This is a genomic window from Sphingomonas phoenicis (assembly GCF_047238005.1).
GTDB lineage: Bacteria > Pseudomonadota > Alphaproteobacteria > Sphingomonadales > Sphingomonadaceae > Sphingomonas.
Genome location: NZ_JBDFMC010000002.1, coordinates 1,336,699 through 1,394,369 on the forward strand (window position 1 = coordinate 1,336,699; position 57,671 = coordinate 1,394,369).

Annotated in this window: 47 protein-coding genes and 3 tRNA genes (2 of these 50 only partly in view); 21 read left to right on the top strand and 29 right to left on the bottom strand. The window is 68.2% G+C overall.

The window, feature by feature from the left end; translation table 11 throughout:
• Window positions 1–1,673: the 5' end (the start) of a YadA-like family protein gene (locus ABC319_RS07670; protein WP_413069654.1), read on the bottom strand. The gene continues 2,632 nt to the left of window position 1, outside the view; only the first 1,673 of its 4,305 coding nucleotides appear in the window; it begins with the start codon at window positions 1,671–1,673; the stop codon falls past the left edge of the window.
• 421 nt (window positions 1,674–2,094) lie between these two features.
• Window positions 2,095–2,171, bottom strand: a tRNA-Pro gene (locus ABC319_RS07675).
• A gap of 187 nt (window positions 2,172–2,358) precedes the next feature.
• Between ABC319_RS07675 and yajC the strand changes: the two genes are divergently transcribed.
• The 5 genes from yajC to ABC319_RS07700 all read left to right on the top strand — a co-directional run bounded on the left by yajC (window position 2,359) and on the right by ABC319_RS07700 (window position 6,470).
• A complete protein-coding gene (yajC, locus tag ABC319_RS07680) occupies window positions 2,359–2,697 on the top strand; it encodes a preprotein translocase subunit YajC (RefSeq protein ID WP_413069655.1) in 339 nt (112 codons plus the stop codon).
• Window positions 2,697–4,298: a protein translocase subunit SecD gene (gene secD / locus ABC319_RS07685; protein WP_413069656.1), complete on the top strand. Its 1,602-nt coding sequence runs from the start codon at window positions 2,697–2,699 to the stop codon at window positions 4,296–4,298. Before yajC ends, secD begins: the two co-directional genes overlap by 1 nt.
• 340 nt (window positions 4,299–4,638) lie before the next feature.
• Window positions 4,639–5,625, top strand: a complete 987-nt coding sequence (gene secF, locus ABC319_RS07690; protein ID WP_413069657.1) for a protein translocase subunit SecF — start codon at window positions 4,639–4,641, stop codon at window positions 5,623–5,625.
• Window positions 5,626–5,635: 10 nt separating this feature from the next.
• The gene (locus tag ABC319_RS07695; RefSeq protein ID WP_413069658.1) at window positions 5,636–6,010 is read left to right on the top strand and encodes an Mth938-like domain-containing protein; all 375 of its coding nucleotides are present in this window, start codon (window positions 5,636–5,638) and stop codon (window positions 6,008–6,010) included.
• Between the two features lie 253 nt (window positions 6,011–6,263).
• Entirely contained in the window at window positions 6,264–6,470 is a 207-nt protein-coding gene (locus ABC319_RS07700) for a hypothetical protein (RefSeq protein ID WP_413069659.1), read from the top strand.
• 13 nt (window positions 6,471–6,483) lie between these two features.
• On the opposite strand, the gene ABC319_RS07705 is transcribed toward ABC319_RS07700, so the two are convergent.
• The 6 genes from ABC319_RS07705 to ABC319_RS07730 all read right to left on the bottom strand — a co-directional run bounded on the left by ABC319_RS07705 (window position 6,484) and on the right by ABC319_RS07730 (window position 9,834).
• Window positions 6,484–6,557 (bottom strand) — tRNA-Gly (locus tag ABC319_RS07705).
• A 47-nt stretch (window positions 6,558–6,604) separates the two neighbouring features.
• Window positions 6,605–7,978, bottom strand: a complete 1,374-nt coding sequence (locus ABC319_RS07710) for a glutamate--cysteine ligase (RefSeq protein ID WP_413069660.1) — start codon at window positions 7,976–7,978, stop codon at window positions 6,605–6,607.
• Window positions 7,979–8,062: 84 nt separating this feature from the next.
• Window positions 8,063–8,824 (bottom strand): 16S rRNA (uracil(1498)-N(3))-methyltransferase, encoded by a 762-nt coding sequence (locus tag ABC319_RS07715; protein WP_413069661.1) that lies wholly within the window; start codon window positions 8,822–8,824, stop codon window positions 8,063–8,065.
• Window positions 8,821–8,985, bottom strand: a complete 165-nt coding sequence (locus tag ABC319_RS07720; RefSeq protein ID WP_413069662.1) for a hypothetical protein — start codon at window positions 8,983–8,985, stop codon at window positions 8,821–8,823. Before ABC319_RS07720 ends, ABC319_RS07715 begins: the two co-directional genes overlap by 4 nt.
• Window positions 8,986–9,067: 82 nt before the next feature.
• The gene (locus ABC319_RS07725) at window positions 9,068–9,523 is read right to left on the bottom strand and encodes a DUF983 domain-containing protein (RefSeq protein WP_413069663.1); all 456 of its coding nucleotides are present in this window, start codon (window positions 9,521–9,523) and stop codon (window positions 9,068–9,070) included.
• Between the two features lie 56 nt (window positions 9,524–9,579).
• The gene (locus tag ABC319_RS07730) at window positions 9,580–9,834 is read right to left on the bottom strand and encodes a hypothetical protein (RefSeq protein ID WP_413069664.1); all 255 of its coding nucleotides are present in this window, start codon (window positions 9,832–9,834) and stop codon (window positions 9,580–9,582) included.
• Between the two features lie 378 nt (window positions 9,835–10,212).
• Here ABC319_RS07730 and ubiA point away from each other — a divergent pair, with 378 nt between their 5' ends.
• The 3 genes from ubiA (at window position 10,213) to ABC319_RS07745 (ending at window position 13,370) form a co-directional block, all read left to right on the top strand.
• Window positions 10,213–11,115 carry a 4-hydroxybenzoate octaprenyltransferase gene (ubiA, locus tag ABC319_RS07735; protein WP_413069665.1) on the top strand — a complete coding sequence of 301 codons (903 nt, stop codon included), beginning with the start codon at window positions 10,213–10,215 and terminating at the stop codon, window positions 11,113–11,115.
• A 127-nt stretch (window positions 11,116–11,242) separates the two neighbouring features.
• Window positions 11,243–12,601 carry a TldD/PmbA family protein gene (locus ABC319_RS07740; RefSeq protein WP_413069666.1) on the top strand — a complete coding sequence of 453 codons (1,359 nt, stop codon included), beginning with the start codon at window positions 11,243–11,245 and terminating at the stop codon, window positions 12,599–12,601.
• Window positions 12,588–13,370, top strand: a complete 783-nt coding sequence (locus tag ABC319_RS07745) for a 3'(2'),5'-bisphosphate nucleotidase CysQ (protein ID WP_413069667.1) — start codon at window positions 12,588–12,590, stop codon at window positions 13,368–13,370. Before ABC319_RS07740 ends, ABC319_RS07745 begins: the two co-directional genes overlap by 14 nt.
• A 6-nt stretch (window positions 13,371–13,376) precedes the next feature.
• Here ABC319_RS07745 and ABC319_RS07750 read toward each other — a convergent pair whose 3' ends face one another.
• From ABC319_RS07750 to ABC319_RS07775, 6 genes are all read right to left on the bottom strand, one after another.
• On the bottom strand, window positions 13,377–14,180 hold the full coding sequence (locus ABC319_RS07750; protein WP_413069668.1) for a LytR/AlgR family response regulator transcription factor: 804 nt from the start codon (window positions 14,178–14,180) through the stop codon (window positions 13,377–13,379).
• Window positions 14,177–15,346: a sensor histidine kinase gene (locus ABC319_RS07755; RefSeq protein ID WP_413069669.1), complete on the bottom strand. Its 1,170-nt coding sequence runs from the start codon at window positions 15,344–15,346 to the stop codon at window positions 14,177–14,179. Before ABC319_RS07755 ends, ABC319_RS07750 begins: the two co-directional genes overlap by 4 nt.
• A 354-nt stretch (window positions 15,347–15,700) precedes the next feature.
• Window positions 15,701–19,177, bottom strand: coding sequence for a TonB-dependent receptor (locus ABC319_RS07760; protein ID WP_413069670.1), 3,477 nt, complete (start codon window positions 19,175–19,177; stop codon window positions 15,701–15,703).
• 159 nt (window positions 19,178–19,336) lie between these two features.
• Complete coding sequence (gene ligA / locus ABC319_RS07765; RefSeq protein WP_413071647.1) at window positions 19,337–21,463, bottom strand: NAD-dependent DNA ligase LigA; 2,127 nt, start codon at window positions 21,461–21,463, stop codon at window positions 19,337–19,339.
• Window positions 21,464–21,522: 59 nt separating this feature from the next.
• Window positions 21,523–23,181, bottom strand: a complete 1,659-nt coding sequence (gene recN / locus ABC319_RS07770; protein WP_413069671.1) for a DNA repair protein RecN — start codon at window positions 23,179–23,181, stop codon at window positions 21,523–21,525.
• Window positions 23,182–23,238: 57 nt separating this feature from the next.
• Window positions 23,239–24,243: an outer membrane protein assembly factor BamD gene (locus ABC319_RS07775; RefSeq protein ID WP_413069672.1), complete on the bottom strand. Its 1,005-nt coding sequence runs from the start codon at window positions 24,241–24,243 to the stop codon at window positions 23,239–23,241.
• Window positions 24,244–24,333: 90 nt separating this feature from the next.
• On the opposite strand from ABC319_RS07775, the gene ABC319_RS07780 reads away from it, so the two are divergent.
• The gene (locus tag ABC319_RS07780; RefSeq protein ID WP_413069673.1) at window positions 24,334–25,161 is read left to right on the top strand and encodes a class I mannose-6-phosphate isomerase; all 828 of its coding nucleotides are present in this window, start codon (window positions 24,334–24,336) and stop codon (window positions 25,159–25,161) included.
• A gap of 70 nt (window positions 25,162–25,231) precedes the next feature.
• On the opposite strand, the gene ABC319_RS07785 is transcribed toward ABC319_RS07780, so the two are convergent.
• A tRNA-Tyr gene (locus ABC319_RS07785) sits at window positions 25,232–25,317 on the bottom strand.
• Between the two features lie 151 nt (window positions 25,318–25,468).
• Here ABC319_RS07785 and rlmB point away from each other — a divergent pair.
• Window positions 25,469–26,215 (top strand): 23S rRNA (guanosine(2251)-2'-O)-methyltransferase RlmB, encoded by a 747-nt coding sequence (gene rlmB, locus ABC319_RS07790; protein WP_413069674.1) that lies wholly within the window; start codon window positions 25,469–25,471, stop codon window positions 26,213–26,215.
• Window positions 26,216–26,252: 37 nt separating this feature from the next.
• On the opposite strand, the gene ABC319_RS07795 is transcribed toward rlmB, so the two are convergent.
• Entirely contained in the window at window positions 26,253–26,570 is a 318-nt protein-coding gene (locus ABC319_RS07795) for a 2Fe-2S iron-sulfur cluster-binding protein (RefSeq protein ID WP_413071648.1), read from the bottom strand.
• A 60-nt stretch (window positions 26,571–26,630) separates the two neighbouring features.
• On the opposite strand from ABC319_RS07795, the gene ABC319_RS07800 reads away from it, so the two are divergent.
• On the top strand, window positions 26,631–27,260 hold the full coding sequence (locus ABC319_RS07800) for a DNA-3-methyladenine glycosylase family protein (protein WP_413069675.1): 630 nt from the start codon (window positions 26,631–26,633) through the stop codon (window positions 27,258–27,260).
• Window positions 27,261–27,281: 21 nt separating this feature from the next.
• On the opposite strand, the gene ABC319_RS07805 is transcribed toward ABC319_RS07800, so the two are convergent.
• Window positions 27,282–27,995: a CPBP family intramembrane glutamic endopeptidase, BDIM_20840 family gene (locus ABC319_RS07805; RefSeq protein ID WP_413069676.1), complete on the bottom strand. Its 714-nt coding sequence runs from the start codon at window positions 27,993–27,995 to the stop codon at window positions 27,282–27,284.
• Between the two features lie 100 nt (window positions 27,996–28,095).
• Between ABC319_RS07805 and ABC319_RS07810 the strand changes: the two genes are divergently transcribed.
• The 8 genes from ABC319_RS07810 (at window position 28,096) to treF (ending at window position 41,965) form a co-directional block, all read left to right on the top strand.
• Window positions 28,096–29,397 carry an Nramp family divalent metal transporter gene (locus ABC319_RS07810; RefSeq protein ID WP_413069677.1) on the top strand — a complete coding sequence of 434 codons (1,302 nt, stop codon included), beginning with the start codon at window positions 28,096–28,098 and terminating at the stop codon, window positions 29,395–29,397.
• A gap of 82 nt (window positions 29,398–29,479) precedes the next feature.
• On the top strand, window positions 29,480–31,906 hold the full coding sequence (locus ABC319_RS07815; RefSeq protein WP_413069678.1) for a glycogen/starch/alpha-glucan phosphorylase: 2,427 nt from the start codon (window positions 29,480–29,482) through the stop codon (window positions 31,904–31,906).
• Window positions 31,903–34,068 carry a 1,4-alpha-glucan branching protein GlgB gene (gene glgB, locus ABC319_RS07820; RefSeq protein ID WP_413069679.1) on the top strand — a complete coding sequence of 722 codons (2,166 nt, stop codon included), beginning with the start codon at window positions 31,903–31,905 and terminating at the stop codon, window positions 34,066–34,068. The genes ABC319_RS07815 and glgB overlap by 4 nt, the downstream gene beginning before the upstream one ends.
• Window positions 34,069–34,185: 117 nt before the next feature.
• On the top strand, window positions 34,186–35,448 hold the full coding sequence (gene glgC, locus ABC319_RS07825; protein ID WP_413069680.1) for a glucose-1-phosphate adenylyltransferase: 1,263 nt from the start codon (window positions 34,186–34,188) through the stop codon (window positions 35,446–35,448).
• A gap of 64 nt (window positions 35,449–35,512) precedes the next feature.
• On the top strand, window positions 35,513–36,955 hold the full coding sequence (glgA, locus tag ABC319_RS07830; protein WP_413071649.1) for a glycogen synthase GlgA: 1,443 nt from the start codon (window positions 35,513–35,515) through the stop codon (window positions 36,953–36,955).
• The gene (locus tag ABC319_RS07835; RefSeq protein ID WP_413069681.1) at window positions 36,952–38,565 is read left to right on the top strand and encodes an alpha-D-glucose phosphate-specific phosphoglucomutase; all 1,614 of its coding nucleotides are present in this window, start codon (window positions 36,952–36,954) and stop codon (window positions 38,563–38,565) included. The genes glgA and ABC319_RS07835 overlap by 4 nt, the downstream gene beginning before the upstream one ends.
• 2 nt (window positions 38,566–38,567) lie before the next feature.
• Complete coding sequence (gene glgX / locus ABC319_RS07840) at window positions 38,568–40,445, top strand: glycogen debranching protein GlgX (RefSeq protein WP_413069682.1); 1,878 nt, start codon at window positions 38,568–38,570, stop codon at window positions 40,443–40,445.
• Window positions 40,442–41,965, top strand: coding sequence for an alpha,alpha-trehalase TreF (gene treF / locus ABC319_RS07845; protein WP_413069683.1), 1,524 nt, complete (start codon window positions 40,442–40,444; stop codon window positions 41,963–41,965). Before glgX ends, treF begins: the two co-directional genes overlap by 4 nt.
• 16 nt (window positions 41,966–41,981) lie before the next feature.
• Here the strand turns inward: treF and cyoD are convergent, their stop codons facing one another.
• From cyoD to cyoA, 4 genes are read right to left on the bottom strand one after another with little or no spacing between them, the layout of a single operon-like run.
• Window positions 41,982–42,380, bottom strand: a complete 399-nt coding sequence (cyoD, locus tag ABC319_RS07850; RefSeq protein WP_413069684.1) for a cytochrome o ubiquinol oxidase subunit IV — start codon at window positions 42,378–42,380, stop codon at window positions 41,982–41,984.
• Window positions 42,377–43,033: a cytochrome o ubiquinol oxidase subunit III gene (gene cyoC, locus ABC319_RS07855; RefSeq protein WP_413069685.1), complete on the bottom strand. Its 657-nt coding sequence runs from the start codon at window positions 43,031–43,033 to the stop codon at window positions 42,377–42,379. Before cyoC ends, cyoD begins: the two co-directional genes overlap by 4 nt.
• Window positions 43,030–45,036 (bottom strand): cytochrome o ubiquinol oxidase subunit I, encoded by a 2,007-nt coding sequence (gene cyoB / locus ABC319_RS07860; RefSeq protein ID WP_413069686.1) that lies wholly within the window; start codon window positions 45,034–45,036, stop codon window positions 43,030–43,032. The genes cyoC and cyoB overlap by 4 nt, the downstream gene beginning before the upstream one ends.
• Window positions 45,036–45,920, bottom strand: a complete 885-nt coding sequence (gene cyoA, locus ABC319_RS07865) for a ubiquinol oxidase subunit II (protein WP_413069687.1) — start codon at window positions 45,918–45,920, stop codon at window positions 45,036–45,038. The genes cyoB and cyoA overlap by 1 nt, the downstream gene beginning before the upstream one ends.
• Before the next feature lie 120 nt (window positions 45,921–46,040).
• Between cyoA and ABC319_RS07870 the strand changes: the two genes are divergently transcribed.
• Entirely contained in the window at window positions 46,041–46,901 is an 861-nt protein-coding gene (locus ABC319_RS07870; RefSeq protein WP_413069688.1) for an HpcH/HpaI aldolase/citrate lyase family protein, read from the top strand.
• Between the two features lie 122 nt (window positions 46,902–47,023).
• On the opposite strand, the gene ABC319_RS07875 is transcribed toward ABC319_RS07870, so the two are convergent.
• The 8 genes from ABC319_RS07875 to ABC319_RS07910 all read right to left on the bottom strand — a co-directional run bounded on the left by ABC319_RS07875 (window position 47,024) and on the right by ABC319_RS07910 (window position 56,943).
• Window positions 47,024–47,509, bottom strand: a complete 486-nt coding sequence (locus tag ABC319_RS07875; RefSeq protein WP_413069689.1) for a DUF4142 domain-containing protein — start codon at window positions 47,507–47,509, stop codon at window positions 47,024–47,026.
• 120 nt (window positions 47,510–47,629) lie between these two features.
• On the bottom strand, window positions 47,630–48,226 hold the full coding sequence (locus ABC319_RS07880; RefSeq protein ID WP_413069690.1) for an ABC-type transport auxiliary lipoprotein family protein: 597 nt from the start codon (window positions 48,224–48,226) through the stop codon (window positions 47,630–47,632).
• 8 nt (window positions 48,227–48,234) lie between these two features.
• Complete coding sequence (locus ABC319_RS07885) at window positions 48,235–49,197, bottom strand: MlaD family protein (protein WP_413069691.1); 963 nt, start codon at window positions 49,195–49,197, stop codon at window positions 48,235–48,237.
• A complete protein-coding gene (locus tag ABC319_RS07890; protein ID WP_413069692.1) occupies window positions 49,197–50,111 on the bottom strand; it encodes an ABC transporter ATP-binding protein in 915 nt (304 codons plus the stop codon). The genes ABC319_RS07885 and ABC319_RS07890 overlap by 1 nt, the downstream gene beginning before the upstream one ends.
• Window positions 50,111–51,208, bottom strand: a complete 1,098-nt coding sequence (locus tag ABC319_RS07895; RefSeq protein WP_413069693.1) for an ABC transporter permease — start codon at window positions 51,206–51,208, stop codon at window positions 50,111–50,113. Before ABC319_RS07895 ends, ABC319_RS07890 begins: the two co-directional genes overlap by 1 nt.
• Before the next feature lie 93 nt (window positions 51,209–51,301).
• Window positions 51,302–52,561, bottom strand: coding sequence for a DUF445 domain-containing protein (locus ABC319_RS07900; protein WP_413069694.1), 1,260 nt, complete (start codon window positions 52,559–52,561; stop codon window positions 51,302–51,304).
• A gap of 54 nt (window positions 52,562–52,615) precedes the next feature.
• Window positions 52,616–55,765 carry an efflux RND transporter permease subunit gene (locus tag ABC319_RS07905; protein ID WP_413069695.1) on the bottom strand — a complete coding sequence of 1,050 codons (3,150 nt, stop codon included), beginning with the start codon at window positions 55,763–55,765 and terminating at the stop codon, window positions 52,616–52,618.
• A gap of 5 nt (window positions 55,766–55,770) precedes the next feature.
• A complete protein-coding gene (locus ABC319_RS07910) occupies window positions 55,771–56,943 on the bottom strand; it encodes an efflux RND transporter periplasmic adaptor subunit (protein WP_413071650.1) in 1,173 nt (390 codons plus the stop codon).
• 227 nt (window positions 56,944–57,170) lie between these two features.
• Between ABC319_RS07910 and ABC319_RS07915 the strand changes: the two genes are divergently transcribed.
• Window positions 57,171–57,671: the 5' portion of an SIMPL domain-containing protein gene (locus ABC319_RS07915; RefSeq protein ID WP_413069696.1), read on the top strand. It continues 228 nt past the right edge of the window; only the first 501 of its 729 coding nucleotides appear in the window; its start codon is at window positions 57,171–57,173; the stop codon falls past the right edge of the window.

Here is a 57,671-nt window from a genome sequence, read left to right on the forward strand (position 1 = left end):
GAGTAACGTACCGGGCCGATCGCGCCGTTTTCGGTGTCGCGGCGCAGTGTGGCCACCGAATCGCCCGTCGCCGTCAGCAGCGACGCTTGCGCCGTTACCGTCGTGCCCAGCGTCGTTATGTCGGTCCGCGCCTGCACCAGATCGCCGGCCTGCCCGGTCAGGGCGGCACCCAGGTCGTTCACCACCGCGTTGGTTTCCGCCAGCTGGCTCCCGTTGATCGCCTCGTCCGATCCCGCCGAAACGCTGCCGCGCGCCACGTTGGCCATCACGACGGGCTGCGAGTTGATGCCGCCCAGCGAAACGCGGGTATGGCTGGCATCGTCATACTGCACCGCCGCCGCCGCCAGCACGCCGATCTGCTGGCTGACATCGTACAACTGGCCGCCGTTCACGGCATCCGTCGAACCGACGGCGACATCGCCCTCCGCCACGTTGTGGACCCGGACGGGTCCGGGCTGCCCGCCGAGGATCGCGACATCGTTCGTCGCCGTCGTGGTCGCGACCAGTGGAGCGTTGGGCAGCGTGTACTGGACGGGGCTGGCATTGCCGCTGACCGCCATGTTGCGGAGCGACAGGATCGCGTCGGCATTGGCGGTGATCCGCGTGTCCTGCTGGCTGAGCAGGCTTCCTTGCGCCGTGACCGTCGTTCCCAGCGTCCCGAGCGTACCGGCCTGCAGGTTCACGAGGCTCTGCAGGCTCGCGATGTTCGCCGCCGCGGTGGCCAGATCCCCGCCCTGCTGGGCAAGCGTGCTTCCCTGAACGCTGACGGTCGCGCCGATCGAGCCGATATCGGATGCGTTCGCCGAGATGCGGACGTCGTGATCGGTCAGGATGGTCTGGACGTCGGCCAGGTCGGCATTCGCCGTGCCGATCGATGCCTGTAACGCGGTGATGTCGCCGACATTCGCCCCGACACTGGCCTGCAGGTCGTTGATGTCGGCCGTGTTGGCCAGGATCCGCGCGGACGACGATGCCACATCGGTCGTCAGATCCGCGACCGCGCCTGCCAGCGAGCCGACATCGGCGGCCGCGCCGGCGACACTGGTCTGCAGCGTCTGGAGCGTGTTCGCCTGACCGTTGACCGTGCCCGCCAGCGTGGTGAAGCTGTTGTTGAGCGTATTCAGGGCGCCCAGGTTAAGGTTGATCTGCGCACCCTGCTGGTTCACGGCAGCGGATACCTGCGCGAGGTCGGCCACGTTGCCGCTGACCGTGGTCTGGAGCGACTGGAGCGCATTGGCCTGCAGGCCGACCGTCGACGTCAGATTGTTCAGACCGGTGGTAACCGTCCCGAGCGTGCCGGTGGCGGCATTGATCGCGATCTGCTGCTGGTTCACCGTGCCGGTGACCGTCGCAAGGTTGTTGGCCGTATTCGCCGCGGTCGTCTGAACCGTCTGAAGGGCATTGCCCTGGTTCGTCACCGTCGTCGTCAGGGTATTCAGGTTCGTGTTCAGCGTGTTCGCCAGCGTGGTCGTTCCGCTGATGGTCGCACCCTGCTGATCGACCTTGGTGCTGAGCACGCCGAGGTCGGTCGCCAGTCCGTTCAGCGTCAGCAGCTGCGCGCTGGCCGCAGTCGGCTGGAACACGGCGACGCCGGCCACGATCGCGGCCGCACAGGTCGTGTTGAGCAGCGGCCGGGCGGCGGCAGAATAGCTTTTGATGACCCCGCGATACATTGGGAACTCCGACCTGTAGACGGTCGGTGTTGAAGCTGGCGGCGGCCTAACAAATTATTCCGGGTGTGGTTAATGGCTCCGGAGTTCGACCAAAGTAGAACTCATCCCGGCGTGTTGATGACGATACTGCCCTGAAAGCCCCTGCCTTCGCTCGGACCGACAAACATCGCGGAATTCACCGGATCCGCTCGACATAATGCCTGGCGACGATGCCCTCCCGATCCCTGGAATTGCTTGCCGGTCCGACGATCCGGCCGGGATCGACCGCGGCACGTCAGCGGCTGTGATATCGACCGGGCCGTCGGCGAATAGCTGGAGACTGTCCGAAGTGAGCGGCGGAAACGCAGCAGCACGATGATTGCTTGGTGCTTGCTGCCGCGGCGGATCGAACCGCCATTATCCGATGAGCCGCTGAAAATAATGGTCGGGGCGACAGGATTCGAACCTGCGACCCCCACACCCCCAGTGTGATGCGCTACCAGGCTGCGCTACGCCCCGACCGAGGACAGCGGCGTCGCCGCGGTCCGAGCCGGCGCCTCTACGCGCGGTGCCGCGGCGATGCAAGCCTTTCGGGGTGCGATGCTCCCGCCATCGGTCCACGAGTTGTAATGCATCCCGGCCGGTGATAGCGGGCATCCTCCGTGCGCGGTGGCTGTTCCCCGCGACCCAGCGATAAACGGGACCGATGTTCATTTCACCAGCATACGCCCAGGCCGCCGGCAGCGCCGCCGAGAGTGGCGGGATCGCCTCGTTCCTCAGCCTCGCGCCGCTCTTCCTCGTTTTCGTGGTCTTCTACTTCCTGATGATCCGGCCGCAGCAGCGCCGGATGAAGGCGTTGCAGCAGTCGGTGGAGGCGGTGAAGAAGAACGACACCGTGGTCACCGCCGGCGGCCTCGTCGCCAAGGTGATCCGGGTCGAGGATCGCCATGTCGAGGTTGAGATCGCGCCGAACGTGCGCGTCCGCGTCGTCAAGTCGACCCTGGCCGAGGTGGTCAGCCCCAGCACGAAGCCGGCGAACGACTGATGCTCGATTTTCCGCGCTGGAAGGTGTGGTCGATCATCGCCGCGCTGGCGGTGCTGTGCGCCCTCGCGATCCCCAGCTTCCTGCCAGAACGGGTGACGCAGAACGCCGGCTTCCGCGTACCGCGCATCAATCTCGGCCTCGACCTCGCCGGTGGCAGCTATCTGATGCTGGAGGCGGACGTGTCCGGCCTCGCCGCCACCCGGCTTGAATCGATGCGCGACCAGGTCGCCTCCGAGATGCGGCGCGGCAGTCCGCGCATCGCCATCGGCGACATCTCGACGCGCGACGGGCAATTGTCGTTCATGCTGCGCGATCCCGGCCAGGTGGACGCCGCGCGCGAGCGGCTGCTGTCGATCGCCGGTGGCGGCGCGGGGATGAGCGGCCAGCGCGTCTGGGACATCAACGTCGTCGACTCCAGCCGTTTCGTGCTCAAGCCGACCCAGGCCGGGCTGGCCCAGGCGATCGACACCGCCATGGGCGACGCGACCGAGGTCGTTCGCCGCCGCATCGACGCGCTCGGCACGCGCGAGCCGACGATCATCCGTCAGGGGCGCGACCGCATCGTCGTGCAGGTCCCCGGCCTCCAGAATCCGCAGGCGCTGAAGGATCTGCTCGGCAAGACCGCGCGGCTCGAATTCAAGCTGGTCGACGAGACCGCGACGCCGCAGCAGCTGGCCCAGCGCCAGGCGCCCCCGGGCAGCCAGATCCTCCCCTATCCGGGCAATCCGCTGGGATCGCCGCTGATCGCGGTGAAGCGCTCGGTCATCATCTCGGGCGAGCAGCTGGTCGACGCGCAGCAGACCTTCGACCAGCAGACCAACCAGCCACAGGTGGCGATCACCTTCGACGGGTCCGGCGCCCGCCGGTTCGCGCGGGTGACGCAGGAGAATACCGGCAAGCCCTTCGCGATCATCCTCGACAATTCGGTGATCTCTGCCCCCAACATCAACGAACCGATCCTGGGCGGTCGGGCGCAGATCTCCGGCAACTTCACCGTCGAATCGGCCAACCAGCTGGCGATCGCGCTGCGGTCGGGTGCGCTGGCGGTGGATCTGAAGGTGGTCGAGGAATCGACCGTCGGGCCCGAACTCGGCGCCGACTCGATCCATGCCGGCGTCCTTGCCTCCGCCGTCGCGGTGGCGCTGGTCGTGGCGTTCATGCTGATCACCTATGGCCGGTTCGGGCTGTATGCCAACCTCGCCGTCATCATCAACGTCTTCGTCATCCTGGGCGTGCTGGCGTTGCTCAACGGCACGCTGACGCTGCCGGGCATTGCCGGCTTCATCCTGACCATCGGCACCGCGGTGGACTGCAACGTCCTCATCAACGAACGCATCCGCGAGGAACGGCGGCGCGGGCGCAGCGTCGTCCAGTCGGTCGAGCTGGGCTACAAGGAGGCGAGCCGCACCATCTTCGAGGCGAACGTCACCCACGCCATTTCCGGCATCATCATGCTGGTGCTGGGGTCCGGTCCGGTGAAGGGCTTCGCGGTCGTGCTGCTGATCGGCATCGCCACGTCGGTCTTCACCGCGGTCACCTTCACCCGCATGCTCGTCGCGATCTGGCTGCGCCGGAACAAGCCCAAGACGATCACGATATGATCGTGCGGCCATCCTTCCTCCCCCGCTTCGCGACGCCTGCCGTGCAGACGCGGGGGTTCCGGATCGATGGCGCATGTCCTACTCGTGCCCGGATGGGATAGGGTAGCGACATGGCTCACGGTCTTCCCGCCCCGGCTCCGGCGCATGGTTTGCGACAGCATTGCTGTCGAAACTTCGCTCCGCTTACGGTTCGTGCCGGTGCGGCCCGGCCGGCGGGCCAGGCGGTTGAGATATCGGCAAACATCGCTGCGGCGATGACCGGCGCCATCCGATCCGCACCCCGCCGCAACCCGAAACTTCCTCAACATTCGCCCCGCGCCGGGGCGACCGGATGCCCGCTATGAAGCTGCTCAAGCTCGTCCCCGACGACACCAATTTCGATTTCGTCCGCCTGCGCGGCTGGGCGTTCGGGCTCACGCTCGCGCTGTCGCTGATCGCGCTCGGGCTGGTCTTCTCGCGCGGGCTCAACTTCGGCGTCGATTTCACCGGCGGCCTCTCGATCGAGGAGAAGTTCGACCAGCCGCCGTCGCTCGACCGGGTCCGCGAGATCGTCGATGCGCAGGGCGTCGGCCAGGCCGCGCTCCAGCAGTCGACCGACCAGCGCACCGTCACCATCCGCCTTCCCGTTCAGGACAGCGCCGACGAGGGCGCCACCAACGCCGTCGTCCGCAAGGTGCAGGCCGCGATCGCCGCCGATTTCCCGGGTGCGACCTTCAGCCGCTACGCGACGGTCGGGGGCAAGGTCTCGAACGAGCTGATCCGCAACGGCGTCCTCGCCGTCGTCCTCGCCGTGCTCGGCATCGGCCTGTTCGCGATCTTCCGCTTCGAATGGCAGTTCGGCGTGTCGACGATCGTCGCCATCGTCCACGATCTGCTGATGACGATCGGCTTCTTCGCGCTGATGCGCGACTATTTCGAGTTCGACCTCAACACCGTCGCCGCGGTCCTCACGATCATCGGCTACTCGATCAACGACAAGATCGTCATCGACGACCGTATCCGCGAGAACATGCGCCGCTATCGCAAGATGGAAATGCGCGACATCATCAACCTGTCGGTCAACGAGACGCTGCCGCGCACGGTGATGACCTCGGTCACCATCCTGCTCGCGCTGGGCGCGCTGCTGCTGCTGGGCGGGCATGTGCTGCGCGGCTTCACCTCGGCGATGATCCTCGGCATCGTCGTCGGCACCTATTCGTCGATCTACGTCTCCTCGTCGCTGCTGATCGCGCTGGGCCTCCGTGCCGAGCCGAACCGCGAGAAGCCGGGGACGACCGACAAGACCCGCCGGCAGGATGCCGAGCGGATCGCACCGCGCGAAAGCTGAGGGGCGCGGCGTGCGGATCCAGCGCGGGCAACCCGTCGACGGGCCGTTGATCCGCGGCTTCACCGCCGCCGGCTACCGCCTCGACGACGTGACGGTCGCGCCGGCGCTGTTGCTGACCAGCGAGCGCGCGCTCGACTGGTCGCCGCCGCCGCTCGCCGACCTGACCATCGCCGCGCTGGAAGAGGCGCTCCTCCCCCTGCCCGAGTTCGTCCTGCTCGGCACCGGCGCCCGCCTGATCCGCCCTCCCCGCTCGCTCGTCCAGGCGCTCGACTCGCGGCGGATCGGGATCGAGGCGATGGACAGCCGCGCCGCCGCCCGTGCCTGGGGCGTCCTGCGCGACGAGGGCCGGACCATCGCCGCCGCCCTTTATCCACTCGACGCGTGACGCTCCGCCGGGCGGACGTGCCGGCAATGTTCTCTTTTTGTTCTTTCCTACACGCCGTCACCTAGGTACATCTACGTATCAGGAGACATGCCATGATCTACATCGATGCACCGATGATGCTCGGCCTCGCCGCGCTCTTGACCAGCGCGTCGGCGGTCATCTGGTCGATCCGTCGCAAGGCCTGACGACATCGGCGACCGGCACGGCACTTTTCCCGTGCTGGCCGGTTGAGCGGAGCCGAGGAGTGAAGCCGATGGCCGTCGAACCCTGCGCCGAACCGCTGATCGTCACCGCCGAGGAAGGCTATGTCCTGGTGGAGGGTGGCTGCGGCGTCGCCATCACCCTCACGCCCATGGCCGCGGTCGAGACCAGCGACGTGCTGATGGACGAGGCCGCACGGGCAATGGGTCAGGCGGCGATCACCCGCATGCGCCGGCGCGGGACGATCGGTCCCGACTGACCGGTCGGCGGGGTGGAGCGGGTAACGGGAATCGAACCCGTGTATTCAGCTTGGAAGGCTGCTGCACTACCATTGTGCTATACCCGCCCGCGCGGTCCGTCAGTTAGCGGGGCCGGCCGGCCGGCGCAAGCCGGTCAGAAGCTCGCCTCGTCATAGATCCGGGCGACATCGCCGTGCCACGCCCCGGCATAGCGCTCCAGCAGCACCTCCGCTGGCACCTTGCCGCTCCGCACGATCTCGCGCAGCGGGTCGAGGAACCCGGTCTCGTCGTCGCCCGCGCCGTTGTGCCGCGCCCGCGCCGCCAGCCCGCGATGCGCGATGTCCAGCACCTCGCCCGCGATATCGCGCAGCGTCCCGCCGCCGGGCAGCGGCGCATCCAGCGCCAGCTTCGGCACCGCATCGCGCAGCGCCTGCCGCCCCTCCAGCGTCCAGTCCTTCACCAGATCCCACGCCGCATCCAGCGCCTGGCTGTCGTACAGCAGCCCGACCCACAGCGCCGGCAGCGCGCAGATCCGGTTCCACGGACCGCCGTCGGCGCCGCGCATCTCCAGGAACGTCTTCAGCCGCACCTCGGGAAAGGCGGTCGACAGATGGTCGTTCCAGTCGTCGATGGTCGGCGTCTCGCCCGGCAGCACCGACAGCTCGCCGCGCAGGAAGTCGCGAAAGCTCAGCCCTGCGGCATCGATGTACCGCCCATCGCGATAGACGAAGTACATCGGCACATCGAGCATGTAGTCGGCATAGCGCTCGTACCCGAACCCGTCCTCGAACACGAACGGCAGCATGCCGGTGCGCGCCGGGTCGGTGTCCGACCAGATATGGCTGCGGTACGACAGCATGCCGTTCGGCTTGCCCTCGGTGAAGGGCGACGCGGCGAACAGCGCCGTCGCCAGCGGCTGCAGCGCCAGCCCCACCCGGAACTTCTGCACCATGTCCGCCTCGCTGGCATAATCCAGGTTCACCTGGATCGTGCAGGTGCGCAGCATCATGTCCAGCCCCATGCTGCCGACCCGCGGCATGTGGCGGCGCATGATCGCATAGCGCCCCTTGGGCATCACTGGCAGCACGTCGCGCGTCTTGTCCGGCCACATGCCCATGCCCAGAAAGCCGAGGCCCAGCCGCTCGCCCGCCTCCTTCACCTGGCGCAGGTGGCGGCCGGCCTCGGCGCAGGTCTGGTGCAGGTTCTCCAGCGGCGCGCCGGACAGCTCGAACTGTCCGGCCGGCTCCAGGCTGACACTGCCGTCGGCGCCGGTCAGCGCGATGACATGCCCGCCCTCCACCACCGGTCGCCAGCCATGCCGCGTCAGGTCGTCCAGCAGGTCGCGGATGCCGCCCGGCTCGTCATAGGACGGCGCGCGATGATCCTCGGTGCGATAGACGAACTTCTCGTGCTCGGTCCCGATCCGCCACCGGTCCGCCGGCTTCTCGCCGCTCGCGAAATGGGCGATCAGCTGGTCGCGCGACTCGATCCTGGGGGATCGCTGGGGGGCGTCGGTCTTGGTCGTCATGCCCGCGCCTTACGCGGCGATGAACGGCCGCGCCAGCACAGCATGGCTAACCCGCGCTAAAGCGGCGCCTTGCTTGTCCCGCCCTCAGTCGCCGCGCTCGTCGGACCGCCAGTCGCCCGCCGCCGCCATCCACAGCGACACCGCCGCCGCCGCTGCCGTCTCGGCCCGCAGGATGCGCGGCCCCAGCGCGATCGCCACCGCCGCCGGGTGCGCGCGGATCGCGGCACGCTCCTCGTCATCGAAGCCGCCTTCCGGCCCGATCAGGATCGCCGCCGGCCCGCCATGTGCCGCCATCGTCGCCAGCGCCGGCGCGCCCCCGGTCTCGTCGGCGAAGAACAGCGCCCGCTCCGCCGGCCAGTCGCGCAGCAGCGCCGCCAGCTTCACCGGCTCGGCCAGCACCGGCAGGGCGGTGCGGTCGCACTGCTCGGCCGCCTCGATCAGATGGGCGCGCAACCGCTCGGGATTGGGCTTGTCGACGATCGTCCGCCGCGTCACCACCGGCACCAGCCGCGCCACGCCCAGCTCGCACGCCTTCTCCGCCAGCCAGTCGACCCGCCCCTTCTTCAGCGGCGCGGCGCACAGCCACAGGTCCGGCACCGGCTCGCGCGGGCGCAGCAGCGTCGTCACGTCCAGCGCCACGTCGCGCCGGCCCGCCACGGCGACGGTCGCCAGCCACTCGCCGGTGCGATCGTCGAACAGCTTCACCGGATCGCCCGGCTTCGCGCGCATCACCGTGGCCAGATAATGCGCCGCCGGCCCGTCCAGCGGCAGCGGTCCGGGCGCGAGCGGCCGGTCGACGAACAGGCGCGGGGTGGAGCGGGGTGGCCAGGCCGGGGTCGCGATCATCGCATCCGCCTCTGCCTCAGCCAGCGGCGCACGACCACCCCCGCCACCAGCAGCACCGCGGCGCCCAGCACGGCCGCCGCCGCGACGGTGCCGGCCACGCGAAAGATCGCCCAGAACAGCGCCTCTACGAAGCGCCCGACCGCCACCGACAGGCTGATCATGGTTCTGGGTGCCGGGCCATCCCGGTCGGATAGCCGCACCGCGGCGCCGGCGACAGGACAAAGCGTAGCGGGCCCGCCGCCGCTACTGGTCGAAGTCGTTCGTGTCCTTGTCCGTCCCGTGCAGCTGCGACCACAGCCCGCGCGTCCCCGCCTCCTGCGCCCGGTTCACATATTGCGACGCGACCAGCCAGCCCTTGATCGGGCGCAGCGGCAGCAGCGTGCCGACGACCATCACCGGCAAGGAGGTGACCAGATGCACCCATGCCGGCGGGCTGAACGCCACCTGCATCCAAACGACGAACGCGGTCAGCGGCAATGCGATGATACACAGCGAGAAGAAGGCGGGGCCGTCGTCCGGCGCGGCGAACCGGTAATCCAGCCCGCACCGGTCGCATCGATCGACGATCTTCAGCGCCGACCGGAACATCCGCCCCTCGCCGCAACGCGGGCACAGCCCCTTCCACCCGCATCGCATGATCCAGCGGAAGCGCTCGCCATCGGAGCCGGAGGCGGGCGCGGGCGCCGGTTCTGTCGTCATGCCCGTCCAGATGGTCGCCGCACCGGCGCGGCGCCATGGGACATATTGTCCACCACTTATCGACCGCCAACCGGCCGCAACCGGGATGCGAGCGCGATCCCCGCCACCAGTTGCAGCGCGCCGTACCAGCGCCGCCGCCCCGGCCGGCCGCCGAACGGCCGCACCAGCATGTCGACCGCATCGACCCGCGATCGCCACAGATCGACGTGCCGCGCCGGCTGGAGCAGCCCGAGCAGCCCGTCGCCGATCATGAATACGGCGGCCATCTCGGCCGTGCGTCGGATCGCGATGTCCCGGTCGGTCCTGTCCATGCGTCTTCTCCTCGCCACCCCAACGCACCGGCGACCCCGCGTGTCCTACACCGCGCTTTGCAGGTAGAAGCAGGTCCGTGCGCCCCGCCCCCGCTCCAGCTTCCGCCCCTTCGCCCCCGTGCCAGAAGAGGCCAGCTCCCGCATCTCCGACGATCGACACCGAAGTTTCGACAGCTTCCCTGTCCAAACTTGCCTGCCTCCCGCGCGCCGCCGGCCTTGTCAGCCAACCCCCTGCCCCACCACGCGATGTTGCTGCCCCACCCACCGGCGACACCCCGCCGCCAAAGTGCCGCGACCCTAAACTTCCTCAACATTCGCGGGCCCGGCGGCGTGACGGAATGCGCGTGACCACCCCCTGCCCGCACGATACACGGCGCCATGACCGTCATCGTTCCCGACAGCGAGCATCGCGGGCTGGTCGCGCGGCTGCCGTCCACCGTCCGTGGCCTCGCCCTGCTCGCCCGGTTCGATCGACCGATCGGCTGGTGGCTGCTGTTCTGGCCGGGCGCATGGGGCGTGGCGCTGGCCGGGGCGGCGGTGACCCGCTGGGACCTGATCCTGTGGCTGCTGCTCGGCAGCATCGCGATGCGGGGTGCCGGCTGCGTCTACAACGACATCGTCGACCGCGATCTCGACGCGCAGGTCGCCCGCACCGCCGCGCGGCCGATCCCGGCCGGGCTGGTGTCGGTGAAAGTGGCGTGGGTGTGGCTGGTCGCGCTCAGCCTCGTCGGCCTGCTGGTGCTGGTTCAGCTCCATCCGCTCGCCGCCGGGGTGGCGCTCGCCAGCCTCGCACCCGTCGCCGCCTACCCCTTCATGAAAAGGATCACCTGGTGGCCGCAGGCATGGCTCGGTCTGGTATTCTCCTGGGCGGCGCTGGTCGGCTGGGCCGACACGGCGGGCGACCTGTCGTGGCCGGTCTGGTGGCTCTATGCCGGTTCGATCGCCTGGGTGGTGGGCTACGACACGATCTACGCGTTGCAGGATCGCGAGGACGATGCGCTGATCGGCGTCCGGTCGTCGGCACTCGCGCTGGGCGGGCGGGTCCGCGCGGGCGTCGCGCTCTTCTATGCGGCGGCCACGATCCTGTGGGGTGCGGCGATCTGGAGCATACGCCCGGATCCGCTCGCCCTTGCGGCGCTGGTGCCCGCGGCGGCGCATCTGGCGTGGCAGGTGGCGACGCTCCGGCCCGACGACGGGGCCGGCGCCCTCGACCGGTTTCGCGCCAACCGGTTCACCGGCCTGCTGCTGTTCCTGGCCTTTCTGGTGGTTGGCACCGCCTGAACCGCCACGCGGAGCCGCGGCGGCCGATACAGCGACGGCGGCGGCCTCGCCCCGGCGGATGCGCTCACTTTCGTCCGTCGCGATCGGTGGCGTTGTCGGATCGGGGTTTCGACCCTAAGTCCGCTCCATGCTGACCATCGATCAGGCGCGAGAGCGCGCCCAGGATATCGTCGCCCGGGCGCAGTCCGCCGGCGCGGACGCCGCCGACGCGGTGTTCGCCGCCGACGCCTCGCTCGACATCTCGGTCCGCCTCGGCAATCTGGAGGATGTCGGCCGGTCCGAGGGCAGCGATCTCGGCCTGCGCGTGTTCGTCGGCAATCGCTCGGCAAGCGTATCCACCTCGGACCTGTCCGACGATGCGATCCGCCTGCTGGTCGACCGTGCGGTCGCGATGGCGCGTGAGGCACCGGAGGACGGATGGGCCGGGCTTGCTCCTGCCGATCGGCTACTTCACGGCGCACCGCCGCTGCTCGACATCGACGACCAGATGTGCGGCGCCGCTCCGCCGACGCCGCAGGAACTGCGCGACCTCGCCCTCGCGGCCGAGGAGTCGGCCCGCTCCGTCCCCGGCGTGACCAACAGCGAGGGTGGCGGCGCCAGCGCCTCGCGCAGCATCTGGGCACTCGCCACCTCGACCGGGTTCGCCGGCAGCTACTCGACCACCAGCTACGGCGTCTCCGCCAGCGTCGTCGCCGGTCAGGGCAGCGCCATGCAGCGCGATTATGCCCATCACGCCGCCCGCCGCCGCAACGCCCTGTCCGATCCCGCCACGATCGGCAAAGAGGCTGGTGAGCGCGCGGTCGCCCGGGTCGATCCGGGCCGTCTGGCCAGCGGACCGTTGCCGGTCGTGTTCGATCCGCGCGTCGGCGCCTCGCTCCTCGGCCATCTGACCGGCGCGATCGGGGGTGCCGCGATCACCCGCCGCACCAGCTTCCTGCTGGAGGCACTCGGCACCCGCATCTTCCCCGACACGCTGTCGGTTCGCGACGATCCGCACCGGCCGCACGGGCTCCGCTCGCGCCCCTTCGACGGCGAGGGATTGCCGGTATCGCCGACCGCGATCGTCGAGGATGGCGTGCTGGAGACATGGCTGCTCGACTCCGCGTCCGCCCGCCAGCTGGGACTGGAGCCGACCGGCCACGCCGCGCGCGGCATCGCCGGCGGCCCGGGCGTGACGACCGGCAACCTCTATCTCGACGGCGGCCGCATCCCCTTGGAAACATTGCTCGCCGAGGTGGGCGATGGCGTCTACGTCACCGAACTTATCGGCCAAGGGGTGAACGGCGTCACCGGCGACTATAGCCGCGGCGCCGCCGGATTCCGGATCGCGGGCGGCGTGCTGGCCGGCCCGGTGGCGGAATTCACCATCGCCGGCAATCTGAAGGACATGTTCCTGAACATGACCGCGGCCAACGATCTGGTGTTCCGCTACGGCGTCAACGTACCGACGATCCGCATCGACGGGATGACCATTGCCAGCGGCTGACCTGCTGCCGGCGGTCCGGCAGATCGCGGGCGAGGCGGCGCAGATGGCGCTCGCCCGCTGGCGCACGGATTTCCGGCAGTGGGAGAAGGAGCCGGGCAGCCCGGTGTGCGAGGTCGATCTGGACGTTGACCGCATGCTCCGCTCCCGCCTCACCGCTCTGCTGCCGGACGCCGGCTGGCTGTCGGAGGAGACCGCCGACGCTCCCGATCGACTGGGGCGACGCCGCGTCTGGGTGGTCGATCCGATCGACGGCACCCGCGATTACATCCGCGGTCGGCCCGGCTGGGCCGTCTCCGTCGCTCTGGTACAGGATGGCCGGGTCGTCATCGGCGTCCTCGACGCTCCCGCCCGCGACGAAGCCTGGCATGCCGCGATCGGTCTGGGCGCATGCCGCAACGGCAAGCCGCTCGCAGTCGGCCGCCATGCCGCGCTCGCCGGTGCCCGCGTTCCTGCCGATGTGCTGCCCCGGACGGACCGGGAGTTCGTGGCGGTCGCCAAACCGAACTCGATCGCCCTGCGCATCGCGATGGTCGCGGCCGATCAGGCGGATCTCGTCGCCACGCTCCGCTGGGGCAACGAATGGGACATCGCCGCCGCCGTCCTGATCGCGACCGAAGCCGGCGCCGCGGCGACCGACGCACTCGGCCAGCCGCTTACATTCAACAAGGCCGATCCCCAGGCCCTCGGCGTCCTCGTCTCGACGCCCCGGATCCATCAGGCCGCCGTCGATCGCCTCGCCAGCCGCGCCGCCGCGCTGGCGAGGACGTGATCATGATCAGTGGACGAAGCGCGCCACCACGTCGCGATACGAACGGCTGACCTTCACCTGCGCACCCGAACCCAGCACCAGGAAACACTCGCCATTGGTATGCGGCTTCACCTGCTTGACCAGATCGAGGTTGACGATGGTCGAGCGATGGATGCGCTGGAACCGGCGGGGATCCAGCCGCTTCTCCAGATCCTTCATCGTCTCGCGCAGGATCAGCGTGTTGTCGCCGGTATAGATGCACATATAGTCGCCCGCCGCATCGATCCGCTCGATCGTGTCGACATCGACGCGGAAGATCTGACCGCGATCCTTGATGTTGATGAGCTTCTCGTACCGGTTGGCGGCCATGTCGCCACCCCCGCCCTCACCCATGTCGGCAGCGGCCTCCGGCGCGACCTCGGCCAGGACTTCCTTCAGCCGGTCGACCTCCTCGACCCCGCGCTTCTCCGCCAGCCGCTGGCGCACGCGGTCAAGCGTGTCGGCCAGGCGGCTCTCCTCGACCGGCTTCATCAGGTAGTCGACCGCCTGCGCCTCGAACGCGCGCAGCGCATGATCCGAATAGGCGGTGACGAACACGAACAGCGGCGGCTCGACCTCCATCAATCCCTGCACCACCGAAAAGCCGTCGAACCCGGGCATCTGGATGTCGAGAAAGACCAGGTCGGGCTTGTGCGTCTTGATCGCCCGGATGGCTTCGCGTCCGTTGACGCACTTCTCGATGATCTCGACATCGTCATGCGCCTGAAGCCGCAGTTCGAGGCCCTGGATGGCGAGCGGCTCGTCGTCGACGAGGATGGTACGGATGGTCATGCAGCCTCTTTACTCAAATCATTCAGCTGGAATGGGATCTCGATCTCCACCGAGAAGCCGCCAGCAGGCAGGGATCGCGTCTCGAAACGGTGGTCAGGGCCGTAAGCCGCGACCAGTCGCTCCCTTATATTGGCGAGCCCCACGCCTGTTGAAAGGCTTGGACTGATCCGCGCCTCGTGCAAGCCGGGTCCGGTGTCGGATACGGCGATCTGCACCCGTTCCCCGGCGAAGCGCACACGGACTGCGATATCGGCGCCTTCCTCCTGCGGAGTCACCGCATATTTGATCGCGTTCTCGACCAGCGGCTGGAGGAGGAGCGAGGGAAGAAGCGCCCGCTCCGCCCGCGGATCGATGTCGAACGAGGGGCGCAGCCGCGCCTCGAAGCGCATCTTCTCGATCTCCAGATACAGCTTCAGCGTCTCGATCTCGGCCGCCACCGTGACATGCGCCGTGGGCTCGTTCGCCAGCGTGTAGCGGAGGAACGACGACAGCCGGCTGAGCATCGCATTGGCCCGCTCCGTCTGTTTCAGCAGCACCAGCGTGGAGATCGAGTTCAGCGTGTTGAACAGGAAATGCGGGTTCAGCTGGTAGCGCAGCATCGCCAGCTGCGCCGAGGATGCCTGAAGCTCCAGCGCCCGCATCTCGTGCAGCTGTTCCTCGACGACGATGTAGAAGTTGATCGCGTAGTACAGCGCCGACCAGCTGGCGAGCATCACGAAGGTGAGGAACACCGCACCCGCGATCCCGGTCACCGTGATCCCGGTCACGCCGTTGCGCATGAACGAGTAGGAGAAGGCGATCAGCGACGCGTAGAAGAAGGTGGCAGCGGCCAGCGTGCCGATCGCCAGGAACACCTCTGCAACCCGCGGCAGGCGCCGGTAATAGCCGTAGCAGGCCGACAGGATCAGCGTGATGCAATAGCCGACGATCGCCTCGACGATGATCGGGATGATGACGTCGAGCTTCACGCCGTTCGAGATGGCCGTGACCCCGCGCAACAGCAGGTAGCCGCCCCACCCCACGGCCTGCAGCGTCCAGAACGCGCGCGGCTTGTTCTCGAAAAAGGGCCGCACGTTCCAGGTAGGCCTGCGCCGCCGCCCCGCCGCGGCGGTGGTGGCGTTCGCGGCAGCGGTCGTGCCGGCGGCGGAGGCGGGGAGCGTAGCCATCGTCGCCGCGTGCCTTACACTCCTGAATGCGCCGGTGCAAAATGCGGATCGACGATCGACGAGTGGGCGGCGGAGGGGCTGGAGCTCGGAAGGTAAGGCTAAGGTAAGGCCTAAATCGATGCGGATGCGCGATCAGCATCGTGCCGGACAAGCATTTGCTCGCACCCGTTCCGGTGCGGAGAGCAGGGCGGCGACGTGTCAAAGAACGCCGTGCGTTTACCCAATCCCGTCCGTGTAGGACAGGTGAAGGCGGGGAAGATCGGCTGCCTGCGGAGCCCGCATCCACGTTTCACCCGAACGGAAAGAGGCCGCCGCTTGCGTAAAGCGACGGCCTCCGAGTTGTCCCGCGGCGTATCAGAACGTGAAGCGGGCGCCGATCCGGATCGAATAGAGCGACTGGTTGACATAGACCTGATCGGCCGGCGTCTGGAAGCTCGTGGCGCCACCCAGCGGCGAGTAACGATACTGGACGCAAGCCTGACCGGCATTCGCCGTCGTTTGTGCGGCCGTTGGTGTCGCCCCTGTACCCACCGCCGTGGTCAGACACTGAACCTGGGTGACTGCTGCATTGTACGGGAAAGTATATTCCCGCAGCTGACCCCATTTTTTGTTCAGGAAATTGGTGAAATTCTCGATATCCGCGAAGATCTGGACCTTAGACCCGAACAGACCCGTCGGTATTTCCTGAGCGACGTGGAGATCGAGACGCGTGAACCAACGAGAGTTGAAGGCGTTACGCGGCGCAATCTTGCCGCGATACTTACCGAGACCCGACGCGTCAATGAACGCGTTCAATGCATCGCGATACGCTTCGCTGCTGTACGATACCAGCGGATCGTTCGTCGTAGGCACGTACATCAGATAACGCTGACCAGCGGTGCTCGTCGCGGTGCTGCGCCCCGTAGTACCGAAGATTGCCGAACGCGGCGTGCCGCCCGACGGCTGGAAATCCTGGAAGGTGTATGAGAACGGATGACCGATACGCGTCTCGCCGAACAGGCCGATCTGCGTCTTGGCATCGCCGAAGAACGCATGATCGAAGTTCACGCCGTACTTGAAGAAGTACTTAACCTGATCGTTCGAGATGCCATATGCGACATTGTTGGGTTCGACGAAGGCGCCATTCGAGTAGTTCGAGCCAGCCGTCGACGAGGTTGCCGGCGCCTGATCCTTCACGTCCTGATATGTAAAGCTACCATTGATGTTCAACCCGAAGTCCCACGACTTGTCGAAGCGTGCGACTGCGATGTAGGCGCGGCCCTTCTGCGTGTTCGTCAGCAGAATATCGGTATTGGTGTTGGTGCTGGCGGCACCGTCGATCAGGTTCTGATAACGCTGACGGCCGTCCGGCGTCAGCGAACCGGCGATGGGTACCGAGCGGATATCAGTGAAATACACCTGGTCCCGAACATCGGAGTAGAGCAGGTCCGCACCGAAGGTCCAGTCGTCGCCCAGCGGCCCGAGATTGGCACGGTACTCGCCCGACAGAGTCGCCCGCCACTGCGAAGGGACCTTGAAGTTCGGATCGAGCGCGTTGACCGTCGCATTGGTCGCGACCGTGGCATTGCCCAGGGTCGTGTTCAACGCGGTCGGGATGGACGTTCCCGTCACCCCGTTCAGCGCGGCGTTGCCGACGGCGATCTGCGTCGCGGCCGGGGTACCGCCAGGGAAGCCGTTGAAGCCGGTCGCCGTGCGGGTAATCGACAGCGAGTTGGTCAGCACACCCGTGTTCGAGAAGCTGTTGGACACGTAGACGTCCGGCGTACCACCGCCGAAGATGCCACCACCGCCACGGATCGACACACGGTCCGCCGGCTTCCAGTCGAAGCCGAGGCGCGGCTGGAAGAGGTTGAAGCCGGAGATGTTCGTGGTGTTGCCACCCACCGCGCGGCGCTCGCCGTTGATGATGGCGCCGTTGATGTAGCGATTGAGGTAGGCGTTGCTGAGCGCCGGCTGGTCATGCATCGCATACAGATCGTAGCGTGCGCCATAGCTGAACGTCAGCGTCGGCGTGATCCGCCAATTGTCCATGATGCCGAAGGTGTAGCTCTGGTACCCGAACTTCGCAGCGGCGTCGTCCGGATTGAACGACTGCACACCGTTATTCGACACGATCGAGTTGCCATAACCGATGCTGTTCGCCCGGCGAGCCTCGAAATCGGCGAGCGAGTCGAAGTAGTAGTTGCCGGCACTGTTCTGCAGGAACGAATTGAAGACCGTGACCTTCTGGATCTCCGTGAAAACACGCAGATCATGGTTGTTCATGGTCAGCCGGGCCTGCACGAGGCCGCCCCAGGTTTCCGTGCTCAGGTCATTGGTCTGGCGCGACGAATCGGGACCGAACGAGACGACGGCATCGGTGCCGCTCTGGCCCGCGACACTTGCCTCGCAGCCGGTCAGCGATCCGGTTGACACAGCGTTCGTGCAGACGCGAAACTGTGCAAACCCCCGTCCCAGCGTCGGCTGCTGAATACGCTTGTAATTCTTGTAGAAGCCCCGGACTTCCGTCGAGAAGCTGTCGCTCCAGTCCGAGTTCAACTGCGCCACACCGGTATGCAGCCGATTGCCCTGCGTATAGGCATTGGACGCAAGGCCAAGACCGGGGCTGCCCGTCGTGATCGAACTGAAGGTGTTGTTGAGTAGCGTGATCGCGTCGTTGGCGTAGGTGTAGGTCAGCGCGAGCCGCTGCGTATCGGCAAGGTTCGCGTCGATCCGGGCAACGATGCGGTCATCCTTGTCGCCGAGTTCGCGCTGCACGCCGCCGGTATCGTAGTTGTATACCCGCTGCGCGATTGCGGAAACCTGATCGACCTGTGCCTGCGACAGGTTCGGAATCGCCGTTCCGGCATTGTTGTCGGTGGGACCTTCCGCGATCGGTCGGCCACCGCGGAGCCGCTCGCCCGCGACCATGAAGAACAGCTTGTCCTTGATGATCGGACCGGAAAGCTCGGCGCCGTAGTTCTCGATCTTGAAGTTGGGGATCGAGGCACGACCGGTCGGGATGCCGGGGCCGGGCTTCGTACGGTTGCCGACCAGATCATCGTTGGTCTGCGAATAGAAGCCAGTGCCGTGGAAGCTGTTGGTGCCGGACTTCAGGATGATGTTGACCGCACCGCCCTGGAAATTGCCCTGGCGAACATCGAACGGAGCGACCTGCGCCTGGAACTGGCCGATGGCATCGAACGGTATCGGCGAACGGCGGCTGGGGAGCCCGTCGGTGTTGAGCCCGAAATTGTCGGTGATCGGCACGCCGTCGACCGTGAAGCGGTTGTAGCGTGCATTCTGGCCCGCGAACGAGATGGCGCGGCCACCCGTCGGGGTATCATCCAGGCGGGCGAACGGATCGCGGCGCGAGAGGTCGCGAATATCGCGATTTACCGAGGCGATGTTCGCGATGTCGGCGGCACTCAACACGGTTGCCGGGCCCTGAGAAACGGACCGCGCATTGGGCAGGCGCGAGGCGGTGATGACGATCTCGCCACCCGTGTCGCTGCCGTCTGCGGCGGCCAATTCGATGGGAAGGTCGTAGGCCTGCGCGACCACGGTCTGGATCTCGGTAACCTGCGCGCCCTGGAACCCTGGTGCATCGACGGATACGGTGTACGGTCCGCCCGGACGCAGGCCGGTCGACGTGAAGCCACCATTGGCATCGGTGGTCGCAGTGGTCGTGCTGCCCGTCGGAACGTTAAGGATCGTTACGGTCGCGCCCGATACCGGAGCGCCGGCAGCCGTCACCGTACCGCGGATGGTGGACGTCGTTTCCTGGGCCGAGACCGCCGCAGGAATGACGAGCGCGATCGCTGCTGCGCCGAGCATGAAATTGTGTCGCATGGGTTCCCCTTTGAGCACGAAGGCTCACGTCACGGCGTTGTCCGCCCGATGATCGCGCCCTTGCCCCCGAAATATGTCGCTTCGGTGACAAGGGCCAGTTGGTTCCATGTGCTTGTAAAAACTGTTTTGGTGCGTTGCAAAAGAGCAACGAAGGCTGCCCTATACGGCGGCCGCGACGATCGCCGCCCAGCCGGCCTCGTCGATGGTGCGCACACCCAGATCCGCCGCCTTCTTCAGCTTCGATCCCGCTCCGGGGCCGTACACGACGAGGTCCGTCTTCTTCGAGACGGAGCCGGACACGTGCGCACCCAGCGCCTCGGCCTGCGCCTTCGCCTCGTCGCGGCTCATCGTTTCCAGGGAGCCGGTGAACACCACGGTCTTGCCGGAGACTTCCGACTCGCGCGTCTCGTGGACGACGGGGTGCGGCGTGACCTCGCGCAGCAGGTCGTACACCGCGGTACGGTTGTGCCGCTCGGCAGCAAACCCGATCAGGGCGTGGGCGACCTCGGGACCGATCCCCGCGGTGTCGATCCGCGCGACCAGCAGGCGATCATGGCGGAGAACGAACTTGCGCTCGGCCTCGCCGATCTGCGGCTGGGTGTGGCGATGCAGGAAGACGGCCGACCGGATCATCGCGCCCAGCCGCCCGATCGTCTCGTACCGGCGCGCCAGATCGCGGGCCGTCACCTCGCCGACATGGCGGATACCCAATGCGAACAGGAAGCGGTCGAGCGGCACCTGCCGCTTGGCATCGATCGCCGCGATCAGGTTTCCGGCCCAGACGCGGCCGTCCTTCTTGCGGGCGGCCAGCTGCTCCTCGGTCAGGCGGAAAATGTCGGCGGGTGCGGCGATCAGGCCGTCGTGGAAGAATGCCTCGATCAGCGTCTGGCCGAGACCGGCGATGTCGAACGCGTGGCGCGATACGAAATGGCTCAGCCGTTCGACCCGCTGGGCCGGGCAGATCAGCCCGCCGGTACAGCGATAGACGACCTCGCCCTCCTCGCGATCGGCGGCCGACCCACAGGCGGGGCAGGTGCGATCGAAGGTGTAGGCCGCCCGGTCTTCATCGGGGGTCAGGTTCTCGACGATCTGCGGGATGACGTCGCCGGCACGCTGCACCAGCACGCGGTCGCCGGGCCGCACGCCCAGCCGCGCGATCTCGTCGAAATTGTGCAGGGTGGCGTTGGTGACGACCACGCCGCCGACCGTCACCGGTTCGAGCCGGGCGACGGGGGTCAGCGCGCCCGTCCGGCCGACCTGGATGTCGATCGCCTGCAGCGTGGTCTGCGCCCGTTCGGCCGGGAATTTGTGTGCGATCGCCCAGCGCGGCGCGCGGCCGGCGATCCCCAGCCGCGCCTGCCAGTCCAGCCGGTCGACCTTGTAGACGACGCCGTCGATGTCGAAGAGCAGATCGGCCCGGGTCGCCTCGATCGTGCGATAGACGTCGAGCGCGGCGTCGACATCGGCGACGCGGGCGAAGGCGTCCGCGATCGGGAAGCCCCAGCGGCGCAGCGCGTCGACCATGCCGGCCTGGGTGTCGGCGGGCATGCCGCTCGCCTCTCCCCAGCCATGGGCGAGGAAGCGGAGCGGCCGGCCGGCGGTGACGGCGGCGTCCTTCTGGCGCAACGATCCCGCCGCCGCGTTGCGCGGATTGGCGAACTGGCGCGCCTCCTTGCCGGCGGCCTCCGCCTCGTCGAGCAGGCGGGCGTTCAGGGCGGTGAAGTCCGCCTTCGCCATGTACACCTCGCCGCGCACCTCGAACACAGTGGGGGCGCCGGCCGGCAGGCGTCGGGGAATGTCGCCGATGGTCAGTACGTTGGCGGTCACATCCTCGCCCACCTGGCCGTCGCCGCGGGTGAGCGCCTGGACCAGCGCACCGTCCTGATAGCGCAGCGAGCAGGACAGGCCATCGATCTTGGGCTCGGCGGTCAATGCGACCGGCTCGGCACCGGGAAGCTTCAGGAAACGCCGGACGCGGTCGACGAACTCGGTGACGTCGGCGTCGGCAAAGCCATTGTCCAGGCTGGTCATCGGCCGCGCATGGGCAACCTTCGACAGATGGCCCGCGGGCGCCGCACCGACCTGGATGGAGGGCGAATCGGCGCGGACCAGATCCGGAAACGCCGCCTCGATCGCCGCATTGCGCCGGACCAGCGCGTCATACTCCGCATCCGAGATCCGGGGCGCGTCTTCGGTATGGTACAGCCGGTTGTGGAGCGCGATGCTATCGGCGAGGGCAGCCAGCTCGGCGCCGGCGGCTTCGGGTGATTCGGGCAGCGGGTCCATCATCGCCGGATTAGCGGCGGGCCGCAGGCGCGCAAAGGCCATAGCGGCTCGCGGCCCCGCTACGCCGTCTCCAGCAGCCGATCGGCCTGCGCGCGTGCCTCGTCGGTCACGGTGGCGCCGGAGAGCATGCGCGCGATCTCCTCTCGCCGTTCGACCTCCGCCAGCTGGCGCACGCCGGTGCGGGTCACCGTGCCGTCGCTGGCCTTCGCGATCAGCAGATGCGTCGTGCCCCGGGCGGCGACCTGCGGACTGTGGGTGACGACGAGCAGCTGGGTAGCACGGGCGAGGCGGGCGAGACGCTCGCCGATCGCCGAGGCGACGGCGCCACCGACGCCGCGGTCGATCTCGTCGAACACCATCGTCGCAGCACCACCCTGTTCGGCGAGCGCGACCTTCAACGCCAGGATAAAGCGCGACAGCTCGCCACCCGACGCGATCTTGGTCAGCGGTGCGAACGGTGCGCCGGGGTTGGTCGATATCTCGAACTCGACCCGGTCCTTTCCGGCGCCCGACCAGCCTTCGGCCCCGACGGGAGCCACGACGGTCCGGAAGCGGGCCGCATCCAGCTTCAACGGCGCGAGTTCGTCCGCTACCGCCCCGTCCAGCCGCGTCGCGGCGGTAGTGCGGGCGGTGGTGAGCGCGTCGGCCGCCGCGTCATAGCATGCCCGCGCCTCGGCGACGGCGCTCTCCAGCGCCGCGATACCGCCCTCACCCGCTTCCAGTCGATGCAGGCGGGCGGCGAGGTCGGCGGCGAGGACGGACAGGTCGTCGGGCTGGACGCGGTGCTTGCGCGCCATCGCCCGCAGTTCGAACAGCCGCGCCTCGTCGTCCTCCAGCGCTCGGGGATCGTAGGCCAGCGCCGAACGCGCCTCGCGCATGCTGTCCTCCGCGGCGGAGCCTTCCAGCACCGCGCGATCTACCGCAGCCAGGGCATCGGCCAGTGCGGGATGGTCCGCCGCCACCCGTTCCAGCACACGGGCCGCCTGTCGCAGGCGGGCGAGACCGCCGTCGGAACCCTCCAGGTAATCGTCGATCGCCGTCAGGTCGGCGGCGATCTTCTCGGCCCGCTGCATCGTCCGGCGCTTGTCGGCAAGCGCCTCCTCCTCGCCGGGCTCGGGCGCCAGCTTCTCCAGCTCGCCGACCGCATGCTCCAGCCATTCGCGATCGCGCGCCGCCACGTCCATCTCCGCCCGAACCGCGGCGAGCTCGGCCTCGGCAGCGCGGTACAGCGACCAGGCGCGCGCCACCGCCTGAGTGTCGAGGCCCCCGAACGTGTCGAGCAGCGCCCGATGGCCGCGGGGGTTCAGCAAGCCGCGATCGTCGTGCTGGCCGTGAATCTCGACGAGCCGCGGCGCGATCTCCCGCAGCAGCGTCGCGGAGGCGGGCTGGTTGTTGACGAAGGCACGGCTGCCGCCGTCCGCCTTGACCACGCGGCGGACCAGCAGCGGCTCGCCCGGCTCCACCTCGACGCCATTGTCGTCGAGGAGCGCCGCCAGATCGGCCGTCGGTGGATCGAAGCTGGCGGTGACGACGGCCTGCGCCACGCCGTGGCGGACCAGCCCGCTGTCCCCCCGGCCGCCCAGCGCCAGCCCCAGCGCATCGAGCAGGATCGACTTGCCGGCACCGGTTTCGCCGGTGAGCACGCCCAGCCCCTCGCCGAAATCGAGATCCAGCGCCTCGATCAGCACCACGTCGCGGATGGAAAGCGCGGTCAGCATCGCGGTCGATGTAGGCCGGATGCCGTCGGATTTGAACCGCTTATGTTCTCGTACCGCTTATCGAGGAGAGCCGCTGGGCAGCGGCGCGGCGCCGGCGCCCGATCCAACGGTGGACGGCGTCACGTCCGGTGCGTTCGCGGGCGTTCCCGTGGTGGACGTTCCGTCGGCCTCGCTGGGCAGCACGGTGACCGAGGGCTCTCCCGGCGGGCCCTTGGGATGCACGGCCGGCGTGACGATCGGCTGGCCCGGCGGGATCAGCGCCGCCTGCTGGACCGGATGGTCCTTCATCAGCTTGTACGCATGCTCGTACCAGTCGCTGCCCGGATAGTTGCGGCCCAGCACCGCCGCCGCCTTTTCCGCCTCGGTCGGCACGCCCAGCGCCAGATAGGTCTCGGTCAGCCGCATCAGCGCCTCGGGCGAGTGCGTCGTCGTCTCGTACTTCTCGATCACCGTGCGGAACCGCATGCTGGCCGCCAGCCACTGCCCGCGCACTTCATAGAAGCGACCGATCTCCATCTCCTTGCCGGCAAGATGGTCGTTGACCAGATCGACCTTCAGCCGCGCATCGGACGCGTAGCGGGTGTTCGGATAGCGGCGGGTCAGCTCGCCCAGCGCGTTCAGCGCCTGCAGCGTGATCTTCTGATCGCGGGTCACGTCGGTGATCTGCTCGTAATAGCCGAGCGCGATCAGGTAATAGGCATAGGGCGCGTCGCGATTGCCGGGATGGACCGAGATGAAGCGCTGCGCCGACTGGATCGACTGGGTGTAATCGCGCGCCAGGTAATAGCTGAACGCGCTCATCAACTGGGCACGGCGCGCCCAGATCGAGTACGGGTGCTGGCGCTCGACCTCGTCGAACAGGATGGCCGCTTCCTTGTAGCGGTTCTGGTCGAGCCGGCTTTTGGCGGTCGTGTAGAGCGTGCCGACATCGCGCGCGACATAGGGCACGTCGCCCTTGGTCGTGGCGGTGCGCGCGCAGCCGGCGAGCGGCACGGCGACCATGGCGAGCAGCGCCAGCGGCAGGGCCGGGCTGGAGGAGCGGCGGAACGGAAGGATACGCATCGCCGGTTGCCTTAGCGCAGCGGACAAGCCCGGAACAATAGGGTAGGAGCCGCGCGTTCGCATCGCCGACCAACCGACCAGAGGACGATCATGCCCGCTACCCTGCTCCACACCCACCGCGTCGAGAAGCCCTGGGGCCGGCGCGACCTGTTTCCGGGCTTCGACGACGTGGCGCCGGGCGGCGAGCCGGTGGGCGAGGTCTGGTTCCAGGAACCGGGCGACTCCTCGCCCGACCTGCTGATCAAATATCTGTTCACCGGCGAGAAGCTGTCGGTGCAGGTTCATCCCGACGACGAAGAGGCGCACAAGCGCGGCCTGCCGCGCGGCAAGGACGAGTGCTGGACGATCCTGGCCGCCGCACCCGATTCGACGATCGCGCTGGGCCCGAAGCAGCACATCGATGCGGAGGCGCTGCGCGCCGATGCGCTGGACGGCTCGATCGAGGACAAGCTGGACTGGGTGCCGGTGAAGGCGGGCGATTTCTATTATGCGCCGTCGGGCACGATCCACGCGATCGGCGCCGGCCTGACCCTGATCGAGGTGCAGCAGAACAGCGAGACGACGTACCGCCTGTACGATTACGGCCGCCCGCGCGAACTGCACCTGGACGACGGTGTCGCGGTCGCGCACCTCGATCCGTATCGCCCGATCGTGTCGCCGGGCCTGGTGGACGATCACCGCTCCGTGCTGGTCGAGGGGCCCAAGTTCGTGCTGGAACGCTGGAAGGGCGGCCGCGAGCATCACGTCGCCCTGCCGGAGGGACGGACGGCGTGGATCGTGCCGATCGCCGGCCACGGCGAAGTGGCGGGCGTGGCGTTCAGGGCCGGCGAATGCGTGACGGTGACCGGCAGCGAGACCCTGTCGTCCAGCGACGATGCCGACTATCTGTTCGCCTATCCGGGAACGACGCGGATCTGAAGGTGCACCGGTCGGCGAGCAATCTCGCCGACCGCACTGTGCCATCGAGGCAGATGACGATGGAAGAGGGTGGTGGACAGGGCTGGATTCGAACCAGCGTACGCTTGCACGGGCAGATTTACAGTCTGCTGCCTTTAACCACTCGGCCACCTGTCCAGATGGGCCGCCAACGGCGAGGCGGCTCAATGGCGAAGCGGGGATGGTCTGTCAACGCTTGCCGATCAATGCTTGCGCCGATCCTTTCGCCCGCATAGCCCGCGGGCATGACGATGATATTCCCACCCCTGCCCTGCCGGATCGGTCGCTAATGGCGCGGCGCGGCCATCGCCCGTCGACCGGCGTCGGCAACCGTCCGCGGCTGTGGGGACGCCACCCGGTCACCGCGGCGCTCGCCAATCCCGATCGCACCGTCCGCAAGCTGTGGATGACGCGCGAGGCGGCGGCGGCGCTGGACATCCCGCCGGTGATCCCGGTGACCTTCGCCGACGTGGCCGATCTGGGCCGGCTGGTTCCCGCCGACGCACCACACCAGGGCGTGGTGGCCGAGGTCGACCCGCTGGACGACATGTGGCTGGCCGACCTGCTGGAGCAGGGTCGCGACGACCGGCGGCCGCTGGTCGTGCTGGATCAGGTGACCGATCCGCACAATGTCGGCGCGATCCTGCGTTCCGCGGCGGCGTTCGACGCGCTCGGCATCGTGACGCAGGACCGCCATTCGCCACCCGAATCGGGCACGGTCGCCCGGGCGGCGTCCGGTGCGCTGGAGACGGTGCCGTGGATCCGCGTGGTCAATCTGGCGCGGGCGCTGGACGAGATCGGCGAGGCGGGGTTCTGGCGGATCGGCCTGACCGGCCACGCGCCCCGCACGCTGGCCGAGACGATGGGTACGCAGCGCGTGGCGATCGTGCTGGGCGCAGAGGGAGAAGGCATGCGCCAGAATACCGAGGCGCATTGCGACGAATTGGCCAAGCTGCCCATCGGCGGCAAGGTGGAGAGCCTGAACGTGTCCAACGCCGCGGCGATCGCCCTCTACGCCGCCGCAACGCGGGGGTAGGCACCGCGGGCCGATCGACCCGCGGCGCCGGCGCAGGTCAGTCCTCCGCGGCGATCCGCACCCTGAGGCCGTCCAGCGCCGGCCCGAACGCGATCTGGCACGACAGGCGGCTGGTCGCGTCGCGGTCGCTGGTCGAATCGAGCAGGTCGTCCTCGTCCATGCTCATCTTCGGCAGCTTGTCGGCGAAGGCCGGGTCGACATGGACGTGGCAGGTCGCGCAGCTGCAGCAGCCGCCGCACAGCGCCAGCAGTTCGTCGATACCGCCGTCGCGGATTACTTCCATCACCGACAGACCCGCCTCGCCGTCGAGTTCGCGTTCTTCCCCTTCGCGCGTCGTGACGATAAGCCTGGGCATCATGCAATCTCCGCTATCTTTCCCGCGCCATGGCGGGAGCCGCCCCGCGGATCAAGCGCCGTGGGCCTGACCGCCGAACGGCTGACCGCCGATCTGGACGCGCTTGGCGGCATCGAGCCGGCCTTCGCCGCGGCGATCGCCCGGGTCGGCTATCCCGAACCCCGCATCCGGGAGCGGGGCTATGCCACCCTGCTGCGCACGATCGTCGGCCAGCAGGTGAGCGTCCACGCCGCCAACGCGGTCTGGCGGAAGCTGGAGGCGATGGTCGGCGACCCGACCGATCCGGTGGTGATCGCCGCCGCCAGCGACGAGACGCTGCGCGCGGCCGGCTTCTCGCGCCAGAAGACGGGCTATGCCCGCAGCCTGGCCGAGGAGGTGACGAGCGGCCGCCTGAACCTGGACGCGCTCCCGGTCGACGACGAGGAGGCGGTGGCGCAGCTGATCCGGGTGAAGGGGATCGGCCGCTGGTCGGCAGAGGTCTATCTGCTGTTCGCGGAGGGACGGGCGGATGTGTGGCCGGCCGGCGACCTGGCCGTGCAGATCGAGGTCGGCCGTATCCTGGGCCACGATGTCAGGCCGTCGGAGAAGCTGACCCGGACACTGGCGGAAGCGTGGCGACCCTATCGTGGAGCGGCCGCGATCTTTACCTGGCACCATTACGGCGCCGGGCCGGATGCCGCGCCGGTGTGACATCGCGGACGCGGCGCTGCGTCAGATCAGCAGCGGAACCGCGTTCCCGACATTGTGCAGGATGACCGGCAGCAACAGGCTGCCCGTCCGCAGCCGGATCCAGACGGCGATCAGGGCCGGCAGGGCGGTCAGCGCCATGACGACGGGATCGAACGAGTAGCCGCCGCCTGCAAAACCGAAGGCATGCGCCAGCCCGAACATCATGCACGACAGCACCGCTCCCCATCCCCAATCCCCGCCGAGCCACCGCCTGCGCCCGGTGAAGGCGCGATCAAGGGCGAAGAGCAGGATGCCGCGATAGAAGGGCTCCTCCTCCAGCCCCGGCATGGTCAACTGGAACGCGACCTCTTCCGCATTCGCCGGGTCGGCAGGGAAAAGCAGGGCGATGACGACGAAGAAGGCCGCATAGAGCGCCGCCACCGGCGCGGCGGCGCGAAGGCTGCCGGGCGCCTGTTGCGGGGTCAGCCCGACCCGGCGCCAGCCGAAGGCGGGCAGCGCGGCAATGCCCAGCGTGGCGATCAGCGCGAGGAGCTTGCCCTGCCAGTTCCATCGCCCGCCGATCAGATCGGGCAGCACGCCATAGGCGCCGGTCAGCAGCACGTCGTTGACGACGACCAGCAGCGCGGCGACCAGCAGCCACCGCGGCGAGAACCGCTTCCGGTCGGCGATGCCGATCGCCAGCCCGATCGCCAGCAGCAGCGCCACCACTCCCGCCAGTCCCAACACGCCGTTCATGCGCCGCCCCCTGCCCCGTCCACCGGATGGTAGCCACCACGGCGATCCGCCTCAACACGCGGCTTGCCCCTCCCTTCGTCATCCGGCAGGACCGCGCGCGATGACAGATCTCATTCGCTCGCTCGCCGACAGTCATCGCAGCGTCGCCCTGCCGGTCGGGGGCAGCCGGTGGCGGCGCTTCCTGGCCTTTGCCGGTCCGGGGTACCTGGTCGCCGTCGGCTATATGGATCCGGGCAACTGGGCCACCGACATCGCGGGCGGATCGGCGTTCGGTTACGCGCTGCTGTCGGTCATCCTGCTGTCGAACCTGATGGCGATCGTGCTGCAGGCGCTGGCGGTCCGGCTGGGCGTCGCCTCCGGGCTCGACCTGGCGCAGGCGTGTCGCGTCCATTACTCGCGCCCGGTCGCGATGGCGTTGTGGGTCCTGTGCGAGATCGCGATCGTCGCGTGCGACCTTGCCGAGGTGCTGGGCACGGCGATCGCGCTGAAGCTGCTGTTCGGCCTGCCGCTGACCTGGGGCGTGGTGGTGACGGCGCTCGACGTCTTCCTGATCCTCGCGCTGCAACGCTTCGGCTTCCGCCGGCTGGAGGCGTTCATCATCGCCCTGCTGCTGGTGATCGCGGGGTGTTTCGTGTTCGAACTGGCACTCGCCCGGCCCGACCCCCGCGCGGTGGCGATGGGGCTGATCCCGACGACGCAGATCCTGACCAATCCGACGATGCTGTACCTGGCGATCGGCATCCTGGGGGCGACGGTGATGCCCCACAATCTCTACCTGCATTCCTCGATCGTCCAGACGCGGGCATTCGACCTCGGCAAGGACGGGGTCGGCCGGCGCGAGGCGGCGAAGCTCGCGACGATCGACGGCACCGTGGCGCTGGGCCTCGCCTTCTTCATCAACGCCGCGATCCTGATCCTGGCGGCGGCGACCTTCCACACCGCGGGGCGTACCAACGTGGCGGAGATCGACGAGGCGTATCGCCTGCTGGCCCCTTCGCTGGGTGTCGGCGCCGCCAGCGTCGTCTTCGCGGTCGCGCTGCTGGCGTCAGGCCAGAACTCGACCGTCACCGGAACGCTGGCCGGGCAGATCGTGATGGAGGGCTTCCTGAACCTGCGGCTGCCGGTCTGGGCGCGGCGGCTGGTCACGCGCGGTCTCGCGATCATTCCGGCGGTGCTGGTCGTCGGTGCCGCCGGCGATAGCGGCGCGACGCAGTTGCTGGTGCTGAGCCAGGTGATCCTGAGCCTGCAGCTGCCGTTCGCGGTGGTGCCGCTGGTGATGTTCACCGGATCGCGCACGATCATGGGCGAGTTCGTCAGCCCGGCGTGGCTGCGCGGACTGGCGTGGATCGTCACCGGCGTCATCATCGCGCTGAACGTCACGCTGCTTTACGGAATGTTGTGAGGGCGATTCCTACGTATTCGACGTGACTTCGGCTTGGCCGGGGCTACACCCCAACGTGGATCAACTTTTGTCGGGACGTTCCTTGGCCACTTCCCTTACCGCGCAGCCCGTCTCCTCGAAGCCGCTCGCCGACGCCATTCTCGACACGCTCGTCCACCGGATCGGCAAGGACCAGAAGGCGGCGCGGCCGCACGACTGGCTGGCCGCGACGATCCTGACGGTGCGCAACGACATCATCGAACGCTGGATGGAATCGACCCGCGACGCTCATTCCAAGGGCGCCAAGCGGGTCTATTATCTCAGCCTCGAATTCCTGATCGGGCGGCTGTTGCGCGACGCGCTGTCGAACCTGAACAAGACCCAAAACATCGCCGGCGCACTGGCATCGCTGGGTGTCGACCTGGCGACGATCGAGGAGATCGAGCCCGATGCGGCGCTGGGCAATGGCGGCCTCGGCCGGCTGGCGGCATGCTTCATGGAGAGCATGGCGAGCCTCGACCTGCCCGCCTATGGCTATGGCATCCGGTATGTGAACGGCATGTTCCGGCAGCGGATCGACGACGGTTTCCAGGTCGAGCTGCCCGAGAACTGGCTGCAATACGGCAACCCTTGGGAGTTCGAGCGGCGCGAGAGCGCGTACTTCGTCGGCTTCGGCGGGGAAGTGATCGGGACCGAGACGGGCCATGTCCACTGGAAGGTGGGCGAGGCGGTCGAGGCGATGGCCGTCGACACGCCGATGGTCGGCTGGCGCGGCAAGCGGGTCAACACGCTGCGCCTGTGGACCGCGCGGGCGATCGATCCCCTGCGCCTCGACCGGTTCAACGAGGGCGATTTCACCGGCGCGCTGGCCGGGCAGCTCCGCGCCGAGACGCTGACGCGGGTGCTGTACCCCAACGACTCCACCGCCGCGGGGCAGGAACTGCGGCTGCGGCAGGAGTATTTCTTCTCGTCGGCCTCGATCCAGGACATCGTCCGCCGGCACATCCAGTATTTCGACGACGTCCGGACGCTGCCCGACAAGGCGGCGATCCAGCTGAACGACACGCACCCGGCGGTATCCGTCGCCGAGTTGATGCGGCTGCTGATCGATTTCCACGACATGGGGTTCGACGAGGCCTGGGACATCACCAAGCGGACCTTCGGCTACACCAACCACACCCTGCTGCCCGAGGCGCTGGAGAGCTGGCCGCTGCCGCTGTTCGAGCGGCTGCTGCCACGGCACATGCAGCTGGTCTACGCGATCAACGCCAAGCTGCTGCGCGAGGCGCGGGCGGCGGGTTCCGACGAGAACGCGATCAAGGCGATCAGCCTGATCGACGAGGGCGGATCGCGGCGGGTGCGGATGGCGAACCTCGCCTTTGCGGGGTCGCACAGCATCAACGGCGTGGCGGCGCTCCATACAGACCTGATGAAGCAGACGGTCTTCGCCGACCTGCACAAGCTGTATCCGGACCGGATCAACAACAAGACCAACGGCATCACCCCGCGCCGCTGGCTGCAGCAGTGCAACCCGGCGCTGACCGACCTGATCCGCGAGGCGATCGGCGATGCCTTCCTGGATGACACCGTAAAGCTGGACGCGCTGGCCGCCCATGCCGACGATGCGGCCTTCCAGGGCAAATTCGAGGCGGTGAAGCGCGCCAACAAGGTCGCACTGGCGCAGCATCTGAAGGAGCTGATGGGCCTGCGCATCGATCCCGACGCGATGTTCGACGTGCAGATCAAGCGCATCCACGAGTACAAGCGCCAGCTGCTGAACATCGTCGAGACGGTGGCGCTGTACGACCAGATCCGCAGCCATCCGGAGCGCGACTGGGTACCGCGGGTGAAGCTGTTCGCGGGCAAGGCGGCATCGAGCTATCACAACGCCAAGCTGATCATCAAACTGGCCAACGACGTGGCACGCCGGGTCAACGCCGATCCGGCGATCGGCGGCCTGCTGAAGGTGGCGTTCGTACCCAATTACAATGTCTCGCTCGCGGAGAAGATCATCCCCGCCGCCGACCTGTCCGAACAGATCAGCACCGCGGGCATGGAGGCATCGGGCACCGGCAACATGAAGTTCGCGCTGAACGGCGCGCTGACGATCGGCACGCTGGACGGCGCGAACGTCGAGATCCGCGACCATGTCGGTGAGGACAATATCGTGATCTTCGGGATGACCGCCGACGAGGTCGCGGCCAGGCGTGCCGACGGGTACAATCCCCGGGCGATCATCGAGGGTTCGCCGGAGCTGGCACAGGCCCTGTCGAACATAGCGTCCGGCGTGTTCTCTCCGGACGATCCCGACCGGTACAAGGGGCTGGTCGGCGGGCTGTACGACGGCGACTGGTTCATGCTGGCGGCCGATTTCGACAGCTATGCCGCCGCCCAGCGTCGCGTCGACCGGTGGTGGGAGGATCGCCCCCGCTGGAATGCGGCGACGGTGCGGAACGTCGCACGTGTCGGTTGGTTCTCGTCTGATCGAACGATCCGCGACTATGCGAAGGACATCTGGGGAGTCCTGTGAAGCCACCAAGTGACGCCATCTCCGCCCTGTTGGAAGGGCGTCACGATGATCCCTTCTCGCTCCTTGGTATCTTTCCGGGACCGGAGGGCAGCTTCGCGAGAGCCTGGCTGCCGGGCGCGGAGGCCGTCGAGGCCCTGACGCTGGACGGCGACAGCCTGGGCGTCTTGACCCACGATCGGGACGGACTGTTCGAGGGCGTGCTGGCCGGGGAACCCCAGCCGCTCCGCTACCGGATCAGCGCCGGCGATGCGGAGTGGACGGTCGTCGATCCCTATACCTTCGGCCCCGTGCTGGGATCGATCGACGATTATCTGATGGGCGAAGGCACCCATCTGCGCCTGTGGGACAAGATGGGCGCCCACCTGATCGAGCATCAGGGCGCGACCGGGATGCACTTCGCCGTCTGGGCACCCAATGCGCGGCGCGTATCGGTCGTCGGCAATTTCAACGGCTGGGACGGCCGCCGTCATGTCATGCGGCGACGCAACGACGTCGGGGTGTGGGAGATATTCCTCCCCGATCTGCCGGCGGGCGAGGCGTACAAGTTCGAGCTGCTCGGCCATGACGGTAACCTCCAGCCGCAAAAGGCCGATCCGTTCGCCTTCGCCGCCGAGTTGCGGCCGCGCACCGCGTCGCTGACCACCGGCCCGTTCCGTCACGACTGGCAGGATGCCGGCCACCGCGAGCATTGGGCGGGCGTCGATCCGCGCCGCGTCCCCATGTCGATCTACGAAGTCCATGCCGGATCATGGGACCGCGACGATAATGGGTGGTTCCTCAGCTGGGACGCGTTGGCCGACCGGCTGATCCCGTATGTCGTCGAGATGGGGTTCACCCATATCGAGTTCATGCCGATCACCGAGCATCCCTATGATCCGTCATGGGGATATCAGACGACCGGGCTGTATGCTCCGTCTGCCCGCTTCGGCGATCACGAAGGTTTCGCCCGCTTCGTCGACGGCGCGCATCAGGCCGGGATCGGGGTACTGCTCGACTGGGTGCCTGCGCATTTCCCGATGGACACGCACGGACTGGTCCGTTTCGACGGCACGTCGCTGTACGAGCACGAGGACCCGCGGCTGGGCTATCACCCGGACTGGAACACCGCGATCTACAATTTCGGGCGGCGCGAGGTGTCGAGCTATCTCGTCAACAACGCGCTGTTCTGGGCCGAACGCTATCATATCGACGGACTGCGCGTCGATGCCGTCGCATCGATGCTGTACCGCGATTACAGCCGCAACGCCGGCGAGTGGATCCCCAACGAAGAGGGCGGGCGCGAGAACTGGGAGGCGGTCGAGTTCCTGCGCGCCACCAATCGCGCCGTCTATCGCGAGAACCCCGGCGTCTTCACCGTCGCGGAGGAATCGACCAGCTGGCCGGGCGTGTCGCATCCCGCCCCGCCGCCGGGCGAGCGGAGCGGCGGGCTCGGCTTCGGCTTCAAGTGGAACATGGGCTGGATGCACGACACGCTCCAGTACATGGCGCGCGAGCCGATCCACCGGCAGCATCATCACGGCGAGATCACCTTCGGCCTCGTCTATGCCTATTCCGAGAATTTCGTCCTGCCGCTCAGCCATGACGAGGTCGTTCATGGCAAGGGATCGCTGCTGGCGAAGATGCCGGGCGACGACTGGCAGAAATTCGCCAATCTGCGCCTCTACTACGCGTTCATGTGGGGCTATCCCGGCAAGAAGCTGCTGTTCATGGGGCAGGAGTTCGCCCAGCGCGCCGAGTGGAGCGAGGAGCGGGCGCTCGATTGGGGCCTGCGCACCAGCCACGCGCACGAGGGGGTGCGCAATCTCGTCCGCGACCTGAACCGCGCTTACCGCGAGACGCCCGCGCTTCACGCACGCGATTGCGAGGCCGAGGGGTTCGAGTGGCTGGTGGGCGACGATGCCGTCAACTCGGTCTTCGCCTGGTTGCGCAAGGCACCGGGCGAGAAGCCGGTGGCGGTGATCGTCAACATGACGCCGATCGCCCGTGCTCCGTATCGCATACCGCTGCCCCATGAGGGACGCTGGCGCGAGATCGTGAACTCGGACGCGCAGGAATATTGGGGCTCGGGCCTGGGCAACCTGGGCGGGATCGAGGCGAAGGACGGGGCCGCTTGGGTCACCCTGCCCCCGCTGGCGACCATCATGCTGGAATATGAGCGCTGATTGTCGTCTTTGTCGTCGCCTCGGGCTTGACCCGGGGTCGAGCTTGATCGTCAATGCCGTAAGAAGCGACGTTCCGGATCGGTCCCCGGGGCGCCAGATAATAATGGGAGGATGAGGATGGAACACCGCAGGGGTCAGCCGCTGGCGCGCGACGCGATGGCCTATGTGCTGGCGGGTGGTCGCGGCAGCCGGTTGTTCGAGATGACCGACACGCGCGCCAAGCCGGCGGTGTATTTCGGCGGCAAGAGCCGGATCATCGATTTCGCCCTGTCGAACGCCCTCAACTCCGGCATCCGCCGCATCGGGGTCGCGACCCAGTACAAGGCGCACAGCCTGATCCGCCACCTGCAGCGCGGCTGGAACTTCCTGCGGCCGGAACGCAACGAAAGCTTCGACATCCTGCCCGCCTCGCAACGCGTCAGCGAGTTCCAGTGGTACGAGGGTACGGCCGACGCGGTGTTCCAGAACATCGACATCATCGAGAGCTATGGTCCCGAGTTCATGGTCATCCTGGCCGGCGACCATATCTACAAGATGGATTACGAGATCATGCTCCAGCAGCACTGCGACAGCGGTGCGGACGTGACCGTCGCCTGCATGGAAGTGCCGCGGATGGAGGCGGTGGCGTTCGGCGTGATGCATGTCGACGAGCAGGACCGGATCGTCGATTTCGTCGAGAAGCCCGCCGATCCGCCGGCGATCCCCGGCAGCCCCGACATCGCGCTCGCCAGCCTGGGCATCTACGTCTTCGCGACCAAGTTCCTGATCGAGGAGCTGCGGCGCGATGCCGCGACCGAGGGATCGAGCCGCGACTTCGGCAAGGACATCATCCCGTATCTGGTCAAGCACGGCAAGGCGCAGGCGCACCGGTTCGGCCAATCCTGCGTCCGCTCTTCGGGCGAACCCGCCGCCTATTGGCGCGACGTGGGCACGATCGATGCCTATTGGGAGGCGAATATCGACCTGACCGATGTCGTCCCCGAACTCGACCTTTACGAGAATAGCTGGCCGCTCTGGACCTATTCCGAGATCACGCCGCCGGCCAAGTTCGTCCACGACATCGACGGGCGACGTGGGTCGGCCGTCGCCAGCCTGGTGTCGGGCAACTGCATCGTCTCGGGCGCATCGATCAACCGGTCGCTCCTGTCGACCGGCACGCGGGCGCACAGCTTCTCGATGCTCGACGAGGCGGTGGTGCTGCCTAATTGCCATATCGGGCGCGGCGCACGATTGCGCCGGGTGGTGATCGACGCCGGCGTGCAGATCCCCAACGGGCTGGTCGTCGGCGACGATCCCGAACTGGATGCGACACGGTTCCGCCGCACCGAGCGGGGTATCTGCCTGATCACGCAACCGATGATCGACCGGTTGACGGTGTGAGGCTCGATCCCGACGTGCCTTCTCCGTTCGAGTCCGGCGGCGGGCGGTATCCGGCGAGCCCCGGATCGTGACACCCGTCCTGTCCGTCGCATCGGAAGCCTATCCGCTGGTCAAGACCGGCGGGCTGGCAGACGTGGTCGGCGCGCTGCCCGCCGCACTGGCTCCGCATGGCTTCGCGACCGCGACCCTGCTGCCGGGCTATGCCGCGCTTGCCGATCTGGCGGCCGAGGGTGAGGTGGTGCATCACTGGACCGACCTCATCGGAGCAGAGGCAAGGCTGATCGCGTCGCAGCCGGGCGACCATCCGCTCCTGATCCTCGATGCGCCGGCGCTCTACCAGCGGGGTGGTGGCCCTTACGGCGACGCGACCGGGCGCGACTGGGACGACAACTGGCGCCGCTTCGCCGCCCTCGCCCGCGCCGGCGCGGAGTTGGCGAGCGGAGCGGTCGCCGACCGGCGCTTCGCCCTGTTGCACGCCCATGACTGGCAGGCGGGACTGGCACCCGCCTATGTCCGGGCATTGGGGAGCACGGCGAAGACGGTGATGACCGTCCACAACATCGCCTTCCAGGGCCGGTTCGATCGCGGCATCTTTCCGGAACTGGATCTGCCGGGCTGGATGGATTCGATCCACGGCGTCGAATATTACGGAGCGATCGGCTATCTGAAGGCCGGACTGGCGGCCGCCGATGCGATCACGACCGTATCGCCCAGCTACGCGCGGGAGATCCGCGACGCCGCGTTCGGCATGGGGCTGGAGGGATTGATCGTCGACCGCGCCGACATCGTCTCCGGCATCGTCAACGGCATCGACCCGGCCGTGTGGAGCCCGGCGGCCGATGCCGCGCTTGCCCGGCCGTACACCGCCGCCACGCTGGATGATCGCGCGGAGAACAAGGCCGCGGTCGAACGGCTGTTCGGGCTGGCACCGGGTAGCGGCCCCCTGTTCACCGTCGTCAGCCGGCTGACATGGCAGAAGGGCATGGACGTGCTGACCGACGTCCTCGACACGCTCGTCGCGGCAGGCGGACGGCTGGCCCTTCTGGGATCGGGCGACAAGCCGCTGGAGGCGGCGTTCCTGTCCGCCGCCGCCCGTCATCCCGGCCGCATCGGCGTGCGCATCGGCTATGACGAGCATCTGTCGCACCTGTTGCAGGGCGGGGCGGACGCGATCCTGATCCCCTCGCGCTTCGAGCCATGCGGGCTGACACAGCTCTACGGCCTCGCCTATGGCTGCGTGCCCGTGGTCGCGCGGACCGGCGGACTGGCCGACACGGTAATCGACGCCAACGAGGCCGCACTGGCGGTCGGGGTCGCGACCGGCATCGTGCACGACGGCGTCACGCACGACGCGCTGGTGCACGCCATCCACCGCACCGTGCAGCTTCACGCCAACGCCCCCCTCTGGCGCCGCATGCAGGAGAACGGCATGAAGGCGGCCTTCTCCTGGACGCAGAGCGGCGCGCGATACGCCGACCTGTACCGCCACCTTCTGGAAGCAGCATGATCCGCGACCATCAAACCACGCCCTATCCCGACCAGAAGCCCGGCACGTCGGGGCTGCGGAAAAAGGTGCGGGTATTTCAGCAACCCAATTACGCCGAGAATTTCGTCCAGTCGGTGTTCGACGTCGTCGACGACAAGGATGGTGCGACGCTGGTGATCGGGGGCGACGGCCGCTTCCTGAACCGCGAAGTGATCCAGGTCGCGATCCGGATGGCGGCGGCCGCGGGCTTCGGGCGGACCGTCGTCGGCCAGGGCGGCATCCTGTCCACGCCGGCGGCGAGCAACCTGATCCGTATCCGCGGCGCGATCGGCGGACTGATCCTGTCGGCCAGCCACAATCCCGGCGGGCCCGACGAGGATTTCGGGATCAAGTACAACATCGCCAATGGCGGCCCCGCGCCGGAGAAGGTGACCGAGGCCATCCACGCGCGCACCGGAACGATCGACGTCTGGCACGAGGTTCCGGGTGACGACATCGACCTCGACCTGCCCGGCGAGACGCGGGTCGGGGACATGGTGGTCGAGATCGTCGACCCCGTGTCCGACTATGCCGCGCTGATGGAACGCCTGTTCGACTTCGATGCGATCCGCGCCGCCGGGCTGACGATGGCGTTCGATGCGATGAGCGCGGTGACCGGCCCGTACGCTACCGAGATCCTGGAGCGGCGGCTGGGCTTCGCGGCGGGGACCGTTCGCAACGGCACCCCCCTCCCCGATTTCGGCGGGCATCATCCCGATCCCAATCTGGTCCATGCGCACGCGCTGTACGAGACGATGATGGCGCCCGATGCGCCGGATTTCGGCGCCGCGTCGGACGGGGACGGCGACCGCAACCTGATCATCGGCCGCGGCCGCTTCGTCACCCCCTCGGACAGCCTGGCGATGCTCGCGGCGAACGCGCATCTGGCGCCGGGCTATGCCGGTGGGTTGAAGGGGATCGCCCGCTCGATGCCGACCAGCGCCGCCGCCGACCGGGTGGCGGCGCGGCTGGGGATCCCCGCGTTCGAGACACCGACCGGGTGGAAATTCTTCGGCAACCTGCTCGACGCCGGCATGGCGACGATCTGCGGCGAGGAGAGTGCCGGCACCGGCAGCGATCACGTCCGCGAGAAGGACGGTCTGTGGGCGGTCCTGCTGTGGCTCAACATCCTGGCGGTGACGGGCAAGTCGGTGGACGCGATCGCGCGCGATCACTGGGCGACCTATGGCCGCAACTATTACGCCCGCCACGATTACGAAGGCGTCGAGAGCGATCGGGCGGATGCGCTGATGGCGGCGCTCCGCGAACGGCTGGCGAGCCTGCCGGGCGAGCGGTACGGCGACCTGACCGTCGAGGCGGCCGACGATTTCGCCTATGAGGATCCGACCGATGGGTCGGTCAGCCGCAACCAGGGCGTTCGCGTGCTGTTCGCGGGCGGCAGCCGCGTCGTATTCCGCCTGTCCGGCACCGGCACCAGCGGCGCGACGCTGCGCGTCTATCTGGAACGGTACGATGCGGTGCGGATCGACGAGGAGACCGGCGCCATGCTGGCCGATATCGCCGCCGCCGCCGACGCGATCGCCGGGATCGTCCGCCATACCGGCCGCGAGCGGCCCGACGTCGTGACGTGAGCATGCCGCCGCGTCGCGGCTTCCTGCGGCGGGTCGCAGACCATATCCTGCCGGGGGCCCCACCCCCGCCCGACCGGACGCTGGGCGCCCATTGGCGGGCGGAGCATACCAGCTTCGCCGTGCGCGCGCCCGAGGCGACATCGGTCCTCCTCTGCCTGTTCGACGGCGAGGCGGAGCGTCGGCTGCCGATGACGCGGAGCGGGGAGATCTGGAGCCTGAACGTCGCCGGGATCGCGCCCTTCCAGCGCTATGGATACCGCGCCGACGGCCCGTACGATCCGCCGGCGCACCGCTGGTTCGATCCCGCCAAGCTGCTGGTCGATCCGTATGCGGTCGAGCTGGACGCCCGCTTCGTCTATGACGCCGCGCTGGGCACTCGCGGCATCGACACCGCCCATCTGGTGCCCAAGGCGCTGGTCCAGCCCGCGATGCGCCGCCCGCCCCCGCCGCCGCCGTTGTTCGCGCCCGGCGGGCTGGTGTACGAGCTGAACGTCCGCAGCTTCACGATGCGGCACCCAGACGTGCCGATCCACCAGCGCGGCACGATCGCGGCGCTGGCGCACCCGTCGATCGTCGCTCACCTAAAGAAGCTGGGCGTCACGGCGGTCGAGCTGATGCCGATCGTCGCCTGGATCGACGAGCGCCACCTGCCGCCGCTCGGCCTGACGAACGCCTGGGGCTACAATCCCGTCGCGCCGATGGCGATCGATCCACGGCTGGCGCCCGGCGGGATCGAGGAGCTGCGCGAGACGGTGGCGACGCTGCGCACCGCGGGCATCGGCTTGATCCTGGACCTGGTGTTCAATCATACCGGGGAGAGCGATGGCGGCGGCCCCACCCTGTGCCTGCGGGGACTGGATCCGGCATCCTACGCGCAGGCAGGGGACGGATCGCTGATCAACGATGCCGGTACCGGTAACACGCTGGATTTCGCCAGACCGCACGTTCGCGAGCTGACGCTGGCGGCGCTGCGCCACTTCGCCCTGACGGGGGTGGAGGGGTTCCGGTTCGACCTGGCGCCGGTGCTGGCGCGTGGCCCCGGCTTCGATCCGGCCGCACCGATCTTCGCCGCCATCGCCGCGGACCCGATCCTGTCGTCGCGGGTGATGATCGCCGAACCATGGGATATCGGGCCCGGCGGCTACCAGCTGGGCAAGTTCCCGCCCAACTGGCTCGAATGGAACGATCGGTTCCGCGACGACGTGCGCCGCTTCTGGCGCGGCGACGGCGATGCCGGCGCGCTCGCCACGCGGCTGGCGGGATCGTCCGATCTGTTCGCCGGCGGCAGTGGCACGCGCAGCGTCAACTTCGTCGCGGCGCATGACGGCTTCGCCCTGGCCGACGTCGCCAGCTATGCCGGCCGCCACAACCTGGCCAATGGCGAGAACAACCGCGACGGTCATGCCGGGGAAGTCTGCTGGAACAACGGCGTGGAGGGCCCCAGCGACGATCCGGAGGTGCGCCGTCGCCGCGATGCCGACGTGCGCGCGTTGCTCGCCATCCTGTTCGCTGCGCGCGGCACGCCGATGCTGACGGCGGGCGACGAGTTCGGGCGGACGCAGGCGGGCAACAACAATGCCTATGCCCAGGACAACGAGATCAGCTGGCTGGACTGGGAAAACCGCGACACCGATCTGGAAGACTATGTCGCGCGGCTGTCCCGCTTCCGGCGCAACGGGCCGCTCGCCGACCAGCATTGGCTGCAGCTGGCAGACTGGCGCGACATGACCGACCGGCCGATGACGCCCGATCGCTGGTCCGGCATGGGCGGCTTCCTGCTGCGGCTGCCCGACGGCGAGCAGCTGGTCTATATCCGTATCGATCGTGGCGAGCGTCGGGTTACCCTGGCCCGCGCCGCCGTGCTGGAGAGCCGCCCTTGATCGCCCGACTGCTGCTCGCCGCCACGCTGCTGACCGCCGCCATGCCTTATCCGCCCTCCCCGCAGCAGCGCTTCGGCGCGCTGTTCCACGCAGTCCAGATGCGCAGCGTCTTTCCTGACGGGAAGACCTTCGTCGATGCCGTGCCCAAGCGATCGGACGCAGCGATCATGGCGGCGTGGCGCGAATGCCGGTGCGGCGACGATACGGCGGCGCTGCGCCGGTTCGTCCTCGCCAACTTCACGGTGCCGGAAAGCGCGTCGCCCCGCCAGCAGCCGCGCCGCGCACTGACCGACCATATCGACCAGCTATGGCCGCACCTGACGCGCAGCACGCCGACCGTGCCGGCCGGATCCTCCGCGCTGACGCTGCCGCGCCGCTATGTCGTGCCGGGCGGCCGGTTTCGCGAGATGTACTATTGGGACAGCTGGTTCACGATGCTGGGCCTGCCGCTCGCCGGGCGACAGGATCTGGTCGAGGACATGGTGGTCGATTTCGGCAGCCTGATCGACCGGTACGGCCACATCCCGAACGGCACCCGCAGCTATTATCTCAGCCGCTCGCAGCCGCCCGTCTTCTACCTGATGGCGGGCATGTCGAAGGATGCCGCGACCCTGGCGACGCGCAACCGCCAGCTCCGCGCCGAGCATGATTTCTGGATGGCCGGTGCCGATGCGCTGAAGCCCGGCGAACAGGCACGGCGGGCGGTCAGGCTGGCGGACGGCACGCTCCTCAACCGCTATTGGGACGACCGCGACGACCCCCGCGACGAGAGCTATCGCGAGGACATGATGCTGGCCAATGCGACACCCGGTCGCGATCGTCGGCAGCTGTTCCGCGAACTGCGCGCGGCGGCGGAGAGCGGCTGGGACTTCTCGTCCCGCTGGTTCGCCGATGGGCGGACGCTGGCGACGATCCGGACGACGCGACTGGTGCCGGTCGATCTGAACAGCCTGCTCGTGGGACTGGAGCGGGCGATCGCGGGCAATTGCCGCACGCTGGGCGACCAGGCCTGCGCCGCCGCCTTCACCGCCCGGGCGGATGCGCGCGCCGCGGCGATCAGGACGCATCTGTGGAACGGCCGCTTCTTCGCGGACCATGACCTCGATACCGGCAAGGCGAACGATCGGCCGACCGCGGCGATGGCATTCCCCCTGTTCGCCGGTGTCGCCTCACCCGAGCAGGCAGAGGCGACCGCCCAGGCCCTCACCCCGCTGATCGGGGAAGGCGGGCTGGCGACGACGGCGGTGCACAGCGGCCAGCAATGGGATGAGCCGAACGGCTGGGCGCCGCTCCAGTGGATCGCGATCCAGGGCCTGCGCCGCTACGGCCAGACGACGCCGGCATCGCGCATCCGCGCCGGCTGGCTGGGCAGCGTCGAGCGCGAATATACCGCATCGGGCAAGCTGCTGGAGAAGTACGACGTGGTCGAACGGCGGCCGGGCGGCGGCGGCGAATATCCCAACCAGGACGGTTTCGGCTGGACCAACGGCGTGACGCGGGCGCTGCTGGCGGAGAAGTGAACGCCGCCAGAGGCCGCTAACGCTGGCGCATCATCATCTCGCCCATCGGCATCAGGTTGTGATGCAGGTGGGTCATGATCCAGATCGATCCGACCAGCACCAGCGCGACGATCAGGACGCCAAAGGCCAGCGCCAGCACGTTGTTGCTGTTGTCGGGGCCGGTGGTGATATGCAGGAAGAACACCAGATGGACACCCATCTGCGCCACCGCCAGCGCGATCAGCGCGACGGGGATGCCGGGTCCATAGATCAGGTTCGTCTGCGCTGCCCAGAACGACGCGGCGGTCAGCACCGTGGCCAGGGCTAGGCCGATCGCATAGCCGCGGATACCGCTGCCGATCGATTCGCGTTCGCTCTCCTCGCCGGGGGCGGTATCGTCGGAGACGTTGTCGAGGTCGCGGCCGCTCTCGCTCATGCGCCGGCTCCCAGCAGATAGACGACGGTGAACAGTGCCACCCAGATGATGTCGAGCGCGTGCCAGAACAGGCTGAAGCACGCGATGCGGCGCAGGATATCCTCGCGGAAGCCCTTCGCCCAGACCTGCGCCATCATCGTCGTCAGCCAGATCAGGCCCAGCGCGACGTGCAGGCCATGACACCCGACCAGCGCGAAGAAGGCCGACAGGAACGCCGACCGGCTCGGCCCCGCCCCCTCCCCGATCAGGTGGGTGAATTCATACAGTTCCAGCGCCAGGAACGCCGCGCCGAGCAGGGCGGTGGCGGCCATCGCGATCTGGAACCACAGCCGGTTGCGCGCGACCGAGGCGATGCCGGCCATGCCGCAGGCGAACGACGACAGCAGCAGGAATGCGGTTTCCCACGCGACGAGCGGCAGTTCGAACAGGTCGCGCCCGCCAGGACCACCCGCCGTTTCGCCGACCAGCACCGCATAGGCGGCGAAGAAGGCCGCGAACATGATGAAGTCCGACAGCAGGAAGATCCAGAAGCCATAGGCGACGATGATCCGCTTGGGCGCCGGCCCCTGCTCGTTCGACGGGACCTCGCCATGCCCCAGCTTGTTGGGGTCGCCGCGCCCGTGGGCGCCGGCGGCGGCGTGCCCGCCGCTCATGCGTGTGCCTCCGGCGGCAGGTCAAGCAGCCGCGCCTTTGCCTCGCGACGGCGGCGGTCGCCCTCCTCCACCTCATGCGCATGGATCTCGTATTCGGACTCATCACGCCAGGCGAACACGACGAAGGTCGCCCACGCGCCCAGAAAGCCCAGGATCACCATCCACCAGATATGCCAGATCAGCGCGAAGCCCATCACGGTCGCGAAGAAGGCCGACACGATGCCGGTCGGCGAGTTCTTCGGCATCTCGATATCGACATATTCGGGCAGGTCGGACAGGCGCCGATTCTCCCGCGCGGTCGATTTCAGGCCCCAATAGGCTTCCTCGCCGCGCACGTCGGGCAGCACCGCGAAGTTGAACACCGGCGGCGGCGATGTCGTCGCCCATTCCAGCGTGCGGCCGTCCCATGGATCGCCGGTCGTGTCGCGCAGCGCCTCGCGGTTGCGGATCGACACCACGATCATGACGATCTGGCACAGGATCCCGCAGGCGATCAGCGCGGCACCCGCCGCGGCGACCAGCAGCCAGGGGTGCCAACCGGGCACGTTGTAATGCCCCAGCCGCCGCGTCATCCCCATCAGTCCGAGGACATAGAGCGGCATGAACGCGACGTAGAAGCCGCTGATCCAGAACCAGAAGCTCCGCTTCCCCCACTTTTCGTCCAAGGTGAAACCGAACGCCTTGGGCCACCAGTAGGTGACCCCGGCGAACGCCCCGAACAGTACCGCCGGGATGACGATGTTGTGGAAATGGGCGACCAGGAACAGCGAGTTGTGCAGCACGAAATCGGCCGGCGGCACCGCCAGCAACACGCCGGTCATCCCGCCGATCACGAAGGTGACGACGAAGCCGACCGACCACAGCATCATCGACGTGTAGCGGATGCGCCCGCCATACATGGTGAAGATCCAGTTGAAGACCTTCACCCCCGTCGGCACCGCGATGATCATCGTGGTGATGCCGAAGAAGCCGTTGACGTCGGCACCGGCGCCCATCGTGAAGAAGTGGTGCAGCCAGACCATGAACGACAACAGGCAGATCACCATCGTCGCCGCGATCATCGATCGATATCCGAACAGCGGCTTGCCCGAGAAGGTGGAGATCACCTCGCTGAACACCCCGAACACGGGCAGGACGAGGATATAGACCTCCGGATGTCCCCATGCCCAGATCAGGTTCACGAACATGATCTGGTTCCCGCCAGCCTCGTTCGTGAAGAAGTGGAAGCCGAGATACCGGTCCAGCGTCAGCATCGCCAGCGTCGCGGTCAGGATCGGAAAGGCGGCGACGATCAGCAGGTTGGTCGCCAGCGACGTCCAGCAGAACATCGGCATGCGGGTGTACCCCATGCCGGGCGCGCGCATCTTCAGGATGGTGGTGACCAGATTGACGCCGGACAACAGCGTACCCACCCCGGATATCTGCAGCGCCCACAGGTAATAGTCGACGCCGACCCCGGGCGAGAAGCGCAGTTCCGACAGCGGCGGATAGACCACCCACCCGGTCTTCGCGAACTCACCGATCACCAGGCTGATGTTGACCAGCAGGGCACCGACCGCCGTCAGCCAGAAGCTGACCGAATTCAGCGTCGGGAACGCCACGTCGCGAACGCCCAGCTGCAACGGCAGCGCGAAGTTCATCAGCCCGATCATGAACGGCATCGCCACGAAGAAGATCATGATGACGCCGTGGGCGGTGAAGATCTGGTCGTAATGCTCTGGCGGGAGGTAACCGGGGGAATTGTACGCGATCGCCTGCTGCGTGCGCATCAGGATCGCGTCGGAAAAACCGCGCAGCAGCATGACGGCAGCGAGCAGGCAGTACATGACGCCGATCCGCTTGTGATCGACCGATGTGATCCACTCGCGCCACAGATAGGGGAAGTGACCGCGCTTGTACGTCCAGCCCAGCACCCCGCAGATGACGAGCGCGACGATTCCCGATGTCACGATCGGCAACGGGTTCGCGAGCGGGATCGAGTCCCAGCCGAGCTTGCCGAACATCAGCGATCCTCTCGCCCGGAGGCCTTGGTTTGCTCGTGCGCCGGTACGCCCGATTGCGCGACGACGCGGTCGTACAGTCCCGGCAGCACGGCCGGATAGACGAAAGGCTTCACATTGCCCTTCGCCCTGGCGAGTTGCATGAACGCCGGTCCGTCGAGCGGCGGGCCGCCCGTGCTCCGCGTCCTGCCGACCCAGCCGGCGAACTGCGCCGCCGGCACCGCATCGACGGTGAACCCCATGTCGCCGAAGCCCTCGCCGCTGTAATGCGCCGACAGCCCCAGGAACCGGCCCGGCCGATCCGCCTGAAGGTGCAATTTCGAATCCATCCCGGCCATCGCGTAGATCTGGCTGCCCAGCTGCGGGATGAAGAAGCTGTTCATCACCGTCCCGCTGGTGATCCGGAAATTGATCGGGGTGCCGACCGGCACCACCAACCGGTTGACCGTCGCGACGCCCTGTTCGGGATAGATGAACAGCCATTTCCAGTCGAGCGCCACCACCTGCACCACCACCGGCTTCACCTTGGAATCCAGCGGTCGCTCGGGCGCCAGCTGGTGGCTGCCGATCCAGGTAATGCCGGCCAGGAAGATCACGACCAGCGCCGGTACCGACCAGACCAGCAGCTCCAGCCGCCCCGAATAGGACCATTCGGGCAGGTAGGTCGCCTTGCTGTTCCCGGCGCGGAACCACCAGGCGAAGATCAGCGTGACGATGATCGTCGGCACGACGATGCCGAGCATGATGACCAGCGAATTGAGCAGGATCGTCCGCTCGCCCGCAGCGACCGGGCCGGCCGGATCCAGCACGCCGGCCGAACATCCTGCCAGCGCCAGCGCGGCAAGGACGAGGATGGGACGTGCCCGGCGGGCTGGGTGGCTGCTCACACGCACGACCTACCTCGCGGCAACGCGCCGTGCCAAGCCGTAGTTCGGTTGGCCGGGCAGAAATCGGCGAGGTAGACGATATGGGTTGCACCCGCACCGTCACCGCCGCCAGATGCGGCGATGGCCGATACCGCTCCCCTGCCCCGCCGCCGCCGCAGCGCGTTGTTCATGCCCGCATCCAACCCGCGCGCGATCGAGAAGGCGCGGACCCTGCCCTGCGATGTCGTAATCCTCGATCTGGAGGACGCCGTGGCGCCCGATCGGAAGGAGGAAGCCCGCGCCGCGGCGGGCGCGGCGATCGAGGCCGGTGGTTTCGGCGACCGCGAGCTGGTGGTCCGCGTGAACGGATCCGATACCCGCTGGGGGGCGGACGATCTCGCCGCGCTGGCCGGCACGCCGGTCGATGCCGTGCTGCTGCCGAAGGTCGGGGAGGTCGAGGATGTGGCGGCGGCGCGTGATCTGCTGGGTGTCGATGGTCCGCCGATCTGGGCGATGATCGAGAGTGCGCGCGGGCTGCTCGCGCTGCCCGCGCTGGCGGGGGCGGCGCGGCGGTTGCGGCTCGCCGCGCTAGTCGCGGGCACCAACGATCTGGCGATCGATCTGGGCGTCCGCCCGGATGCGGACCGGACCCCGCTGCTCCCCGCCCTCGCGCAGATCGTCACCGCGGCGCGTGCCGGCGGGATGGCGGTGCTGGACGGCGTTCTGAACGCAACGAACGATGCCGCGCTGTTGGCCGCACATTGCGCACAGGGCGCGATGTGGGGCTTCGACGGCAAGAGCCTGATCCACCCCGCGCAGATCGCAGCGGCGAATGCGGCATTCGGGCCGGACGCGGCGAGCATCGCCTGGGCGCGACGCGTGATCGCCCTGTTCGCCGATCCTGCGCATGCCGATCGTGGCGCGGTAGCCCTTGATGGTGAGATGGTGGAGCGGCTGCACCTTGCACAGGCGCAGCGGATCATGATGCTGGCGGGCAGCTAGGGTGTGATCCGACCCGGCTTTCACCGGGATGGTGCTTCATCCTGGATGGATCGCACTCTGGTCACCGGCGGGACAGCAGTAGCGGCGACCCGGCCCTTTGGCCGGGTCGCCGCCCTGGGATTTTACATGCCCTGAACGTGCTGGAGGTGCTGCTCCACCACCGGCGTGATGCTCGTTGCTACCGTCTTCAGCGGGGCCGAGGTGCCGTTGCTGGCGTAACCGCGGTGCAGGTCGAGTGCCATCTGGTGGGCCGTCTTCTGCTGCTGAACGTACAGCCGGTCACGCGCATCACCCTTGGCCGCCCGCAACGCGGCGATGTTGCGGGCCTGCATCGGCTCCAGCTTGGGTGCCGGCACCGCCATCCCGGCCTGCTTTGCCGCGGCCGTGACATCGGCCGTGCTCTTGGTGTGATCGGCGATCATCTGGTTCGCGAAGTCGCGAAGCTGCGCGTTCTGGGTCGAACCGAGCACCAGCTGGCTCGACTGCTTCTCATACAGGTCGCCGGCACCTGCCTTGGCGACATAGGTCTTGGCGGTCATGGTCTGCGCCATGGCCGGCCCGGCTGCCGCAATGGCGACAAGGGCGATCGGCGCGATGAAACGGTTCATCAAGTCTCTCCTGTTCACCCCCCGGCTGCCCGCGACAATCGCGCGAGAGCGGGGCGGCGTTCCTCAGGAAGCCACAGAAACCTCGTTATTTTCCAATCCGTTGATGTGGATCAGCGCGTTTTACCGGCCGATCCAGTCGGCGACCTCGCCCGCCACCTGATTGGCAGCCTGATTCAGCGCGGGGCCGACGCTGGCCGCATCGATCGCGGGGACCGGGACACGCGCCTCGAACCGACGCTTCTCCGTGGTGGGCCGCCCCGATCGCGACAGCGACGCATCGAAGGTCACCACCGCTTCCCGGGTAGTCGCATCCAGGCCGAAGCTGCGCAGTTCGCCGTCCAGCTGGTCGTTGCTCTCGCCGATCGCCTGTACCTGGCTGACGACGACGCGGCCGGTCCGCGCCGCCACCGTGTCCGACATCAATCGCGCGAACAGCCGGGCCGGCGGTTCCGACCATTGCGCGTCCTTGACATAGGCGATGCTGGTCTCGGTCGTGCGGACCGGAACGCGCGCCACCGCCAGCGATGCCGGGGTGACCGGCACGGTGATCACGATCGCCTTGGCGGTCGCGCTGTTCTGGTTCGCCCCCACCGGCAGCGTCGCCGTGGGGCTGAGCGTCAACAGCGTGTCGGGTGGTGTCGCGCCGAAGCTGATGCAGCCGGCCAGCGGCAGTACCGCGAGCAGGACGGCCGAGCGGCGGAGGTCGAGCGTCTTCATGGCGGTCCTCACTTACCCTTGTAGTCCGGCAGCTTCTGCGACCCGATCAGCGAACTCGCGCCGCCCTGGTCCACCTTCTCGGCGACCGACGACAGCGCGGCCGCGGTGGTGCGCAGGTCGCGCACCAGCCGGTTCGCCTCCGGGATCGTCTGGCGCGAGAAGGTCTGCAATCCCGGCCGCGCATCGCCGATCGCCGCGTTCAGCGTCTCGGCGGATTTCTGCGCCGAGGTGATCGCCTTGTTCAGGTTCTGGATCGTCGGCTGGATGTCGTTGGCCAGCACGCCGTTGGTCGTCGCGGCCAGCTGGCCGATCTGCTGCGAGGCGTCGCCCGCCTGCTGGATCGCGATTCGCGTCTGCGCCAGCGTCGCGGCGATCTCCGGCCCGCGATCGGCAAGAGCGTCGGTCAGCCGGTTGGTATTCTCGAGGATGCCGGCGATCGATGCCTGGTTGCGATCGGTCAGCAGGCCGGTCAGCCGCTCGGTCAGCGTCGACAGCCGCTCCAGCAGCTGCGGCGCGGAGTTCAGGATGGCGCCCAGCCCGCCCTGCTTGGTCGGAATTACCGGCACCCCGTAAGGGCATACGCTGGTCGCGTTGGTATCGGGGCACACGATCGCGGCCGCCCCCTTGCGCGCGCCGTCCAGCGACACGGTGCTGGTGCCGGTGAAGCTGCCCACCACCGTCGCGGTGGTGCCCGCCAGCACCGGCGTCTCGTCGTTCACGCTGATCCGGACGCGCACGAACTGGGGATCGACCGGCCACAGCGCGATCTGCTTCACCTGTCCCGACGGCACGCCCGAATAGGTGACGGCCGACCCACGGGCCAGCCCGTCGACCGACTGGCGGAAGAAGATGTCGTATTCCTTCTCCGACGTCCCGCCCAGCCGGGCGATCCAGACGGTGAAGAGCGCCAGCACGGCGAGCAGGATCAGCACGACGGCGCCGACCAGGACGTGGTTCGAACGGGTTTCCATCAGCGTGTTCCTGTCTCGGTATCTGCAGCGTCGCGGGCGTAGTTGTCGGCGGTACCGCCCTGCGACGGCCTTTCCTTCTCGTTGGTACGGACTTCGGTCGGATGGCGATCGGCCTGCGCGTCGGCGGCGCCGATCTCCTGCGTGGAGGCGGCGGCCCGGCCACGCGGCCCACCGAAATATTCCTGGATCCACGGGTGGTCTGTGGCGACCAGTTCGTCGATCGTGCCGACCGCGATCACCTTCTTCTCGGCGAGCACCGCCACCCGGTCGCAGATCGCGTACAGCGTATCCAGATCGTGGGTGATCAGGAACACCGTCAGGCCCAGCGTGCGGCTCAGCTGGCGGATCAGCTCGTCGAAGGCGGCGGCGCCGATCGGGTCGAGGCCGGCGGTCGGCTCGTCGAGGAACAGCAGTTCCGGATCGAGCGCCAGCGCCCGCGCCAGTCCCGCGCGCTTCTTCATGCCGCCGGACAGCTCGGCCGGGTATTTCGGCCCGGCATCGGCCGGCAGGCCGGTCATCACCACCTTGTACGCCGCGATCTCGTCGATCAGCGCGCCGGGCAGGTGGCGGTAGAATTCCTTGATCGGCACCTGCACGTTCTCGGCGACGGTCAGCGTCGAGAACAGCGCGCCCCCCTGGAACAGCACGCCCCAGCGCTTGCGGATATTGGTCGCCTCGGTCTCGTCGCGGCCGATCGTCGGCTCGCCGAACACGGTGATCTCGCCCGCATCGGGGGTCTGCAGGCCGATGATCGAGCGCATCAGCACCGATTTGCCGGTGCCGGATCCGCCGACCACGCCCAGGATCTCGCCGCGCCGGACCTGCAGGTCCAGATTGTCGTGGACGACCGACTCGCCGAAGCTGTTGCGCAGCCCCTTCACGTCGACGATCACCTCGTTGCGGTCGCGCGACATCAGTTCCACCCCACCCAGGTGAAGAACACCGCGAAGAACGCGTCGAGCACGATCACCAGGAAGATGCCCTGCACCACCGCCGACGTGGTGCGCAGCCCGACCTGCTCGGCATCCGCCTCGACCTGCATGCCCTGGAAACAGCCGGCGATGGCGATGATCGCACCGAAGACGGGCGCCTTGATCAATCCGACATACAGGTCGGTGATCGGCACCACTTCCCGGATCCGGGCGATGAAAGTGACCGGCGGAATCTCGAGCGACGCCCAGGCGAGCAGGCAGCCACCGATCATCGCGATCAGGCTGGCATAGAAGCCCAGCAGCGGCATCAGGATGATCGCCGCCAGCGTCCGCGGCAGCACCAGCGCCTCCATCGGCGACACGCCGATCGTCCGCATCGCGTCGATCTCTTCGGTCAGCTTCATCGTGCCGATCTGCGCGGCGAAGGCGGAGCCGGAGCGGCCCGCGACCATGATCGCGGTCATCAGCACGCCCAGCTCGCGCAGGGTCAGCCGCCCGACCAGATTGATGGTGAAGACCTCGGCACCGAACTGACGCAGCTGCACGGCACCCTGCTGCGCGATGACGATGCCGATCAGGAAGCTCATCAGGCCGACGATGGCCAGCGCCGATACGCCCACCGTCTCGAATTCGTGGACCACCGCGTTGAAGCGGAACCGGCGCGGATGGCGGGCGACCTGGATGAACGCCAGCGTCGTCGCGCCCAGGAAACCCAGCAGGCCGAGCAGGGTTCGCCCGGTCAGCACCACCGCGTCGCCGATCTCGCCCAGCACCCGCGCCGCGGCGCTGCTCGGCTTGTCGCGCGCGACGACGGGCTCGTCGGCCTTCACCACCTGGTCGAACAGCTGCCGGCTGTCGTCGTCCAGCCCCTCGACCGGCGCATCGTGGCGGGCGGCGAAGCGGTGGACCACCCACGCACCCACCGTATCGATGCGGTCGATGCCGCTCAGGTCGACGCGGGTGACGTCGCCGTCGATCCGGTCGAGGCGATCGGGCAGCGTGCCGAGCCGCGCCAGCGACAGGTCGCCGGTGAAGCGGACGGTTCCCTGTTCCTCCTGGAAGTCGGCGGTGGCGGTCATCGGCTCCTTCCTTGGGCGAAACCGGCGACCACGGCAAGCCGATACCGTGATGCGGCGGGACGACCCGTTCCGGGCGCGACGCTCATCGACGGTTCAGAGCAGGACATCGACCGCGTGGATCGCCAGGCCGACAAGGCCACCCACCAGCGTGCCATTGATGCGGATATACTGCAGATCGCGGCCGACCGCATTCTCCAGCCGGGCAGTGATCGTCCCCGCATCCCAGCTTCTGACGGTCTCCGACACCAGCCGAACGATCCCGTCGCCATAGTCCGCCGCGACCGCCACCGCCGTCCGTCGAACGAAGCGGTTCACGGTCCGCGACAGCCGCGGATCGTTGCGCAACGTCCCGCCCACCTGACGCAGGACATCGCCCAGCTGCCCGCGCATCGCCGCCTCGGGATCGTTGGCGATTCGCAGGAGCGCCGTACGCGCCTGCTCCCACAGCCCGTCCATCCACCGCGCCATGGCGGGATTGGCGATCAGCTCGTCCTTCGCCGATTCGACCCGCGTGCGGGTGTCGGGATCGTACTGCAGATCCCAGGCAAGGCGATCCAGCCCCTCCTCGGCCTTCAGCCGCAGGGGATGCTCGGGATCGTCGGCCATGTCGGCCAGCAACTTGTCGATTCCGCCGATCAGCTTGTCGGCCAGCGTCTCGTCCAGCCCGGTCCAGCGCAGGATGGCACCGGCGCGCTGCTGCACCATCTGCCGCACCAGCGCGTCGTTGGACGCGAGCGCATCCGCGGCCCAGTGGATCACGGCGTCGAGCAAGGGCTTGTGCCGCCCCTCGGCCATCGTCGCCTTCAGCAATTGCCCCGCGATGGGCGAGACCTCGGTATCGCGCAGGCGTCCCGCCACCGCGGCCTTCACCATCCCGCCCAGGCGCGCCGGGTCCAGCCCCTCCAGCACCTGTGCGACCAGCTTCGACGCGCCCTGGCGGAACTGGCCGCCCGCGCCCTCCGGCGGATCGGTCAGCCAGCGCGCGATCGCGCCGGCCACGTCGACCCGGCGCATGCGTCGCGCGACCACCCGCGGGATCAGGAAATTGGCGCGCAGGAACAGCGCGAGCTGGTCGCCGATCCGGTCCTTGTTGCGCGGCACGATCGCGGTGTGGGGGATCGGCAGGCCCAGCGGATGACGAAACAGCGCGGTCACCGCGAACCAGTCCGCCAGTCCGCCGATCATCGCCGCCTCGGCGAAACTCCGCACGAACCCCCAGGCCGGATGCCGGTCGTCGAGCGCGCGGCTGGCGAAGAACAGCGCCGCCATGGCGACCAGCAACACGCCGGCGACCCGCCGCATGCGCACCAGCCCGGGCGGGGCGATCTCTGTGCGCGCTGTAAAGCCGTTCATCCGACGATCAATGACCGACGGCCCGCTTTGTTCAAGCGCCGATGCCCCGGCCGCTCACTCCGCCGGCTGCTGCAGGCGCGGCGGCGGTCCGCCCTGCTCGATCAGCGGCCCGTTCTCGTCGCCGGGACGGTAGGTCAGCAGGCGACGGCCCAGGCGCGGGCCGATCCACTCCTCGACACCGATCGACAGGCTGAACGTCGCCGGCACGATCACCAGCGTCAGGACCGTCGACAGGGTCAGCCCGCCGATCACCGTCACCGCCATCGGCTGGTTGAACGATCCGTCGCTGCCCAGCGACAGCGCGGTCGGGATCATCCCGGCCACCATCGCCACCGTCGTCATCACGATCGGCTGCGCGCGCTTGTGCCCGGCGTCCAGGATCGCATCGAGCGGGGGCACGCCGACGCGCATCTCCTCCAGCGCGAAATCGATCAGCAGGATCGAGTTCTTGGCGACGATGCCCAACAGCATCAGCAGCCCGATCAGCACCGGCAGCGAGATCGGCATGCCGCAAAGGTGGAGCGCGATCGCGCCGCCCAGCGGCGCCAGCAGCAGCGAGCCCAGATTGACGAACGGCGGCATCGCGCGGCGATACAGCAGGATCAGCACCGCCAGCACCAGCATGATCCCCGCGATCACCGCGATCGCGAAATTCTGGATCATCTCCGCCTGCCACTTGGCCGATCCCGACGCGGCATAGTGCACGCCCAGCGGCAGCTTGCCCATGATCGGCAGCTTCATCACCTTGGCCCGCTCCTCCCCGCTGACCGCCCCGGGGGCCAGGTCGGCGTCGATGATGATCCGGCGCTCCTGGTTGAAGCGCTTGATCTCCGACGGGCCCGCGCCATAGCTGATGTCGGCGACCACGCGCAGCGGCACGGTGCCGCCACGCTGCAGCTGGACGGGCAGGTTCTGGATCGTCGACAGGTTGCGCCGGCTGTACGGATCCAGCGCGACGCCGATCGGGATCTGGCGATCGGGCAGCGAGAACTTGGCCGCGTTCTGGTCGATCTCGCCCTGGGTCGCGATCCGGATGGTCTGGCTCAGCGCGGCGGTGCTGATGCCCATGTCCGCCGCCAGGTCCAGTCGCGGCGTGATGATCAACTCGGGGCGCGGCATGTCGCCCTCCACCCGCGGCGCACGCAGGTTGGGCAGCGACTTCATCTCCTCGGCCACCTTGTTGGCCGCCAGCAGCAGCTGCTGCGGATCGTCGCCCGCCAGCATCACCGACACCGGGCGGTTGCTGCCGCCGCCGCCGTCGTTCGACTGGAAACTGATCCGCGCATCGGGGATGGCGTTCATCAGGACCGCCGTCTCGCGCTCGAAATCGATCGACGAACGGACGCGATCCTTGCGCAGCGTCAGGTCGATCGTCGCGCTGCCGACCTTCACCTTCTCGACCGCCGCCTGCACCTCCTGCTGGCGGCGCAGGATGTCGTTGGCCTGGTCGGCGACCGCCTCGGTCTGCTCCAGCGTCGTACCCGGCGTCATCGTGATCGACAGGGTACTGAAATCGACGTCCTTGGGCGGCTGGAACGTAAACGGCAGCGTCGCGAACGCCGCGATCGTCGCCACGAACGACAGGGCACCGATCCCGACCGTCTTCCACCGGTTGCGCAGCGTCCAGCCCAGCACCGCCATGTACCGGTCCATCGCCCAGCCGCCGCCATGTTCGGCATGGCCGTGCGCCTTCAGGAAATAGGCCGCGACCATCGGCGTGATCAGGCGCGCGACCGCCAGCGACATCAGGACGGCGACTACCACCGTGATGCCGAAATTCTTGAAGAACTGGCCGGCGATCCCCGGCATCAGGCCGACCGGCAGGAAGACCGCGACGATCGAGAAGGTGGTGGCGACCACCGCCAGCCCGATCTCGTCGGCCGCGTCGATCGATGCCTGATAGGCGGATTTGCCCATCCGCATGTGGCGCACGATGTTCTCGATCTCGACGATCGCATCGTCGACCAGCACGCCCGCCACCAGGCTGAGGCCCAGCAACGTCATGAAGTTCAGGCTGAACCCCATCAGCGACATGACCCAGAAGGTCGGGATCGCCGACAGCGGGATCGCCAGGGCGGAGATGATCGTCGCCCGCTTGTCGCGCAGGAACAGGTACACGACCACGACTGCCAGCACCGCCCCCTCGATCAGCGCGTGGATCGCCGACTTGTACTGGTCCTTGGTATAGCCGACGCTGCTGAACTGCTCGATGAAGTGGTACTTGGGGAACTCCTTCTCCAGCTTGGCGAGTTCCTGCACCGTCGCATCGTACAGCGTCACCTCCGATGCGCCGCGAGCGCGCTGGATGCCGAAGCCGACCACCTGCCGCCCGTTCACCTTGGTGAAGGCCCGCTGCTCCAGCGAGCCGTCGCGCACCTCGGCGATGTCGGACAGGCGCACCGTGCGGCTCAGGTTCTGGACGAACTGCGCGCCCGCGACCTGCGCGTTGCCGGCGATCGGGATCTGCGTCTGCCCCAGCGTGTACGCGTCCTTGGCGTTGCCGACGATGCGCAGCGACTGCTCGCCCCCGCCCACCTCGGCCCGGCCACCGGCAGCGTTGATGTTCGCCGCCCGCAGCGCCTGGTTCACCTGGCTGGCGGTGATGCCCAGCGACTGCATCTTGGCAGGGTCCAGGATGACGCGGATCGCGCGGTCGACGCCGCCGGTCATCTCGACATTCTGCATGCCGGGAATGCCCAGCAGCCGCTTGCGGACGACGCGGTCGACGAAGTTCGACAGCTCCTCCAGCGTCATGTCGCTGCCCTCGACGGACCATGTCGCGACCGAGCCGTTGTTGATGATGACCCGCTCGACCTGCGGCTCGATCACCCCGTCGGGCAGTTCGCCGCGGATCGTGCTGATCGCGTCGCGCACGTCGGTGACGGCGCGGTCGACCGGCGTCTCGAAGGTGAACTGGACGAACGTGCCGCTCGATCCCTCGCTGATGGTCGAGTTGATCTCGTCGACGCCTTCCAGCGACCGGATCGCCGCCTCCACCCGCTGGGTGATCTGCGTCTCGATCTCGGTCGGCGCCGCACCCGGCTGGGCGATGCGGACATAGACGGCCGGAAAGGTGATCTCGGGGCTGTCGTTCACCGACATGCGGCTGAACGACACGATCCCGGCGATGGTCAGCGCCAGGAACAGGACGATGGGCGGCACCGGGTTCCGGATCGCCCAGGCCGACATGTTGCGGAAACCCATGGTCGTCAGCCCTTCTGCGCCTGCCGGATCGGCTTCACCTTCTGCCCCGGATTCAGGAACGCGCCGGCGGACAGCACGACCCGCTCGGTTCCGTTCAGCCCCTCGGCGATCGCGATCCCCGCGTCGGACACCTCGCCGATCTTGATCGGGCGGCGCTCCACCTTGTCGCCGGCACCGACGACATAGACATAGCTGCCGTTGCCGTCGGTCAGCACCGCCGACTCGGGCAGCAGCGGCACGGTGCTCGCGCCCGCCACGATCTCGGCCGTGCCGAACCCGCCCGGCCGCAACCCCGGATCGTACCGCAGCGCGATCCGCGCCACGCCCTGGCGCGTGGAGGGATCGACCACCGGCGACACCTGCCAGACCTCGCCCGGATAGCTGCGGTCCGAGCCGATCGGCGTCACCTTCGCCCGTGCGCCGACCCGCAAGCCGGCAAGATCGCCCTCGCTCAACTGCGCGCGCAGCTCCATCTGCCCGTTCTGCGCCATCCGGAACAGCATGCCGCTGCCGGAACTGACGATCTGGCCCGCCTCGACCCCGCGGGCCAGCACCAGTCCGTCGGCCGGCGCGCGGACGTCCAGCCGCCCGTTTCGCGCGTTCGCCTCCTGGAAACTGGCGCCCGCGACCTTGACGCGCGCGGCCGCCGCATCGCGGGTGGCAGTGCGGCGCTGCAGGTCGGCCTTGCTGATGAAACCGCGATCGACCAGTGCCTTGGCACGGTCCAGCTCGGCCTGTGCCAGCGTCAGGTCGGCCCGGGCGACGTTGACCTGCGCACCCAGCGCGGCGGCCGTCTGGACCTGGACCGAGCGGTCGACGCTGGCCAGCACCTGGCCCGCCCGCACCCACTGGCCCGGCTCGACCAGCACGCGCGTCACCATCCCGCCCTCGCCCGCCACGCCCACCGGCATCTCGCGGCGCGCGGCGATCGTGCCGGTCGCCGACAGCGTCCGGTCGGCCGTCTTGCGGCCCGGCACGATGACGGTCACCGGCGACAGCTGCTCCGCGCCGCCCGCCCCGGCGCCACCCCCAGGCTTGCCGCCGCCGAACGCCCAGATCGCGGCGCCGATCGCCAGCAGCGCGACCACGACCGCAACGACGATCCAGCGCGTCCGCGAGCGCGGCGTGCCGGGACCCGCCAGCTGCTCCTGCGCCATCACTCCCGTCTCGTAGTTCATGCCGTGATCGATCCCGTCCCTCGTCGCCATCGCCGGCGCACGCCCTGCCGCGACTGTGTTATCGTAATATATCACCGGGCTCAATAGCTCGCTGCGTGGATGCGCATAGGCCGGCAATATGGCCACGGTAAGTCCCCGTGCGCCGTGCGCCACAACCGGCTCGGCCCGTTCAGCATCCATTGATCCGGGCACGGGCAGGTGGCCGGCGACGACCTGAGGAGATTGCCATGCGTTACACCGCCCTCGCCCTGCTGGGTGCCGCCGCCGCGCTGCCCGCCGCCGCGCAGGTGCCGCCGGCCTCGATCGCACCGATGATCCCGGCGGCCGGCACCGTCGTCGATGTCGTGGCGGAGGGCAGGACCACGCGCGTGCCCGATCTGGCGACGATCCGCGCCGGCGTGGTCAGCAGTGCGCCGACCGCCGCGCAGGCGCTGCGCGACAATGCCGCCGCGATGACGAAGGTGATGGCGGCGCTCCGCCGCGCCGGGGTGGCACCGCGCGACCTCGCCACCGCCGCGGTGCAGCTGTCGCCGCAATATCGCTACGCCGACAACCAGCCGCCGGTCGTCACCGGGTATCAGGCGACGAACACCGTCACGATCCGCTTCCGCGACGTGGCGACATCCGGCACCGTCCTCGACACTCTGGTCGCACAGGGGGCGAACCAGATCGATGGACCCAACCTGTCGGTCGCCGAGCCGGAGGCGGCACTGGACGAGGCGCGTACC

What these genes read in the sequence shown, in the direction of transcription:
- yajC (WP_413069655.1), top strand. Translation starts at nt 2,359, where the DNA reads ATGTTCATTTCACCAGCATACGCCCAGGCCGCCGGCAGCGCCGCCGAG.
- secD (WP_413069656.1), top strand. Translation starts at nt 2,697, where the DNA reads ATGCTCGATTTTCCGCGCTGGAAGGTGTGGTCGATCATCGCCGCGCTG.
- secF (WP_413069657.1), top strand. Translation starts at nt 4,639, where the DNA reads ATGAAGCTGCTCAAGCTCGTCCCCGACGACACCAATTTCGATTTCGTC.
- ABC319_RS07700 (WP_413069659.1), top strand. Translation starts at nt 6,264, where the DNA reads ATGGCCGTCGAACCCTGCGCCGAACCGCTGATCGTCACCGCCGAGGAA.
- ABC319_RS07710 (WP_413069660.1), bottom strand. Translation starts at nt 7,978, where the DNA reads ATGACGACCAAGACCGACGCCCCCCAGCGATCCCCCAGGATCGAGTCG.
- ABC319_RS07715 (WP_413069661.1), bottom strand. Translation starts at nt 8,824, where the DNA reads ATGATCGCGACCCCGGCCTGGCCACCCCGCTCCACCCCGCGCCTGTTC.
- ABC319_RS07720 (WP_413069662.1), bottom strand. Translation starts at nt 8,985, where the DNA reads ATGATCAGCCTGTCGGTGGCGGTCGGGCGCTTCGTAGAGGCGCTGTTC.
- ABC319_RS07725 (WP_413069663.1), bottom strand. Translation starts at nt 9,523, where the DNA reads ATGACGACAGAACCGGCGCCCGCGCCCGCCTCCGGCTCCGATGGCGAG.
- ABC319_RS07730 (WP_413069664.1), bottom strand. Translation starts at nt 9,834, where the DNA reads ATGGACAGGACCGACCGGGACATCGCGATCCGACGCACGGCCGAGATG.
- ubiA (WP_413069665.1), top strand. Translation starts at nt 10,213, where the DNA reads ATGACCGTCATCGTTCCCGACAGCGAGCATCGCGGGCTGGTCGCGCGG.
- ABC319_RS07740 (WP_413069666.1), top strand. Translation starts at nt 11,243, where the DNA reads ATGCTGACCATCGATCAGGCGCGAGAGCGCGCCCAGGATATCGTCGCC.
- ABC319_RS07750 (WP_413069668.1), bottom strand. Translation starts at nt 14,180, where the DNA reads ATGACCATCCGTACCATCCTCGTCGACGACGAGCCGCTCGCCATCCAG.
- ABC319_RS07755 (WP_413069669.1), bottom strand. Translation starts at nt 15,346, where the DNA reads ATGGCTACGCTCCCCGCCTCCGCCGCCGGCACGACCGCTGCCGCGAAC.
- ABC319_RS07760 (WP_413069670.1), bottom strand. Translation starts at nt 19,177, where the DNA reads ATGCGACACAATTTCATGCTCGGCGCAGCAGCGATCGCGCTCGTCATT.
- ligA (WP_413071647.1), bottom strand. Translation starts at nt 21,463, where the DNA reads ATGGACCCGCTGCCCGAATCACCCGAAGCCGCCGGCGCCGAGCTGGCT.
- recN (WP_413069671.1), bottom strand. Translation starts at nt 23,181, where the DNA reads ATGCTGACCGCGCTTTCCATCCGCGACGTGGTGCTGATCGAGGCGCTG.
- ABC319_RS07775 (WP_413069672.1), bottom strand. Translation starts at nt 24,243, where the DNA reads ATGCGTATCCTTCCGTTCCGCCGCTCCTCCAGCCCGGCCCTGCCGCTG.
- ABC319_RS07780 (WP_413069673.1), top strand. Translation starts at nt 24,334, where the DNA reads ATGCCCGCTACCCTGCTCCACACCCACCGCGTCGAGAAGCCCTGGGGC.
- rlmB (WP_413069674.1), top strand. Translation starts at nt 25,469, where the DNA reads ATGGCGCGGCGCGGCCATCGCCCGTCGACCGGCGTCGGCAACCGTCCG.
- ABC319_RS07795 (WP_413071648.1), bottom strand. Translation starts at nt 26,570, where the DNA reads ATGCCCAGGCTTATCGTCACGACGCGCGAAGGGGAAGAACGCGAACTC.
- ABC319_RS07805 (WP_413069676.1), bottom strand. Translation starts at nt 27,995, where the DNA reads ATGAACGGCGTGTTGGGACTGGCGGGAGTGGTGGCGCTGCTGCTGGCG.
- ABC319_RS07810 (WP_413069677.1), top strand. Translation starts at nt 28,096, where the DNA reads ATGACAGATCTCATTCGCTCGCTCGCCGACAGTCATCGCAGCGTCGCC.
- glgC (WP_413069680.1), top strand. Translation starts at nt 34,186, where the DNA reads ATGGAACACCGCAGGGGTCAGCCGCTGGCGCGCGACGCGATGGCCTAT.
- ABC319_RS07835 (WP_413069681.1), top strand. Translation starts at nt 36,952, where the DNA reads ATGATCCGCGACCATCAAACCACGCCCTATCCCGACCAGAAGCCCGGC.
- glgX (WP_413069682.1), top strand. Translation starts at nt 38,568, where the DNA reads ATGCCGCCGCGTCGCGGCTTCCTGCGGCGGGTCGCAGACCATATCCTG.
- cyoD (WP_413069684.1), bottom strand. Translation starts at nt 42,380, where the DNA reads ATGAGCGAGAGCGGCCGCGACCTCGACAACGTCTCCGACGATACCGCC.
- cyoC (WP_413069685.1), bottom strand. Translation starts at nt 43,033, where the DNA reads ATGAGCGGCGGGCACGCCGCCGCCGGCGCCCACGGGCGCGGCGACCCC.
- cyoB (WP_413069686.1), bottom strand. Translation starts at nt 45,036, where the DNA reads ATGTTCGGCAAGCTCGGCTGGGACTCGATCCCGCTCGCGAACCCGTTG.
- ABC319_RS07870 (WP_413069688.1), top strand. Translation starts at nt 46,041, where the DNA reads ATGGCCGATACCGCTCCCCTGCCCCGCCGCCGCCGCAGCGCGTTGTTC.
- ABC319_RS07875 (WP_413069689.1), bottom strand. Translation starts at nt 47,509, where the DNA reads ATGAACCGTTTCATCGCGCCGATCGCCCTTGTCGCCATTGCGGCAGCC.
- ABC319_RS07880 (WP_413069690.1), bottom strand. Translation starts at nt 48,226, where the DNA reads ATGAAGACGCTCGACCTCCGCCGCTCGGCCGTCCTGCTCGCGGTACTG.
- ABC319_RS07885 (WP_413069691.1), bottom strand. Translation starts at nt 49,197, where the DNA reads ATGGAAACCCGTTCGAACCACGTCCTGGTCGGCGCCGTCGTGCTGATC.
- ABC319_RS07890 (WP_413069692.1), bottom strand. Translation starts at nt 50,111, where the DNA reads ATGTCGCGCGACCGCAACGAGGTGATCGTCGACGTGAAGGGGCTGCGC.
- ABC319_RS07895 (WP_413069693.1), bottom strand. Translation starts at nt 51,208, where the DNA reads ATGACCGCCACCGCCGACTTCCAGGAGGAACAGGGAACCGTCCGCTTC.
- ABC319_RS07900 (WP_413069694.1), bottom strand. Translation starts at nt 52,561, where the DNA reads ATGAACGGCTTTACAGCGCGCACAGAGATCGCCCCGCCCGGGCTGGTG.
- ABC319_RS07905 (WP_413069695.1), bottom strand. Translation starts at nt 55,765, where the DNA reads ATGGGTTTCCGCAACATGTCGGCCTGGGCGATCCGGAACCCGGTGCCG.
- ABC319_RS07910 (WP_413071650.1), bottom strand. Translation starts at nt 56,943, where the DNA reads ATGAACTACGAGACGGGAGTGATGGCGCAGGAGCAGCTGGCGGGTCCC.